62 protein-coding genes and 1 riboswitch (2 of these 63 only partly in view) are annotated in these 56767 nt (G+C 48.1%); of the genes, 46 read left to right on the top strand and 16 right to left on the bottom strand.

What is annotated here, in order from left to right:
• The 19 genes from MKY16_RS23265 to MKY16_RS23175 all read left to right on the top strand — a co-directional run.
• Positions 1 to 516, top strand: partial view of a LysR family transcriptional regulator gene (locus MKY16_RS23265; RefSeq protein WP_340957219.1) — the 3' portion only. Its footprint begins 342 nt before the window's first position; the window shows 516 of its 858 coding nt (coding positions 343-858); its start codon lies beyond the left edge, outside the window; it ends in the stop codon at positions 514 to 516.
• Between the two features lie 69 nt (positions 517 to 585).
• Positions 586 to 1299: a pirin family protein gene (locus MKY16_RS23260; RefSeq protein ID WP_069012100.1), complete on the top strand. Its 714-nt coding sequence runs from the start codon at positions 586 to 588 to the stop codon at positions 1297 to 1299.
• 14 nt (positions 1300 to 1313) lie between these two features.
• Positions 1314 to 1652 (top strand): hypothetical protein, encoded by a 339-nt coding sequence (locus tag MKY16_RS23255; RefSeq protein WP_340957216.1) that lies wholly within the window; start codon positions 1314 to 1316, stop codon positions 1650 to 1652.
• A gap of 179 nt (positions 1653 to 1831) precedes the next feature.
• The gene (locus tag MKY16_RS23250; protein ID WP_340957213.1) at positions 1832 to 3457 is read left to right on the top strand and encodes a spore germination protein; all 1626 of its coding nucleotides are present in this window, start codon (positions 1832 to 1834) and stop codon (positions 3455 to 3457) included.
• The gene (locus tag MKY16_RS23245; protein WP_340957210.1) at positions 3457 to 4674 is read left to right on the top strand and encodes a Ger(x)C family spore germination protein; all 1218 of its coding nucleotides are present in this window, start codon (positions 3457 to 3459) and stop codon (positions 4672 to 4674) included. Before MKY16_RS23250 ends, MKY16_RS23245 begins: the two co-directional genes overlap by 1 nt.
• Positions 4667 to 4891 (top strand): hypothetical protein, encoded by a 225-nt coding sequence (locus MKY16_RS23240; RefSeq protein WP_340957207.1) that lies wholly within the window; start codon positions 4667 to 4669, stop codon positions 4889 to 4891. Before MKY16_RS23245 ends, MKY16_RS23240 begins: the two co-directional genes overlap by 8 nt.
• A gap of 43 nt (positions 4892 to 4934) precedes the next feature.
• Positions 4935 to 6089 carry a GerAB/ArcD/ProY family transporter gene (locus tag MKY16_RS23235; protein ID WP_340957205.1) on the top strand — a complete coding sequence of 385 codons (1155 nt, stop codon included), beginning with the start codon at positions 4935 to 4937 and terminating at the stop codon, positions 6087 to 6089.
• 101 nt (positions 6090 to 6190) lie between these two features.
• Positions 6191 to 7042 carry a uroporphyrinogen-III synthase gene (locus tag MKY16_RS23230; RefSeq protein ID WP_340957203.1) on the top strand — a complete coding sequence of 284 codons (852 nt, stop codon included), beginning with the start codon at positions 6191 to 6193 and terminating at the stop codon, positions 7040 to 7042.
• 206 nt (positions 7043 to 7248) lie between these two features.
• Positions 7249 to 7803, top strand: coding sequence for an LOG family protein (locus MKY16_RS23225; protein ID WP_318627966.1), 555 nt, complete (start codon positions 7249 to 7251; stop codon positions 7801 to 7803).
• Positions 7804 to 7860: 57 nt separating this feature from the next.
• Positions 7861 to 8046: riboswitch (cobalamin riboswitch) on the top strand.
• A 311-nt stretch (positions 8047 to 8357) separates the two neighbouring features.
• Positions 8358 to 10154: a precorrin-3B C(17)-methyltransferase gene (cobJ, locus tag MKY16_RS23220; RefSeq protein WP_340957202.1), complete on the top strand. Its 1797-nt coding sequence runs from the start codon at positions 8358 to 8360 to the stop codon at positions 10152 to 10154.
• Positions 10155 to 10246: 92 nt separating this feature from the next.
• The gene (locus MKY16_RS23215) at positions 10247 to 11335 is read left to right on the top strand and encodes a sirohydrochlorin chelatase (RefSeq protein ID WP_340957200.1); all 1089 of its coding nucleotides are present in this window, start codon (positions 10247 to 10249) and stop codon (positions 11333 to 11335) included.
• On the top strand, positions 11332 to 12111 hold the full coding sequence (gene cobK / locus MKY16_RS23210) for a precorrin-6A reductase (RefSeq protein WP_340957198.1): 780 nt from the start codon (positions 11332 to 11334) through the stop codon (positions 12109 to 12111). The genes MKY16_RS23215 and cobK overlap by 4 nt, the downstream gene beginning before the upstream one ends.
• Positions 12112 to 12278: 167 nt before the next feature.
• The gene (locus tag MKY16_RS23205; protein ID WP_069012857.1) at positions 12279 to 12923 is read left to right on the top strand and encodes a precorrin-8X methylmutase; all 645 of its coding nucleotides are present in this window, start codon (positions 12279 to 12281) and stop codon (positions 12921 to 12923) included.
• A gap of 74 nt (positions 12924 to 12997) precedes the next feature.
• Positions 12998 to 14143 (top strand): cobalt-precorrin-5B (C(1))-methyltransferase, encoded by a 1146-nt coding sequence (locus MKY16_RS23200; RefSeq protein WP_318627962.1) that lies wholly within the window; start codon positions 12998 to 13000, stop codon positions 14141 to 14143.
• Positions 14136 to 15392: a precorrin-6y C5,15-methyltransferase (decarboxylating) subunit CbiE gene (gene cbiE, locus MKY16_RS23195; RefSeq protein WP_340957197.1), complete on the top strand. Its 1257-nt coding sequence runs from the start codon at positions 14136 to 14138 to the stop codon at positions 15390 to 15392. Before MKY16_RS23200 ends, cbiE begins: the two co-directional genes overlap by 8 nt.
• Before the next feature lie 31 nt (positions 15393 to 15423).
• The gene (cobI, locus tag MKY16_RS23190) at positions 15424 to 16140 is read left to right on the top strand and encodes a precorrin-2 C(20)-methyltransferase (protein WP_025719607.1); all 717 of its coding nucleotides are present in this window, start codon (positions 15424 to 15426) and stop codon (positions 16138 to 16140) included.
• On the top strand, positions 16137 to 16931 hold the full coding sequence (gene cobM, locus MKY16_RS23185; RefSeq protein ID WP_340957194.1) for a precorrin-4 C(11)-methyltransferase: 795 nt from the start codon (positions 16137 to 16139) through the stop codon (positions 16929 to 16931). The genes cobI and cobM overlap by 4 nt, the downstream gene beginning before the upstream one ends.
• Positions 16924 to 18012: a cobalt-precorrin 5A hydrolase gene (locus MKY16_RS23180; RefSeq protein ID WP_340957191.1), complete on the top strand. Its 1089-nt coding sequence runs from the start codon at positions 16924 to 16926 to the stop codon at positions 18010 to 18012. The genes cobM and MKY16_RS23180 overlap by 8 nt, the downstream gene beginning before the upstream one ends.
• Positions 18005 to 19462 (top strand): cobyrinate a,c-diamide synthase, encoded by a 1458-nt coding sequence (locus tag MKY16_RS23175; RefSeq protein WP_340957189.1) that lies wholly within the window; start codon positions 18005 to 18007, stop codon positions 19460 to 19462. Before MKY16_RS23180 ends, MKY16_RS23175 begins: the two co-directional genes overlap by 8 nt.
• A gap of 135 nt (positions 19463 to 19597) precedes the next feature.
• Here MKY16_RS23175 and MKY16_RS23170 read toward each other — a convergent pair whose 3' ends face one another.
• On the bottom strand, positions 19598 to 20047 hold the full coding sequence (locus MKY16_RS23170; protein WP_025721620.1) for an AbrB/MazE/SpoVT family DNA-binding domain-containing protein: 450 nt from the start codon (positions 20045 to 20047) through the stop codon (positions 19598 to 19600).
• Between the two features lie 439 nt (positions 20048 to 20486).
• Between MKY16_RS23170 and MKY16_RS23165 the strand changes: the two genes are divergently transcribed.
• From MKY16_RS23165 to MKY16_RS23115, 11 genes are all read left to right on the top strand, one after another.
• Positions 20487 to 21125 (top strand): ThuA domain-containing protein, encoded by a 639-nt coding sequence (locus MKY16_RS23165; RefSeq protein ID WP_250240673.1) that lies wholly within the window; start codon positions 20487 to 20489, stop codon positions 21123 to 21125.
• A gap of 103 nt (positions 21126 to 21228) precedes the next feature.
• A complete protein-coding gene (locus MKY16_RS23160; RefSeq protein ID WP_013312404.1) occupies positions 21229 to 21588 on the top strand; it encodes a phasin family protein in 360 nt (119 codons plus the stop codon).
• Position 21589: 1 nt separating this feature from the next.
• A complete protein-coding gene (locus tag MKY16_RS23155; protein ID WP_340957186.1) occupies positions 21590 to 23260 on the top strand; it encodes an ABC1 kinase family protein in 1671 nt (556 codons plus the stop codon).
• 22 nt (positions 23261 to 23282) lie between these two features.
• Positions 23283 to 23855 (top strand): hypothetical protein, encoded by a 573-nt coding sequence (locus tag MKY16_RS23150; protein WP_165146052.1) that lies wholly within the window; start codon positions 23283 to 23285, stop codon positions 23853 to 23855.
• A gap of 64 nt (positions 23856 to 23919) precedes the next feature.
• Positions 23920 to 24159 carry a hypothetical protein gene (locus tag MKY16_RS23145; protein ID WP_016822811.1) on the top strand — a complete coding sequence of 80 codons (240 nt, stop codon included), beginning with the start codon at positions 23920 to 23922 and terminating at the stop codon, positions 24157 to 24159.
• Positions 24160 to 24564: a PIN domain-containing protein gene (locus tag MKY16_RS23140; protein ID WP_340957183.1), complete on the top strand. Its 405-nt coding sequence runs from the start codon at positions 24160 to 24162 to the stop codon at positions 24562 to 24564.
• Positions 24565 to 24852: 288 nt separating this feature from the next.
• Positions 24853 to 26301 carry a SulP family inorganic anion transporter gene (locus MKY16_RS23135; protein ID WP_340957180.1) on the top strand — a complete coding sequence of 483 codons (1449 nt, stop codon included), beginning with the start codon at positions 24853 to 24855 and terminating at the stop codon, positions 26299 to 26301.
• A 219-nt stretch (positions 26302 to 26520) separates the two neighbouring features.
• Positions 26521 to 27186 (top strand): amino acid ABC transporter permease, encoded by a 666-nt coding sequence (locus MKY16_RS23130; RefSeq protein ID WP_340957179.1) that lies wholly within the window; start codon positions 26521 to 26523, stop codon positions 27184 to 27186.
• Positions 27167 to 27844: an amino acid ABC transporter permease gene (locus MKY16_RS23125; protein ID WP_029518575.1), complete on the top strand. Its 678-nt coding sequence runs from the start codon at positions 27167 to 27169 to the stop codon at positions 27842 to 27844. Before MKY16_RS23130 ends, MKY16_RS23125 begins: the two co-directional genes overlap by 20 nt.
• A gap of 18 nt (positions 27845 to 27862) precedes the next feature.
• Positions 27863 to 28618 carry an amino acid ABC transporter ATP-binding protein gene (locus MKY16_RS23120; protein ID WP_029518574.1) on the top strand — a complete coding sequence of 252 codons (756 nt, stop codon included), beginning with the start codon at positions 27863 to 27865 and terminating at the stop codon, positions 28616 to 28618.
• 137 nt (positions 28619 to 28755) lie between these two features.
• On the top strand, positions 28756 to 29631 hold the full coding sequence (locus MKY16_RS23115) for a cysteine ABC transporter substrate-binding protein (RefSeq protein WP_029518573.1): 876 nt from the start codon (positions 28756 to 28758) through the stop codon (positions 29629 to 29631).
• A gap of 154 nt (positions 29632 to 29785) precedes the next feature.
• Here the strand turns inward: MKY16_RS23115 and MKY16_RS23110 are convergent, their stop codons facing one another.
• Positions 29786 to 30055: a helix-turn-helix domain-containing protein gene (locus MKY16_RS23110; RefSeq protein WP_039271640.1), complete on the bottom strand. Its 270-nt coding sequence runs from the start codon at positions 30053 to 30055 to the stop codon at positions 29786 to 29788.
• Between the two features lie 142 nt (positions 30056 to 30197).
• Positions 30198 to 30440, bottom strand: coding sequence for a helix-turn-helix domain-containing protein (locus tag MKY16_RS23105; protein WP_029518571.1), 243 nt, complete (start codon positions 30438 to 30440; stop codon positions 30198 to 30200).
• Positions 30441 to 30606: 166 nt separating this feature from the next.
• On the opposite strand from MKY16_RS23105, the gene MKY16_RS23100 reads away from it, so the two are divergent.
• Positions 30607 to 31053 carry a hypothetical protein gene (locus MKY16_RS23100; protein WP_340957177.1) on the top strand — a complete coding sequence of 149 codons (447 nt, stop codon included), beginning with the start codon at positions 30607 to 30609 and terminating at the stop codon, positions 31051 to 31053.
• Between the two features lie 157 nt (positions 31054 to 31210).
• Entirely contained in the window at positions 31211 to 31318 is a 108-nt protein-coding gene (locus tag MKY16_RS23095; RefSeq protein WP_161627035.1) for a putative metal homeostasis protein, read from the top strand.
• Between the two features lie 398 nt (positions 31319 to 31716).
• Here the strand turns inward: MKY16_RS23095 and MKY16_RS23090 are convergent, their stop codons facing one another.
• Positions 31717 to 32679 (bottom strand): helix-turn-helix transcriptional regulator, encoded by a 963-nt coding sequence (locus tag MKY16_RS23090; RefSeq protein ID WP_340933505.1) that lies wholly within the window; start codon positions 32677 to 32679, stop codon positions 31717 to 31719.
• Positions 32680 to 32949: 270 nt separating this feature from the next.
• On the opposite strand from MKY16_RS23090, the gene modA reads away from it, so the two are divergent.
• Together modA and modB are read left to right on the top strand one after the other, a co-directional pair.
• Positions 32950 to 33810, top strand: a complete 861-nt coding sequence (modA, locus tag MKY16_RS23085; protein ID WP_340957175.1) for a molybdate ABC transporter substrate-binding protein — start codon at positions 32950 to 32952, stop codon at positions 33808 to 33810.
• 3 nt (positions 33811 to 33813) lie between these two features.
• A complete protein-coding gene (modB, locus tag MKY16_RS23080; protein WP_340957173.1) occupies positions 33814 to 34479 on the top strand; it encodes a molybdate ABC transporter permease subunit in 666 nt (221 codons plus the stop codon).
• Positions 34480 to 34775: 296 nt separating this feature from the next.
• Here modB and MKY16_RS23075 read toward each other — a convergent pair whose 3' ends face one another.
• Entirely contained in the window at positions 34776 to 36011 is a 1236-nt protein-coding gene (locus tag MKY16_RS23075; protein WP_340957172.1) for a PHB depolymerase family esterase, read from the bottom strand.
• Positions 36012 to 36327: 316 nt separating this feature from the next.
• Between MKY16_RS23075 and MKY16_RS23070 the strand changes: the two genes are divergently transcribed.
• On the top strand, positions 36328 to 37812 hold the full coding sequence (locus MKY16_RS23070; RefSeq protein WP_340957171.1) for a phytoene desaturase family protein: 1485 nt from the start codon (positions 36328 to 36330) through the stop codon (positions 37810 to 37812).
• 25 nt (positions 37813 to 37837) lie between these two features.
• Positions 37838 to 38452: a TetR/AcrR family transcriptional regulator gene (locus MKY16_RS23065; protein WP_340957168.1), complete on the top strand. Its 615-nt coding sequence runs from the start codon at positions 37838 to 37840 to the stop codon at positions 38450 to 38452.
• Positions 38453 to 38520: 68 nt separating this feature from the next.
• Here the strand turns inward: MKY16_RS23065 and MKY16_RS23060 are convergent, their stop codons facing one another.
• Together MKY16_RS23060 and MKY16_RS23055 are read right to left on the bottom strand one after the other, a co-directional pair.
• Complete coding sequence (locus MKY16_RS23060) at positions 38521 to 39942, bottom strand: SMI1/KNR4 family protein (RefSeq protein WP_340957166.1); 1422 nt, start codon at positions 39940 to 39942, stop codon at positions 38521 to 38523.
• 17 nt (positions 39943 to 39959) lie between these two features.
• Positions 39960 to 40736, bottom strand: a complete 777-nt coding sequence (locus MKY16_RS23055) for an SMI1/KNR4 family protein (protein WP_340957164.1) — start codon at positions 40734 to 40736, stop codon at positions 39960 to 39962.
• Positions 40737 to 40893: 157 nt separating this feature from the next.
• Between MKY16_RS23055 and MKY16_RS23050 the strand changes: the two genes are divergently transcribed.
• Positions 40894 to 42528 (top strand): DUF6138 family protein, encoded by a 1635-nt coding sequence (locus tag MKY16_RS23050; RefSeq protein ID WP_340957161.1) that lies wholly within the window; start codon positions 40894 to 40896, stop codon positions 42526 to 42528.
• Here the strand turns inward: MKY16_RS23050 and MKY16_RS23045 are convergent.
• Together MKY16_RS23045 and MKY16_RS23040 are read right to left on the bottom strand one after the other, a co-directional pair.
• Positions 42518 to 42877 (bottom strand): DUF7716 domain-containing protein, encoded by a 360-nt coding sequence (locus tag MKY16_RS23045; protein WP_340957159.1) that lies wholly within the window; start codon positions 42875 to 42877, stop codon positions 42518 to 42520. The genes MKY16_RS23050 and MKY16_RS23045 overlap by 11 nt on opposite strands.
• On the bottom strand, positions 42858 to 43517 hold the full coding sequence (locus MKY16_RS23040; protein ID WP_029518561.1) for a hypothetical protein: 660 nt from the start codon (positions 43515 to 43517) through the stop codon (positions 42858 to 42860). The genes MKY16_RS23045 and MKY16_RS23040 overlap by 20 nt, the downstream gene beginning before the upstream one ends.
• A gap of 109 nt (positions 43518 to 43626) precedes the next feature.
• Between MKY16_RS23040 and MKY16_RS26215 the strand changes: the two genes are divergently transcribed.
• Positions 43627 to 43728: a putative holin-like toxin gene (locus MKY16_RS26215; RefSeq protein WP_219728090.1), complete on the top strand. Its 102-nt coding sequence runs from the start codon at positions 43627 to 43629 to the stop codon at positions 43726 to 43728.
• A 213-nt stretch (positions 43729 to 43941) separates the two neighbouring features.
• Complete coding sequence (locus MKY16_RS23035) at positions 43942 to 44481, top strand: hypothetical protein (protein WP_340957156.1); 540 nt, start codon at positions 43942 to 43944, stop codon at positions 44479 to 44481.
• Between the two features lie 61 nt (positions 44482 to 44542).
• On the opposite strand, the gene MKY16_RS23030 is transcribed toward MKY16_RS23035, so the two are convergent.
• From MKY16_RS23030 to MKY16_RS23000, 7 genes are all read right to left on the bottom strand, one after another.
• Positions 44543 to 44986 carry an immunity 26/phosphotriesterase HocA family protein gene (locus MKY16_RS23030; RefSeq protein ID WP_069010046.1) on the bottom strand — a complete coding sequence of 148 codons (444 nt, stop codon included), beginning with the start codon at positions 44984 to 44986 and terminating at the stop codon, positions 44543 to 44545.
• A gap of 2 nt (positions 44987 to 44988) precedes the next feature.
• Positions 44989 to 45549 (bottom strand): hypothetical protein, encoded by a 561-nt coding sequence (locus tag MKY16_RS23025; protein ID WP_069010045.1) that lies wholly within the window; start codon positions 45547 to 45549, stop codon positions 44989 to 44991.
• Positions 45533 to 46060: an SMI1/KNR4 family protein gene (locus MKY16_RS23020; protein ID WP_340957153.1), complete on the bottom strand. Its 528-nt coding sequence runs from the start codon at positions 46058 to 46060 to the stop codon at positions 45533 to 45535. The genes MKY16_RS23025 and MKY16_RS23020 overlap by 17 nt, the downstream gene beginning before the upstream one ends.
• 83 nt (positions 46061 to 46143) lie before the next feature.
• Positions 46144 to 46773: a hypothetical protein gene (locus MKY16_RS23015; protein WP_340957152.1), complete on the bottom strand. Its 630-nt coding sequence runs from the start codon at positions 46771 to 46773 to the stop codon at positions 46144 to 46146.
• 178 nt (positions 46774 to 46951) lie between these two features.
• Positions 46952 to 47359, bottom strand: coding sequence for a hypothetical protein (locus MKY16_RS23010; RefSeq protein WP_340933485.1), 408 nt, complete (start codon positions 47357 to 47359; stop codon positions 46952 to 46954).
• On the bottom strand, positions 47352 to 47996 hold the full coding sequence (locus tag MKY16_RS23005) for an immunity 50 family protein (protein WP_340933483.1): 645 nt from the start codon (positions 47994 to 47996) through the stop codon (positions 47352 to 47354). The genes MKY16_RS23010 and MKY16_RS23005 overlap by 8 nt, the downstream gene beginning before the upstream one ends.
• A 39-nt stretch (positions 47997 to 48035) precedes the next feature.
• A complete protein-coding gene (locus tag MKY16_RS23000) occupies positions 48036 to 48653 on the bottom strand; it encodes a hypothetical protein (RefSeq protein ID WP_340957150.1) in 618 nt (205 codons plus the stop codon).
• 335 nt (positions 48654 to 48988) lie between these two features.
• On the opposite strand from MKY16_RS23000, the gene MKY16_RS22995 reads away from it, so the two are divergent.
• From MKY16_RS22995 to MKY16_RS22965, 7 genes are all read left to right on the top strand, one after another.
• Complete coding sequence (locus MKY16_RS22995) at positions 48989 to 50638, top strand: DEAD/DEAH box helicase (protein WP_340957148.1); 1650 nt, start codon at positions 48989 to 48991, stop codon at positions 50636 to 50638.
• Between the two features lie 157 nt (positions 50639 to 50795).
• Positions 50796 to 51698, top strand: a complete 903-nt coding sequence (locus tag MKY16_RS22990) for a cation diffusion facilitator family transporter (protein ID WP_340957145.1) — start codon at positions 50796 to 50798, stop codon at positions 51696 to 51698.
• A gap of 91 nt (positions 51699 to 51789) precedes the next feature.
• Complete coding sequence (locus MKY16_RS22985; protein WP_013312376.1) at positions 51790 to 52803, top strand: LCP family protein; 1014 nt, start codon at positions 51790 to 51792, stop codon at positions 52801 to 52803.
• 150 nt (positions 52804 to 52953) lie between these two features.
• A complete protein-coding gene (locus tag MKY16_RS22980; protein WP_340957143.1) occupies positions 52954 to 54117 on the top strand; it encodes an AI-2E family transporter in 1164 nt (387 codons plus the stop codon).
• A gap of 104 nt (positions 54118 to 54221) precedes the next feature.
• Positions 54222 to 55241 (top strand): LLM class flavin-dependent oxidoreductase, encoded by a 1020-nt coding sequence (locus MKY16_RS22975; RefSeq protein WP_029518548.1) that lies wholly within the window; start codon positions 54222 to 54224, stop codon positions 55239 to 55241.
• A 231-nt stretch (positions 55242 to 55472) separates the two neighbouring features.
• Positions 55473 to 56366 carry an ABC transporter ATP-binding protein gene (locus tag MKY16_RS22970; protein ID WP_165146097.1) on the top strand — a complete coding sequence of 298 codons (894 nt, stop codon included), beginning with the start codon at positions 55473 to 55475 and terminating at the stop codon, positions 56364 to 56366.
• Positions 56367 to 56378: 12 nt separating this feature from the next.
• Positions 56379 to 56767, top strand: the start of a protein-coding gene (locus tag MKY16_RS22965) for a (2Fe-2S)-binding protein (RefSeq protein ID WP_340957141.1). The gene runs 415 nt beyond the window's last position; the window shows 389 of its 804 coding nt (coding positions 1-389); its start codon is at positions 56379 to 56381; its stop codon lies beyond the right edge, outside the window.

Raw genomic sequence — 56767 nt, 5'->3', positions numbered from 1 at the left:
CCAGATGTCGAGTTGTCTCTCAAGGCTGGGGTTACAGAGTCTCTGGTGCAGGAGGTTGCAGAAATGCGGCTGGATGGAGCTTTTGTGACCGGGCCGGTCAAGCATCCGCTCATTGAACAGTTTGATGTATTTCAGGAAAAGCTGGTCCTTGTATCCCAAGGAGATGATTTTTCCGTTGAGGATCTCACGACCCGTCCGCTTCTCTTATATAAAAGAGGCTGCGGCTACCGGGGACGGCTGGAAACCTGGCTTAAAATGGAAGGGATTATTCCCAAACAGATTATGGAGTTTGGGACATTTGAGACGATTATCGGCAGTGTGGCGGCTGGTATAGGAATGACCGTATTTCCCGAATCTTCGATCAGCGGGCTGGTGTCTCAAGGCCTTGTGTGCAGTCATGCAATGCCTGAGCCGTACAATGAAGTAACAACGGTGTTTATCCGACGTAAGGAAGCCTTTGTTACCAGTACCTTGCAGTCTTTTATAGATGAGATTATCACTCAGACAGAGGCATAGCTTTATCGATTGGGCTCGGGTACAATGAGAGGGATTTGATCTCATTTTTCTTCCTGAAGGAGGGCTATTATGTTTACAATATATCCGGCGGCTTCCCGATTCAGCTTCGATAAGGGCTGGCTGCGGGGGAGTCACAGCTTTTCATTCGCGGAGTATCAGGATGAGAACAATACAGCGTTTGGTCCTATGCGTGTCTGTAATGACGATGTCATCACACCGGGACGGGGCTTTGGGGCGCATCCGCACAGTGATATGGAGATTGTTTCGATTGTGCTGTATGGGGAACTGCGTCATGAAGACAACCGTGGACATGTAGCAGTGACCCGTTTTGGAGGCATTCAGCGAATGTCAGCGGGCCACGGCATCATTCATACGGAGCACAACGCATCACAAACGGAGGATGTCAGTCTGCTGCAATTGTGGTTTAGCCCGCATACGAGAGGACTGAAACCGTCATATGAGGCTACAGCGTTCAATCCTGAGCGTTTGCACGGTCAGCTTCTGCCTGTCGTTGCCGGAAAGCGTGTACCAGGCACAGAGGGTGAAATAGCTGCAATTAACCAGGATTTAACGATTTATTTAAGCAAGCTTCAGCCTGGAGAACAAGTAGAATTCACACAGGCCGAGGGGCGGCGCGTGTTCCTGTTCGTCATTGAAGGCTCACTGCGTGTGAACGGTGAACATATTCTGCAAGGGCGCGATTCAGCTCGTATTGAGCAGGAGCCGAAGCTAGCACTGGAAGCAGAGGAGTCTGCTTTTTATATGTTGATTGATTTGCCCTAAAAGGAGGTGCGCATATGGCGCAGCAGGAAACATGGCTGATCAAGCATGCCGTCACGGGACGTAGCTTTGCCGACAGCCGCAAGCAGGTTTTCGATTGCCATTTGGAATCGGTGGACGGCGTGTTTCGCTTCACGCTTCAAGGGCTGCCGCGTGAGACGGCGGAGGCGATTGTGCGTTATAGCGGGGAGTTGAACGTATTTCGTTTTGTAACGCCGGTAGATGATGGATCTGTGGTGAAGCATTGGTATTACGTCACTCCGGAAAGCATGGAATATCATGATCAGACAGATGAGCTTAGGTTCAAAGCTGGTTCTGAGATTGAATACCATCCCGAGGAGTATTGGGGAGATTAATCATTCCTTTATCATAAATTGTCAGATATATAATGGATTTTCGAAGGCCCTGCATCATTGCAGGGTCTTTTTGTTATCCGTTCAACTTGTTGAGTTCATTGGATACATAATCCTTTGCAGGCTGGTACATCCTATAGGTCATATTATCTGTTCGGCTCATTCGTAAAGGGGGAATAACGATGAAGAAAGGGCGCTTTCCCAAGTTGCCGAAGCTACCGTGGAGTCGGAGAGCGATTCCAGCCGCAGACCGTAAGACACGAAATTCTAGTGTGCCTAAAGGACTGCCTGAGTCTTCGTGGCTGGAACAGCCGCTGCGTAGCAATGTGGAAGACAATTTGATTGCTTTGCGTGACATTTTCAAGGATTGCTCTGATATCGTCTACCGAGAGCTCATGATTTCCCCTGAACGCAAAGGGTTGTTGGCTTATTTTGAAGGTACGGTAAAATCAGAGGATTTGCAGGATCATATCCTGCGGCCTGTCATTCTGGGCATGATGCTCAAGGACCCTGAAGTGAACGGCAAATTGGAGCCGCTGGATGAAACTCGTATCTCGATGTCCCAGACCAAAACGATGGACGAATGGAAGATGGTAGCGGCAGCGATACTGGACGGCAATGCCGCCTTGTTCGTAGAGGGTACGCCTCGTGCTTATATTTTTAGCGCCAAGGGTGGTGTCCGCCGTGGCGTGGAGGAACCCCAGACGGAAGCAGTTATTCGCGGGCCGCGTGAGGGCTTCACTGAGACCCTTCGCGTCAATACGGCACTGTTGCGTTTCAAGTTGAAGACCTCCAAGCTCAAGATGTACAGCATGACCATCGGAACAGAAACTCAAACGAGCGTCGTCCTTACCTATATTGAAGGGATCATAGATCCCAAACTGGTGGAGGATGTTAAAAGGCGCCTCAGCGATATTGAAATTGATGGTGTTCTGGAGACTGGATATATTGAGGAACTGATTGAGGATCATCCATTTTCGCCGTTTCCGCAAATGGAATATACTGAACGCCCGGATACCGTCACCGCACAATTACTGGAAGGACGTTTTGCCATTTTTGTGGACGGGACGCCTTTTGCCCTGATTGGGCCGGTCACGATGTGGCAGATGATGCAAGCAAGCGAGGACTATTACGAACGTTTTTTCATCAGTAATATGGTGCGCTGGATTCGTTTCCTTTTTCTCATCATGGCTCTCTTTCTGCCCGCATTATATGTAGCGGTTACGACCTATCATCATGATATGCTGCCGACGACACTTATATTGAGTATTGCAGCGGCTCGTGAATCCATCCCTTTTCCAGCACTGGTGGAAGCGTTAATGATGGAAATTTCTTTTGAGGCATTACGTGAAGCAGGGATTCGTCTCCCCAAAACGGTCGGTCAGGCTGTCAGTATCCTTGGCGCACTCGTTATTGGGCAGGCCGCAGTACAGGCAGGGATTGTATCGGCACCCATAGTCATTGTTGTGTCGCTCACAGGTATTGCGTCGTTTACCATACCGCGTTTTAACTTTGCCATCACGGTTCGTCTGCTGCGATTTCCCATCATGCTGATGGCGGGTTTATTCGGATTGTTTGGGATCATTATTGCGACAACGCTGATTGCTACGCATCTAACCAAGCTAACCTCGTTTGGTGTCCCTTATATGAGTGGATATAGCCCGTACAACCATATGGATCAAAAGGATATCGTCGTCCGCGCGCCTTGGTGGAAAATGACTAAACGTCCTTCCTGGATTGGTAAAGACAACAACAAACGAGCGAAGGAAAAGATGAATGGAACGCCCAAAAGCGAGGAGGGATGGTGATGAAGCCCAAATCGAATACACAACAAATACGTAAAGTCGCTGTGCTCTGTTGTCTGCTGCTATGCTCTGTTCTCTTGGGAGGATGCTGGGATCGCCGTGAAGTGAATGATGTGGCCTTCGTGATGGGTACCGGGCTGGACAAGGAAGGCGATCAATACCGGGTAACGATGCAAATCGCTCTACCCGGACAACTCGGATCTTCGGGCAGTACAGGAGGAGGGGGAGGTACCAGTGGTACGAAATCGTACTACCTGGAGTCCAAAATAGGCCCAAGCTTTCGAGGAGCAAGTACCGAGGAACAGCGCGGAGTTTCGCGAACACTCAATTACTCCCATCGGCGGGTGCTGCTGTTCGGCGAGGCGCTGGCACGAGAAGGGATTAGCAAAATGATGGATGTACTGGCACGTGTTCCGCAGAACCGTCTGTCGTCCCTGGTTGTTATTACGAAGGGTTCAACGATGGAATTGCTTCAGGCAGATGCTCCGATAGAGCAATATCCAGCAGAAATGGTGCGTGAGCTCAATATTTCCTATATGAAAAAACCTCGTTCCGTTAAGCTGTTGATGAATTCCGTCCTGCTGGAAGGCGTTGACCCGGTGGTACCAGTAATGTCTCTGGTGAAGAATGGGCCCCCTAACCTTAAAGACAAGAAAACGAATATTCAGGTCGATGGACTGGCTGTGTTTCGCAAAGACAGGTTAACAGGAATTATTGATAACCACCTCAGTCGGTTTCTGCTTTTGGGTATGGAGCAAGCCAAGGAGACAGAAATATTTATTCCCCCTCCCAAAGGTAGAGGTTACATATCTGTACACCTCATCGAAAATAAAGTCCAAATTAAGCCCCATATTCAAGGGGATGAGATTCGAATGACCATTCATATGAACTGCAATGGGAATGTGAAGGAAAATGAGACGAGCTTCGATATTTCCAACGAGGAAAATTTGAAGTGGCTGGAGCAGCAGACAGCTGAGGAAATCAAGAGGGAGCTGGGAGAGGCTGTTCAGGTGATTCAGCAAAAGTATCGTTCAGACGTACTTGGTTTGGGCCGGGCTATTATTACGAGTCAACCGGATGAATGGAAACGGATCAAACCCCAATGGGAACAACTGTATCCCAAGGTGAAGGTCACCATAAATCCGGTCGTGCATATTGAGAATATCGGTGCGGTCACCAAACCATTCGGGGTCAAAAAGGAGCAAATCCAGAATGAATAAAGTATTTCTGTTACCTTTGGTGCTGGTTATACTCTTCATGTATCTGATGGACCGTAAAAATATTCACAATGCACCAGCCATCAATCGCTGGGTCTCCCGCGTACTGTATGTTATTAGCATTGGTATCTGGATTTACGGAACATCAACGAAGAGCACCGTTTATGTGGCTACATGGCTTACCACTTTCATTGACATGTGGCTCCCCTCTACGTTGTAAATCGTGTAATGGATGCCTGCGGGCAAAAGGAGGATGTACCTGCATGAAACAGTTCACAACCAGACAAATTGTGCTGCTTGGTGTATTGATGGAGGTCGGTATTACCCTTATACATGCTCCGGCGCAGGCAGCGGATCACGCGAATCAGCATGCTTACTGGACCTGTATAATTGCGGCTATCGTGCTATGCTTGCCGATCTGGGCGATGTTGAAACTCAAACGCCGGTTCCCTGATCAGGATCTGATGCAGGCGATGGTGAGCTCTCACCCTGTGCTGGGCCGTGTGCTGCTTGCATTCTACCTTATTTTATTCCTGATCATCTTTGCGCGGGATTTGAGGATTATTACGGATCTGGTGGAAGTGGTGCTTTTGCCACTGACTCCGATTGTGGTCACTTCTCTTATTGTGCTGTTGACTCTGGTATTTATGGCTAAAGGCGGAATAAGCACCATCGTGAATATGACCGAGATTTTTTTGCCGATGTTGATTGTGACGCTGTTGACCATGCCGCTTTTTTTTGGGCGTAATATGGATTTTTCGATGCTGAGACCCTACTTACATCCAGAAGTAGAGGGAGTGATTAAGGGCAGCTGGCGCATGCTGGGATATATGGCTGATATCCTGATGGTTCCCTTTGTGATTTCTGGGAAGAGCTATAATGGGCGTAGTGCGTGGTATGGGCATTTGCTCGGAACCGCATTCCTGACCATGCTGGTGTTGCTGTCGGAGTTGGTTATTGGTGTTCCTATCTTTTCACGGCTGTTTTATCCATCATATGAATTAGTGCGTCAATTGCAGCTGACGGACTTTCTAGATCGGTTCGACTTGTTCGTGGCGGCACTGACCGTACCGACCTTTCTTACGAAGATTGGAGTTGATCTGTATGTTACCAGTTTGGCAGTAAAGCGTATGTTTGCCCAAGCCTGGGGAAGTCTGATGGTTTGGCCCGTAGGTTTGTTAGGTTATGTCTGTTCGTTTATGCTGTTCTCCAACATCGTGCAAGTTTTTGATTTCAGCCGGGAGTGGACCGCGGTGATGATCATTTTTTTTGTACTTATGCCCTTGGTACTATGGATGTTGCTCCGACCCAAATCTAAAGGGAAAGGCGGAGATGATAAGGCATCTAACGGAGAGCGGGATAGCAGTAGTCAGCTAGAAAGCCGGCAGGGAGACAGAACAGGACACACCCACTTATAAGATTCCTGTATTTATCGAAAAAGTAATTCTTATTTGTCTTTTACCCCTCTGATTGTATACTTGGTAGAAAGAAATACGACTTCTACTAGGGAGGAAACAGAATGGCACAACGCATGGCAGGTAAGAGAGTCGCTCTTGCTGGTCCCCGTAAAGCAGACGAAATGGCGCTGCTAGTTGTGAAGATGGGAGGGGAGCCAGTACATCGTCCGGCCCAGGGCACTGTTTTTCTAGATGATATCGAGCTGCGCAACGCTGTTGTATCGTGGGTAAAGAACCCTCCGGACTGGTACATCTTCACGACAGGCATGGGGCTGGATGCCCTGTTCGATATGGCAGAGGATATGGGCGTGGCTGAGCAGATTATAGAGTTGCTGCAATCCTCCAACATTGCAGCGCGGGGCTACAAGACGGTCAATGGACTCAAAAAGCGTGGCTTTACGCCAGCAGTACGAGACGAGGACGGAAGTTTGATCGGATTGACAGGAGCTTTCGCCCCATACGATCTGAAGGGGAAGGAAGTGCTGTTGCAACTGCATGGCGATCCAGCCCCACGGTTGGTAAAATGGCTGGACGAGCAGGGGGCAGTGACCCGCCAGGTACTCCCTTATAAGCATATTCCACCTGAGGAAGCAAAATTGCAGGCGTTACTGGAAGATGTTATCCAGCGTAACGTTGATGCCGTTACGTTCACGAGTGGTCCGCAAATTCGATTTTTAGCTCAATATGCGAGAGAGCAAAATCGAATCGAGGATTTACTGGAAGCTTTCCGTGAGGATGTGATTGCTGTATCCGTAGGGAAGGTGACTGCACAGTCCATTGTGGAAGAAGGGATTGATCGAGTCGTGTTTCCAACCGAAGAACGCATGGGCGCGATGATGGTGGAGCTGGGCAAATATTTTGAACATAACGATTCGGTGCATGGCTGTGGTCTGAAGATCGTGAATGGTCATTGAAATGAGTTATAAAATGATAGTGCTGTAAGCAGAAAATGAACTTATATTTACTAATCCAGAGTAAAATAAAGATAAGGGCCTACGAGGTCTTTATCTTTTTTTGTTGGACATGCATCGATAAAGTTTTTTGTTATAGCGAAAATATTTGTCTAATATAATGAATAAGTTTCGATGCATGATACTTGAGGACAGGAGCTGAGACGTTAATGAATTCTATTTGCGTATTTGCCGGGTCCAGACCTGGACATTCATCGGTATATGTTGAGGCGGCAGGCAAGCTGGGGGAAGCCATGGCTCGCCATCATATCCGTCTGATCTATGGTGGCTCTAGCAGGGGGTTGATGGGAGAGGTGGCGGATGGACTGCTGGCGGGTGACGGTCAGGTCACCGGTATTATGCCCACCCTGTTATTCGATGCAGAGATCGTACATCGGGGAGTTACCGAGTTTATTGAGGTAGCAAGCATGCATGAGCGTAAAGCGGCAATGAGCGAGATGGCCGATGCTTTTATTGCCCTTCCGGGTGGTTTGGGAACCTTTGAGGAGCTGTTCGAGGTATTGTGCTGGGCGCAAATTGGCATTCATCGCAAGCCTATTGGGCTGCTGAATGTAAATGGATATTTTGACCCGTTGATAGAAATGGTACGTCATAGCGTTCAGGAAGGGTTTACCGGAGCTGATCATCCAGCGCTACTGAGTATCTCTGCGGACCCGGACGAATTGCTACATATGTTAAAAAAGAAAGCAGAGAACTTAAAATAAAGCGTTTTTCGTGCTTGCACAACTGATTGAGGCAAGGTTATGATAAGACCCATAATCAAATAGCGGACAGACAAGGTGCCTTTGCGGTTGAGCAAAGGGTAACAGGGAATCGGGTGCAAATCCCGAGCGGTCCCGCCACTGTAAGGAAGAGGATTTTTTTAATTGGTCACTCGTGAAAAACGGGGAAGACGAAAGAATCCGTTGATGCCAAGCCAGGAGACCTACCTTGATCTGTATGCACCGTTAACCTTCGCGGAGAGGATGGGTGTACGAAATCAGGAAATCAGGCACACGTTGCTTTTTCCATGTTGGCTAGAGGTTTGCGTGGATATGAACGTGCAGCAGCGTTTGAAGCGTAAACAGACAGATGGAAAACAACGGCAGGCTGGAGGAAGACAAATCGTGTCTTCTTACGCTGTTTGTTCGTCTGATGAGAGATACGTACATAGAAACCCCATCCGGGTAGGATGGGGCTTTTTTGAGTTACAGGATGTCCAAAAATCATTGGAATAGATAGCATAGCTGCCCTGAAAAGGATGAATAGGAGGAGCACGATGAGCCCATTAGGAAAATTGCTGGTGATTGGATTTGGACCAGGAGATATGGAACATATCACAAAACGGGCGCTGGATGCGCTGGCCGAAAGTGAGGTCATTATCGGCTACAATACCTACGTTGATTTGATCCGTCCGTTGTTGAACGGACAGGAGATTGTACGCACAGGGATGACAGAGGAAGTGAGCCGTGCGCAGGAGGCGGTTCGCCAAGCAGAGATGGGCAAGAAGGTAGCTGTCATTTCCAGTGGAGATGCAGGAGTCTATGGTATGGCAGGGCTGGTGTACGAAGTGCTGATGCAAAAAGGCTGGCGACGCGAGGGCGGGGTTGAGGTAGAAGTCGTACCGGGGATCTCGGCTATTCAGTCCTGTGCTTCACTGTTGGGGGCGCCAGTGATGCATGATGCGTGCACGATTAGTCTGAGTGATCATCTGACCCCGTGGGAAACGATCGTAAAGCGTGTAGAAGCTGCGGCTTCGGCTGATTTTGTGATTGCATTATACAACCCGCGCAGTGGTCGGCGTACCCGCCAGATTGTGGAGACGCAGTCCATTTTGCTTCGTTACCGCGATCCGCAAACTCCGGTTGGGCTAGTGAAGAGCGCTTATCGTGAACGTCAGCAAGTTATTGTAACGACGCTGGAAGATATGCTGAACCATGACATCGGGATGCTGACGACTGTAATCATCGGCAATTCCTCGACGACGGTGTATGACGGTTTGATCGTGACTCCGCGCGGATATCAGCGCAAATACACGCTGGATGCGACCGAGCAGGCGCTCAAGCCACATCAGCGGCTCCGCACGGAAGCGGAGCCGTGGTCGCTGGGCGCGCAAGAGGATACACCGCAGGCAGGCGCAGCCCCCACTACGCCCGCTGGACCCTCCGCGAGCGGCGCTGCGGTTGCCACGCAGGCACGCCCGCAAGCGATGGCTGCCGTGCAGGCAACGACTGCTGTGCAAACCGGCGTAGCCCCGGCATCGCTGGCGGCAGAGGCGCTAAGCCGCCTCGCTATCGGCGGTAAGCTGCCTGGCGAAGCCAACGCTCGCTGGAGCGGGCAAGCGCCTGCCGCCAAGAGCACCGCCGGAACGTCAGCGGTGGCCGGAGCAGGGGCCGCGGCCGGGATGGCGACAGGCGGCTTTGGCAAGCCTGCGCTATTTGAGGTGGGCGTTTCCCCGGGTGTGGGAAACAAGAAGTTCACCGCTCGTCAGATGGCGCTGCTCGCCGAGGTAGCGGGTGATGATGGCGAGCTGGAATACACGCCGGATCATCAGATCGTGCTGCGCGTGCCGTGTGCAGACCCCGAGGAACTGGTCGGGCGGCTGCGGGATGAACGATTCATTGTCATGCCGATTGGCGATGTGTTTAAGGTAAAGGCGTGCGACTTCTGCAATATGGAGAAGGATGACGCTGTGCCTGTGGCTGAGCATTTACAGGTTGTACTTGGCGGATTACAGGCACCCAAGGAAACGAGCATTGCTTTGAACGGATGCGGTATGGCCTGCTATGGAGCCGTACTGGAGGATATCGGAATCGTCTATCGCAAGGGTGGGTACGATCTCTTCCTCGGTGGCAAAAAATTCGGCCGCAATGCTCATGCCGCTCAGCCTGTAGCGGAAGGAATTCCGGGTGATCAGATTACGGACATCGTGGAGCATGTCATCGCTGAATATAAGGAAAAAGGACATCCGAATGAGCGCTTTCATAAATTTTTTAAGCGTGTAGGTGTCGTTGCGGGGTTCCGGCATGAAGATGCACCAGTAACGGTAGAAGTGAATGCGGTTTGTGGTGATTAATGGACTGAAGGCCTGATGAACGGGATACAAGCATATATATAAAATAGGGCGTCATGCAGGCTATCCCTATTAAAGAGGAGGAAACAACAGCAGTGGATGCAATATTGTTGGTTGGACATGGAAGTCGGGACCCGGAGGGGAACCAGGAACTGCTGGAATTTGCACAGGCAGTGGCAGATCGGGTACCGGATATGTGCGTGGAAACCTGTTTCTTGGAGCTGGCACGTCCCAGCATTGCTGATGGGATGCAAACTTGTGTGGAGAAAGGGGCGACGCGTGTCGTTCTTATTCCGATTATTTTGTTCGCAGCGGTACATGCCAAAATTGATATTCCGATGGCTATTGACCGGGCAAAGGCGAAATATCCGCAGGTGGAATTTGTATACGGACGTCCGATTGGTGTTCACGAGAAAATCGTCAGCATTCTGCTAAGCCGCTTGAAAGAGGCCCAGCCGGTTGCAGTTCCAGCGGGGATGATTAGCGCTGTCGAGGCATCTGTCGAGGTACCTGACGAGGAAACGGCGGTACTTGTATTAGGACGCGGAAGTAGCGATCCAGATGCGAACAGTGACTTTTTCAAAATCACCCGTATGCTGTGGGAGAAGCTTTCTTATACATGGGTAGAGAGCAGCTTTATCGGTGTGACGCAGCCTTCCTTTCCCGATGGATTGGAGCGTTGTGTACGATTGGGGGCCAAAAAGATTATCGTGCTTCCCTATTTTCTGTTCACGGGTGTGCTGATTAAACGCATCGGAGAAATGACCCAGGAATTTGCCGAGGCTCACCCTGCATTACAAGTGGAGATGGGCGGATATTTTGGTTTCCATCCCCAATTGGTTGAACTGGTGCTGGAGCGAGCTAAGGAAGGTTTGTTCGGCAAGGTTACGGCCAATTGTGATAACTGCCAGTTCCGTCTGGAGGCGCAGGAGCACCACCATCATCACCACCATCATCACCACGATCATGACCACGATCATGACCATGACCACGATCATCATCATGAACATGAACATCACCACCATCATGCACATGAGCACGACCATCATGATCACCATACACACAGCCACGATCACACTCATGAGCATGTCCATGCTCACAGCCATGATGACCATAATCACCATCACGAGCATTCACATACGCCATCTGTAGTGAATGGAAGCGGGCAGGTGAAGGGCTCATGATATTCATGCTATGCGGAACGAGCGATGCTCGGGAATTGGCGCTGCAAATCCGTGACAATGGCTTCAACGTATTGGCCTCAGTCGTAACCGAAAGCGCGGCAGCCAGCTTGTCTGAAGCGGGACTAGACGTACGCACAGGCCGAATGACAGCCGATGAAATGGCTGCAATGATTCGGGAGCTTGGAATACAGGCGGTTGTTGATGCCAGTCATCCTTTTGCAGAAGAAGCACATGCGAATGCGATGACAGCCGCTCGCGAGTCCGGGGTTCCTTATATTCGCTATGAGCGGACAGGACTTGTATATGACAATCATCCGTTGCTCCACATCGTGTCTTCCTATGAAGAAGCCGCATTACAAGCGAAGCAACTCAAAGGTTCTGTAATGCTTACGACGGGCAGTAAGACGCTCGGCACGTTCACCAAGCATTTACTCGGAGACCCGGAGATTCGTCTGGTTATACGCATGCTGCCGCGCCTGGACAATATGGAGAAATGCGGCGAACTGGGCATGGAGCAAAAAAATATTATTGCCATGCAGGGACCCTTTTCCCGCGAGATGAACGAAGCATTGTACAAGCACTATGGCACGACCGTGATGGTCACCAAGGAAAGCGGAAGCACGGGAGCAGTGGATGAAAAGGTTCAATCTGCATTGGAGCTGGGGATTCACGTACTTTTGATTTCCAGGCCGGAAGTGGAATTTGGCACAGTATTTGATCATTTCGACGGAGTCATCAACGCACTGCGTACAGCAAAAGAGAAAACTTCAATTTGAGTTGAGCCTTACCCCTGCGAGTCCAGTTCATCAGGAACGACTTCTGGCATGTATTTAAAATATAGTCATCTTAAAACAGGTGTTTTTACAGGTATCCATGATTTAGTAGCAATGAATTGTCATTTTCCTAAACTATTTTCTAATTTTCCATAAGGGAGTGGTCTACCATGGATTTCAAAACAGAATTTAAACCGCTAACGGTACAGCCGCAGGAGATTGAAGGCAAAAGCTTCGAGATGATCACAGAAGAATTGGGAGAGCATCCTTTTACAGCAGAGCAATATCCCGTTGTACAGCGTGTCATTCATGCATCTGCTGATTTTGAGCTGGGCCGCAGCATGGTGTTTCATCCAAAAGCGATTGAAGCCGGGATTGCAGCTATTCGCGCAGGCCAGCAGGTAGTGGCAGATGTGCAGATGATTCAAGCGGGGCTGAGTAAGGATCGTATCCGTCAATTTGGCGGGGATGTGCATGTGTACATATCTGACCCTGACGTCATGGAAGAAGCGAAAAGGCTGAATACGACACGCGCCATTATTTCGATGCGCAAAGCGATTCAGGCGAGCGAAGGTGGTATCTATGCGATTGGTAATGCGCCGACAGCGTTGCTGGAGCTGATTCGTCTGGTGAAAGAAGGAGCGGCCAAGCCCGGACTGGTGATTGGCATGCCCGTAGGCTTCGTATCGGCGGCAGAATCCAAGGACGAGCTGCGCAAGCTGGATATTCCGTTCATTACGAATATTGGACGCAAGGGCGGCAGTACAATTGTCGTAGCAGCATTGAATGCGATCTCCTTAATGGCTGTCCGCTAGATGCGGTTGTCCGTTTGCTGTATCATGAAATGAATTGGAACATGATCAGCAGAAGAGGTTAAGGAGGAATTGGCATGGAAAAGGAAGCGGCGTCCGCCGACAAGCCCAAACGGATGAAAAGCGGTGAAGCTCCCGCACCGGACAAGCCAATGCGGTCAGGCTTTACGACAGGAGCTTGTGCGGCTGCAGTAGCCAAAGGAGCGGTACAACTGCTCATCACGGGCATTCCGCCGAAGGAAGCAGTGATATCGCTGCCCGCGGGCTTCGATCATGCGTTTGAGCTGATTGAGCCTGTGTTGGACGCGGACGAAGCTTCCTGCACGACGATCAAGGACGGTGGCGATGACCCAGATGCCACGCATCAGGCGAGAATTATCGCGTCCGTTAGCTGGCGCGAGGAGCCGGGCATTGAACTGGACGGTGGCATCGGCGTGGGGCGGGTAACGAAGCCCGGTCTGCCTGTGCCTGTCGGAGAAGCAGCGATTAATCCGGTGCCGCGCCGGATGATTACGGAGGCTGTGACAGGTGTGCTTGAGGAGCACGGATCGGCCAAAGGTGTCCGTGTCGTCATCAGCGTACCGGACGGTGAAGAAATTGCCAAGAAAACGCTGAACGGGCGGCTTGGCATTCTTGGCGGTATTTCCATACTAGGCACGCGTGGTGTGGTCGTTCCGTTTTCCACGTCTGCTTATAAAGCCAGTGTCGTGCAGGCCATATCAGTTGCGCAAGCGATGAACTGCCAGGAGATAGTCCTGACCACAGGCGGCAGCAGTGAAAAATACGCCATGCAAATGTATGATCAGCTGACGGAAGAGGCCTTTATTCAGATGGGGGACTTTGTTGGCTTTGCTATAAAGCATGGGAAACGGCTGGGAATGAAAAAGATTATTCTCGTCGGTATGCCCGGTAAGCTGTCCAAGGTCGCTCAAGGTATCATGATGGTTCACTCCAAGAGCGCTCCGGTGGATTTTGGCTTTTTGGCTGAGGTCGCGCGTGAAGCGGGTGTGGATGAGTCGCTTGCAGCGGCAGTGGCAGAGGCGAATACAGCTACGCAGGTGGCGGATATGATGACCGAAGCGAATGCGCTGAGCTTTTTTGAAAAGCTGTGTACCTATGGATGTCAGCATTGTCTGGAGCATGCAGGTGGTGGAATCGTTGTGGAAATGGTACTGATAACGCTGAAAGGGAACGTGCTGGGGAGGGCGAGAGTCGGTGAGTAAAGTGATCCGTGTCATTGGTATCGGTGAAAATGGAGCGGCAGGTCTGTCGCAGGAAACATTGGAGCAAATTGAGCGTGCGGACCTGCTGGTTGGTGGAGAACGCCAGCTAGGATTTTTCAAGGCAGCCGCAGGGGAAAAACGAACATTAAAGAGCGGCTTATCCGCCGTGGTGGAAGAATTGGGACGGTTGCGTGAGGACAAGGATATTGTCGTGCTTGCGTCCGGCGATCCGCTTTTTTTTGGAATTGCAGGTTATTTGTCTGCCAAGCTGGGGGCGGAACATCTGGATATTATGCCGCATCTTAGCTCGGTTCAGCTGGCGTTTGCGCGTCTCGGTGAAAGCTGGCAGGATGCGGTGCTGGAAAGCGTACACGGTCGCCCGATGACCGGACTGGCGCAGCGGATTGACGGACAGAACAAGGTCGCGCTGTTGACGGACGACCGGAATCATCCCGGTGCAGTCGCTGCCTATCTGCTGCATTATGGCATGACGGAATATGATGCTTTTGTCGGCGAGCATTTGGGCGGACCGGATGAGGTGTATCAGCATTATACGCTGGAAGAGATGGCGCAGAGAACGTTCCAACCATTGAATGTGGTTATTTTGCGCCGCCGTAAGGGGGAAAACGTGCCTGCAATTCGGCGGGGATTTGGCTTCGAGGATGCGGAATTTCACCAGCGCAAGCCGGAAAAAGGGCTGATCACGAAGCGTGAAGTACGCGTATTCAGCTTGTCCGAGCTGCGATTGACCGAACGAAGCATCGTATGGGATATCGGCGCAGGCTCTGGCTCTGTAGCGGTAGAATGTGCTCGGCTAGCCAGGTATGGGCAAGTATTTGCCATTGAGAAGAACGAAGGTGATCTGGCTAATGTGGAAGCGAACAAAATCAAATTTCGCACCGATTTTCCGGTTATTCATGCCAAAGCGCCTGCCGGATTGGAAGATCTGCCAGACCCGGATGCGGTGTTTATTGGCGGGAGCGGGGGAGAATTGGCTGAGCTGATTCGTCTGTGTGCTTCCCGTCTGCGTAAGGACGGACGAATTGTAGTGAATGCTGCAACGGTTGAGACACTGCATGACGGTATGAAAGCGATGCAAGCAGCAGGTCTCGAAACTTCGGTGACGTTATTGCAAACAGCGCGCAGCAAGCCGATTTTGAATATGACTCGTTTTGACGGACTCAATCCGGTATATGTGATTACAGGACAGCCGTCGGTGGACGTGGCTGACGAAGTAGTAGGGGAGTAAGCTGGTAATTCAAGAGGGGGAGAGAGACAGCATGAATACGGCGGCAACAGGAACACTTTACGGCGTAGGCGTGGGGCCGGGTGATCCCGAGCTGATTACAGTCAAGGCGTATCGCATGATTCAGGAATGTGCAGTTGTGGCTTATCCGAAGAAACGCCGGGGAGGCAAATCGTATGCTCACGAGATCGTGGAGTTGTACGTCAACCCGGAGGAAAAGGAGATGCTGGGACTCATTTTTCCAATGACCAAGGACCCGGTTGTACTGGAGCGGGAGTGGAACAAAACGGTGGTTGCTTGCTGGGAGGCACTGAGTCAAGGCAAGGATGTAGCCTTTGTCACAGAGGGAGACCCTAATCTGTACAGTACCTTTATTCATTTGGCACGGCTCATGAAGGATCTTCATCCTGAGGTGCCGATTGTATCTATTCCGGGCATTTCGTCTGTGTTGGGAGCGGCGGCAGCGCTGGAATTGCCTTTGGCAGACGGAGATCAGCAGGTCGGTATTATTCCGGCTACGGATGATCGGGAAGCGATGAAGCGGGCGATTGAGAATCACGATACGGTTGTATTTATCAAGGTTGCCAAGGTACTGGATTTGATTTTGGATGTGCTCGATGAACTCAATTTGGGGGACCGTGCATCTGTCATTACCAAGGTCACTTCTCCTTATGAAATGGTATGGCGCAACGCACGTGAGCTGCGCGGACAGGAGCTTGAATATTTGAGTTTAATGGTGGTGAGCAAATGACGTTGGAGCCCAAAGTATATATTGTAGGAGCAGGTCCAGGAGACCCGGAGTTGATTACGGTCAAAGGCTCCCGGATTCTACGCACGGCCGATGTGGTATTGTACACGGATTCACTCGTGAACGACGAGTTGATTGCCACGGCCAAACCAGAGGCGCAGGTATTGCAAAGCTCAGGCATGGATCTGGACCGGCAGGTTGAGATTATGAGCGAGGCTGTGCAGGCTGGATGCAGTGTAGCTCGCGTACATACAGGCGATCCGGCAGTGTACGGAGCCATTTTGGAACAGATGGTGTTGCTGAAGCAGCGCGGAGTAGCCTACGAAATCGTACCGGGCGTCAGTTCGGTCTTTGCTTCTGCGGCCGTGCTGGGTGCAGAGCTAACGGTGCCTGACCTGACACAGACCGTCATTCTGACGCGTGCTGAAGGCCGTACACCTGTACCGGATCGGGAAAAGCTGCGTGATCTAGCTTCCCATCACTGTACAGTGGCTTTATTCCTCAGCGCGACACTGGCGAAGAAGGTGGTCGTTGAGTTTCTGGCGGCAGGCTGGAGCGAGGACACGCCTGTAGCGGTTGTGCAGCGCGCGACCTGGCCGGATCAAAAGATCGTGCGCACGACGCTTGCTCAATTACCCGCCGATTTGCGTGCAGCAGGCATAACGATGCATGCCATGATTTTGGCGGGCTGGGCGCTCGACCCAGAGCTGGTGGACAAGGATGCGCACCGTTCCAAGCTGTATGATAAGTCGTTCACCCATGGCTACCGGAAGGGAGTGAAGTCCGGTGAGTAATCCATTTGCCGCTGTGGCGATCACGAAGCATGGAGTGGAAATGGTTCGCAATTTGGGAGCCAACTTTCCGGGCACGGATGTGTATTATATGTCCAAGTTTGAGCGTGGCGATGAGCAGGAGCGTGGCATTCAGTTGTTCGAAGGATCGGTCAAACTGATTTTGCCGGATTTATTTAAACAATATAACGGTATTATTTTATTTATTTCCCTCGGTGCAGTGGTTCGTATGATTGCACCGATTTTGGTGGATAAAAAGGTAGACCCCGCCGTGGTCGTCATTGATGATCGCGGAGAACATGTTATTAGCGTACTGTCTGGGCATTTGGGTGGCGCCAATGAATTGACCCGCCATGTAGCTGCTGTACTGGGCGCACGTGCGGTAATCACAACTGCATCGGACGTGCAGGGCACGATTCCGGTGGACATGTTTGGGCGTGAATTGGGTTGGGTGATCGATAGCTTCGACAAGGCCACTCCTGTGAGCGCCGCTGTTGTGAACGAGGAGCCTGTTGCGCTCATACAAGAGACAGGCGAACGGAACTGGTGGCGTTATGACAAACCTGTACCTGGGCATATCAAGGTATATGCCTCGACGGCAGAAGCATTACAAGAACCGTTTAACGCCGCGTTGGTCGTGAGTGACCGTTTATTGGAGCCGGAGGAAGAAGAGCAGCTTCTTTCTAATGGCGTGCTGTACCGTCCGAAAAGCTTGGTGCTCGGCATCGGCTGCAACCGTGGGACTGCATTGGAGGAGCTGGAGGCGGGTGTGCTGGACACCTTGCAAGAGTTGCGTTTGTCTGTGAAAAGCGTACGGAATATTGCCACCATTGATCTGAAAAAGGACGAAGAGGGCTTACTTGCCCTTTGCGCCAAATACGGTTGGGAACTGGTGACGTATACTCCGTCAGAGCTGAATACGGTGCAGCTTCCCAATCCATCGGAAACCGTCTTCAAATACACTGGCGCATATGGGGTCAGTGAACCTTCAGCCTTGTTGTCCTCCGGTGCAGACCATTGGCTGCTGGAGAAGAAAAAAAGCGGCAATATGACGTTGTCTGTAGCGCGGGTTTCCTATGACTGACGTCATGAAGCAGGCTGTACAGTCTGATCCGTCTGCCGCTACGCGCAGAAGCCGTATTGTTGTTGCTGGCACGGGCAGCGGCGCAGGCAAAACGACTGTTACCCTCGGGCTGATGAAGGCGTTCGCCGACAGCGGCCTGCGAGTGCAGGGTTTTAAGTGCGGGCCGGATTATATTGATCCGACCTATCATACGGCCGCGACCGGAACGCCATCCCGTAATCTGGATTCATGGATGACCTCACCGGATACGGTGCGTGAAATCTTTATCCGTGCTTCCGCAGGCGCGGATATTTCCGTGATTGAAGGCGTCATGGGTCTGTATGACGGCAAGGACCCGCTCAGCAACACTGGCTCGACCGCTGAGATCGCCATGCTGACGGACAGCCCTGTATTGCTGGTGGTCGACGTACGCAGTATGGCACGAAGCGCCGCCGCTATTGTGCTCGGCTTTCAGCGCTTGGAGCCCAAGCTGCGCATTGTGGGCGTAATTGTGAATCGTTGCGGTAGCCAAGGGCACTATGGCATCGTCAAAAAGGCGATCGAGCAGGAGTGCGGCATCCCTGTGCTCGGCTGGTTAAAGCGTGATGACGGGCTGGATATTCCCGAGCGTCATCTGGGTTTAGTACCCGCTGTGGAACGCGGCGAGCTGGAGCCGCTTTTCCAACGGGCGGCAGAGCTGATCCGCGCGGGTACGGATCTGGATGCACTGCGGGCATTGGCAGATTCGGCTCCGCCGCCCAGCCCGCCCGAGCACCCATTATTTTCCTTGGATCGGCTTCCATCAGCAGGGCATGAAGCTGATACCGGGGGACGTCCCGTCATCGCCGTCGCCAGAGATGCGGCGTTCAATTTTTACTACCCGGAAAATATGGATTTGCTGCGTCAGGCGGGAGCCGAAATTGCCTATTTCAGTCCGCTGGCGGGAGAACGCGTACCTGAGCAGGCAAGCGGCCTATACCTGGGCGGCGGTTTCCCCGAGGAGTTTGCCGCAGATATCGCTGCAAATACGGGTTTTTTGGAAGATATCCGCAACGCGGTGAGCCGGGATATGCCAGTATTCGCCGAATGCGGAGGTTATATGGTACTGGCACGGACTCTTACGGATCGTATGGGAAATGCCCATCACATGGCCGGAGTTATTCCGTCGGACGTCCGCATGCAGGAGAAACGGGCCGCACTGGGATACCGTGAAGCAACCGCTTTGCAGGATTGCTTACTGCTGGAGGCTGGAGAGACCATTCGGGGACATGAATTTCATTATTCTGTCATGCACTATGACGAATCATCCGCCCCCTACTCCTACGCCTATCAAACCAAGGGGATGCGTGGTCTTCAGAGCGAAGGCTATGCGAAAGGGAATCTTTTGGCAGCCTACACGCATGTTCATCTCGCTTCTCTTCCCAAAGCGGCAGCACGTTGGGTGGAACAATGCCGGGCTTACAGTCCATAGTTTTGCAAACGAGTCCACCATTTCATATAAACAAAAAGAAGCCGATTCCCTGAAAGGGGCCGGCTTTTCTAAATTTCAATAGAGTTAAACCTTACATGGTATGGAAGCGTATACATTACTTTTTTGGTGGTTCACTTACATGAGCTTTTTCAGCTGGGAAATCCTTCCCTGACTCACGCCAAGCATGGAGGCGAGTTGTTTTTGTGAAGATGCTGGATGTTCTTCCATAAGCTCTCTCATTTTCTCCAAAATAACGTCTGTGCGCTGATAAATTTTTTTCATATGCATGTTTTGCTTAAGTGGGGGTGAATGGGTTTCAGTCGCTGTGACCGGAACTAAATCTTCCGTTTTCATCGAGGCCGCACATTCATCGCAGATAAACTGATCTTTAAAATAGGTGTTAGTATCAACCGCACCGCAAAATATACAGTTGGTTGATTTGTACTTACGGAGCATGAGTGTCTGGTCTTCAATAAAAAACTCTAATGGATCGCCGATGTCAATCTCCATCGTCATGCGCAACTCTTTAGGAAGCACAATTCGCCCCAAGCTGTCCAAGGGCCGGGTCATTCCAGTCCTTTTCATTCATGCAACCTCCCCGGTTTTTTAAGATGTATAGAATGTATAAGGTTTGAGGCAATTCTTATCAATTCTATAACCGCAAGCATAAATTTCTTACAAAAAGCGGCCCTTTATTATTAATCAAGCATGGACGCACTTTTTTTCTTACGAGTATACCATAAAGAGGCCGAATCGCCATCGTTCAGATTTATAAATTTTGAATAAGTTTTAATAAGTTTATTCCGAGCGAACATATATGCTATAATCTTCTGCTAAAGGATTTAATAGGCCGTCTGTAGAATTATTTATATATGCCGTAGCTCGGACAATGATGGCGGTGTTATGGGAAATGAATGAGGGCCAAACAGAATTTTCTGAGCGTTTTGACCCCACAAACAAGAATGAATGACACGGACCCCGCCTTTAAAGTCCTTATATACAAGTCAGGCAAGGAGGATTTATCATGGAAAAAAGAAAAGCATTGTTGTTAGGAGATTATTCGTATCCGGAGTTTCACCCGCTGCAAGGGGTGGACGAAGAGATTAGCCATATTTTACAAGATTGGATGACGGTACAATGCAGTGAAAATCGTAAAATGCTGCTCAAGGAAAATCTAGCCTCATTCGATCTATGCATCTCGTATTGTGATAGCCGTAAGGAGGTTCTGTCTCCTCAACAAACAGCAGGACTGCTGTCCTATGTTAGCGGCGGAGGTGGACTGCTTGTGCTGCATAACGGAATCACATTGCAAGGACGTTATGAAATAGCACAGCTCATGGGAGCACGCTTCCTGCGGCATCCGGCTGCGGGTCCACTTTCCTTCAAGGTAACGGAGCCGGATCATCCGATTATGGAAGGAATCGAACCGTTCGAAATGCAAGAGGAGCCATATCGTTTTGATTTTGATCCATTCACTGAAAAAACACTACTGATGGAATATGAACATGAGGGCCAGTGGTGGCCGGCGGCATGGTCACTGTCCTATGGATTGGGTCGGGTCGTCTACCTGATGCCTGGACATAATCAGCCAAGCTTCCAGCACGAGGGATACCGCAAGCTGCTGCTTCAGGCCGCCAAGTGGGCTGGACGCTTTCCAGGTTAAACATAGATCATTCCATTCATTGAGGAAGGGGAGCTGCGAGCTTTATGCGGCTCCCCTTTTCAGGTTATACTAGTAGGTAATCACAGGTAGGGGAGGATATATTATGAGCGATTTGTTCAAAAAAGCCATCTCATTGGGGTGGGGCCTCACCGTTGTCAGCAAAGAAAAGGTGGAGAAAGCCGTCGAGGATCTTGTAAACCGCGGAGAACTTGCGCCTTCGGAATCCAAAGCACTGGTCGATCGTCTGATCGAACGAGGGGCAGAGGAACAGGGACAATTCAAAACAGTGATACGCGAACAGGTTAGCCGCATTTTGCAGGAGCTGGAAGTACCTACCGAAAATGATGTCACAAGTTTGGAGCAGCGTGTGGCATTGTTGGAAAAACAGGTAGCGGAGCTGGAAAAAGAAAAGGCGGCGCTTACGGGTTCGAGCGACGCTGAAGAAGCGAACCGGCTGGATTAAAATGGCGGTTCGTATGAAGCACGCCGGTCGTTACCGGGAAATTGCCATGGCGCTGGCGCGTCATGGCTTTGGCTATATGGTGGAAGAAATGGGACTGTTCCAGCTACTGTCACTGCCTCGCAAGTGGCTGACGAGAGAAACTCCCGAGTCCAAAACGTTAGGTGAACGGATTCGACTTGTGCTGGAGGATCTGGGGCCTGCATTCATCAAGCTTGGACAGTTGGCAAGCACACGTGCTGACCTGCTGCCGGAGCCTATTATCCGTGAGCTGGTTAAGCTTCAGGATCAGGTACCGCCGTTTTCATCTGAAACGGCGCGTGGCATTCTGGAGCAGGAGCTGGACACGTCATTAGAGGACATACTGGTTCGTTTTGACGATGTTCCGCTGGCCGCTGCTTCGATCGGGCAAGTGCATCTGGGCAAGCTGCACAGCGGCGAAATGGTCGCCATTAAAATCCAGCGTCCTGGCGTTAATCGCATCATTCGGCGAGATTTGGACATTTTGCGGGAACTGACCGCGATGGCAGCCAAGCGCTGGGAATGGGTAGAGCGGTATCAGCTTCGCCAGATGGTAGAGGAGCTGGGGAGATCGCTCATTCAGGAGCTGGATTACAACCACGAAGCCCGTAATACAGAGAGGATTGCGCTCCAATTTGAGCAGGACCCACATATCTATATTCCGAAAATATACTGGGATCATACCTCTTCCCGTATACTGACCATGGAGTTTCTAGACGGAACTCACTTGGGTAGTCGTGAAGAGCTATTACGCCGTGGATATAACTTGAAAGAACTGGCGCAGCGGCTGGTGAACAGCATGTTGCATCAAATTTTTATAGAGGGATTTTTCCATGCCGATCCCCATCCGGGGAATTTACTCGTTCTGAAAAATGGCAGTCTCGCTTATTTGGACTTTGGCATGACGGGAAGGCTGAGCGAAGAGATGAAGAATCATCTCGCTTCCCTCATTATTGCCCTGATGCGCAAAAATACCGATGCCATGGTTCGGTCTATCGAACGTTTGGGTCTGGTCGAACCGGATACCAACCTGAATGCGCTACGTGCCGATCTGGACAAGATACGCGAAGATTACTCAGATGTTCCTTTTTCACAGGTCAGTATTGGTGATGCTTTGAATGACCTGTTTGGCGCAGCGCAGCGCCATCGGATTGGTTTGCCATCGGACGTCCTGTTGCTAGGCAAGGCGTTGCTGACACTGGAGGGGGTCGTGGAGCATCTGGACCCCGACCTCAGTATTATCGCTTTGGCTGAGCCCTTTGGTAACAGGCTGCTGAAGGAACGCTTCAGCGGTCGTCGTATCCGAGGCAAGCTGCTCGGCGGTGCGACTGAGCTGGTGGAAGCGCTGATGGAACTGCCAGGACAGGCGAGGCATTTAGCCTCGATTATCGGCAAGGGCAAGCTTAAGCTGGAGGTTACTGTGCCGGAGCTGGAAATGCTTCTGCGCAGGCTGGATCAGATCAGCAACCGCCTGTCATTCAGTATCGTGCTGTTAGCGTTCAGCATTATTATGGTCGGACTGATTATCGGTTCATCGCTGAATCATCAGGCGACCATGCTGTGGAATGTACCTGCTATTGAAATCGGCTTTGTTGTCGCTCTCTTAATGGTTGCCTTTTTACTGTATTCCATTTTTAAATCGGGAAGGTTTTAGATACCGACCAGAAAGGAGAGTTATGGATACTCATAAGATGAACACTGCCCTAATGGATGGTCTCCAAATTGCAGATGTGCCTTGGCACCGCCTGACTACTCCTTATGGTAGAGGCACGGAGTTGCCACAATTGATATCCAATGGGGAGTACGCAGCCATTGCTGATCTGATAGAGCATCAAGGCACACTGTGGCAGGTTACGCCGTGGGTGTTACTCTTCTTATTGCGTAATTTGCATACGAGAAATTCGGATGATATCACGCCGAGTGAGTTGGAACTGTACCATGCGGTTGTTGGAGCATTGGACATGGAAAATGCACAAGAGGATTCACAGAAGTCTGTTGAATCCCTAACCATGCTGCTGGACGAAAAATATCTATGGTCAGCAGACAGCGATCCAGAAGAAGATGAACTGGAATGGGAAGAGGAAGAAGCACGTGGTTATGATCCGGTAGCTTTTTGGAGTTATTATGACTATAGCTATCGATTATTGAAGCAAGCACTGCCTGACTTTGAGAGTTTACTCCAGCACCATGCAGACTCTGAGATTGCTGAAGCCCTATCGGAGCTTGTGCAGGAATTGCGAAAATTTTAAATATAAGAAAACGAATTAAACAAGCTATGAACGGAAACTAATCTTTTGCTAAGGAGTGATTTTAGTGGCAAAAAAATTAACGGATATACATCGAATACGTCTCCTAAGTCTCCTTCGTGATATTGGGTTTGAACCATCAAAAGTTACTATAGAAAATAAACAGGGGGAAACTGAGGTTATTGATTTAGAGTCCCCGTTACCAAAAGGGTTGCAAGCTGTTTTAAATTCTCGAGGCAGTCTAAGCAAGGAGCAATTACTTGAGATCGAAGAGAGTGTTAAACAATCCAGAGAGGATTGGGATTAGATGGGGTATCTATTTGATACGAATGCAGCTATTGCCCTTCATAGACTTGACTCATCTTTGGATAGAGTAATACGACAAGCTGAGAAAGATAAAGAGAATATCTTCTTTTCTGTTATAACTCAGTCCGAGTTTATAGCCGGGTTGCCTACTAATACTGACTTAGATTCGATACCTTTTCTTGGCGGGGAATTTATTGCAGTTAATTCAGAGATCGCAGTTAAAGCGGGGCGTATCAGAAGAGAACAAAAAGATAAGTTTGCAAGAAAGCTCAAGACCCCAGATGCGTTGATTCTTGCGACAGCTATTATAAACCAATTGGTACTGGTTACGGCGGATCAAGATTTACAGTTCGCGAAGTCTGAGTATGAAGTTAAGGTGATCAACTTTAGCAGGTTAGAATCTTAGAAATTGCGAAAATTTTAAATATAAGAAAACGAATAAGATAAAGATAATGAACGATATTCCAAGGGAATAGATGATTTCTTTCTGTAAACAGCCTTTTAACTCATTCGTCTCTGCGAACCCCTTACGTTATAATGATGGACTGAATGTAACGGACCGGGTCGTTTGAGAGAGACGAACTGAATGATAGGAGAGCCTTGGCGATTGGCAGCTGGACGGATGCCCGAAACCACACGGGTTGCGAGTCAACACGCTACTCTCTGTAAATATAGGAGGCTGGAACGAGACAGTATGAATCTTAGACAACAATGGTTCGGTAATATCCGGGCCGATATACTTGCGGGCATGACTGTGGCGCTAGCACTAATTCCCGAGGCGATTGCCTTCTCGATCATTGCGGGGGTCAATCCCATGGTCGGACTGTACGCCTCCATCTCGATGGCCATTGTCATCTCTTTTGCAGGTGGACGTCCGGCGATGATCTCGGCAGCAACCGGGGCCGTGGCTGTACTGGTCGTTGGTCTGGTGAAGGATCATGGCGTGGAATATCTGTTTGCAGCTACCATTTTGGCAGGAATTATTCAAGTGCTGCTGGGTGTTTTGAAAATAGGTCGCTTTATAAGCTTTATTTCACAGCCAGTCATGACCGGGTTTGTGAATGCGCTGGCGATCCTCGTCTTTATGGCTCAGCTTACTCATTTTCATGGAGCCAATTGGATCATGTACGCGATGGTAGCGGGGACGCTGCTCATTGTGTATATTTTACCGAGATTTGTGAAAAGCATCCCCGCTCCATTGACGGCAATCATCATCATGACGATCATTACGTATGTATTTGGATTGAATGTGAAAACGGTAGGAGATATCGGGACGCTAACCAGTTCGCTGCCTTCATTCCACTTGCCGCAAATTGAGTGGTCGTGGCACACGTTGCGGATCTTGCTGCCGTATTCCTTTACGATGGCGCTGGTTGGACTGCTGGAATCGCTGCTGACAGCCAGTATCCTGGATGAAATGACCGAAACGAAAAGCAATAAAAACCGGGAAGCCCGCGGGCAAGGGATTGCCAACTTTGTAAATGGCTTTTTTGGGGGTATGGGTGGTTGTGCCATGATCGGACAATCCGTCATTAATGTCAGCTCAGGCGGAAGAGGGCGCTTGTCCACTTTTACGGCTGGGGTATTCTTGGCCTTTCTGCTGCTCGTACTTGGTGGAGTTGTGAAGGAAGTACCCATGGGCGCATTGGTGGGAGTTATGTTCATGGTGTGTATTGGAACTGTGGATTGGAAATCGCTGCGAAACATCGCCAAGGTACCTAAAGCAGATACGTTGATTATGGTGGTCACGGTGATCATCGTGGTGGCTACGCATGATTTGTCCAAGGGCGTAATCGTGGGCGTACTGCTAAGTGCTCTGCATTTTGGCTGGAAAATGGCTAAAATCCGTATCAGTACGACTGAGGATCATGAAGAAAAGGTGTACCATGTCAGCGGGCCGATGTTTTTCGCCTCAACGTCTCATTTTGTTGATCATTTTGAACCTTCGGATGATCCGGACCGCGTTGTAGTGGACTTTAGCCATTCGCATGTTTGGGATCACTCGGCGGTTACTGCTATTGGCAAGGTGCTTCAAAAATACAGAAACTCAGGTAAAACTATTACCCTACAAGGGTTAAATGAGGAAAGCCGTTTAATTGTAGAGAAGCTCGGCGGTCCTGTAGTTACAGAGCCACTCGTGTGATGAATCGTATAGCATAAATCAAAGCTTGAAATGAAATTTATTCATTTCAAGCTTTTTTATTTTTTTCTGAAATAAAACAACACTTTTCTTTCCTAAACCATAGATAAATATGACAAATTTTCATCAAAGTATTGACGTAATAATTGGGCAGGAATACAATCATTGTTATTAAGCAAAGCAAGTACATAGGAATAATTGAAAATTGAAAGGTATGTACATATGAACTTAGACTGGGACTTTATTGTAGAGAGCTTGCCGCTATATGGAGAAGCCATGTGGCTGACGTTGAAGATCGCCTTTTTTGCTATTCTGTTTTCACTAGTCGTCGGTTTGCTATGCAGTATAGTACTGTATTACAAGGTGAGGGGAATTAGCAGCATCATTGTTGCCTATATTGAGCTTTCCCGAAATACGCCGCTGCTTGTACAGTTATATTTTCTGTATTACGGGTTTACCAAAATAGGTCTGCATATGAGCGAAATGACGTGTGCCATTGTGGGCATGACCTTTTTGGGCGGGGGTTATATGGCTGAGGCGTTCCGTGGTGGAATCGAAGCCGTAAGTAAAACGCAAACGGAATCCGGGCTGAGTCTCGGACTGTCCAAGATACAACTGGCGAGATATGTTATTTTGCCACAGGCTTTTACCATCAGTGTTCCGTCTCTGGGAGCAAATGCGATTTTTCTACTCAAGGAGACCTCCATTGTTGGCGCCATTGCTTTATTAGATTTGATGAATGTGGCAAAAGACCTAATCGGTATGTACTACAAAACGACAGAATCACTAATTCTGCTGGTATTGGCATATCTCGTCCTGCTTTTACCTTTGTCGATACTGCTGACTTGGGTGGAAAGGAAGGTGCGATATGCTGAATTCGGGGATTAATGTACTCTTTGAAGGTTCCAATTTCGAGCGTCTATTAGGGGGATTACTCGTTACGCTGGAGATTGCGTTACTTTCCATTATTATCGGTACTCTATTAGGCATTCTGATGGGATTGCTGCGCACCTTACAATCAAGACCGATTCGGTTTGTGCTGAGATTATATTTGGAGACATTCCGCATTATTCCGATTTTGGTGTGGTTGTATGTCGTTTATTTTGGATTTACGCCTTTGTTAAATGTGAATATCAGCGGAGAATTGACAGCAATTATCGTATTCAGCCTGTGGGGAGCAGCCGAGATTGGTGACCTTGTTCGGGGTGCATTGGAATCACTGCCCAAGCATCAGGTGGAATCCGGGCAGGCACTGGGACTGACATATGGGCAGTTATACCGCCATGTACTCATTCCCCAGGCGGTGCGCCGAATGCTTCCCGGTTCTATTAATTTGGCGACACGGATGATCAAAACCACTTCATTAGTAGTGCTGATCGGTGTAGTAGAAGTGGTCAAGGTCGGACAGCAGATTATTGAGCTTGGTGTAATCAAAGCGCCCTCGGCATCCTTTTGGGTGTATGGCTTTATTTTCATATTATATTTTCTCGTATGCTATCCGTTATCCAGACTTTCCAAAAGATTTGAACGCAGATGGCAAAATTAGCAGGATGGGGTGGGTGTCATGGGAGAGGCTGTGGAGGTTTTACTCGAAATTCGAGGGCTGCACAAAAGCTTCGAAGACCGAAAAGTATTACAACAGATTAATCTGGACGTAACGAAAGGGGAAGTCGTGGTCGTTCTCGGTCCTTCGGGATGTGGAAAAAGCACACTCCTCCGATGTCTCAATGGTCTGGAACCAGTTCAGAGCGGAGATATCCGTTATAGAGGGCAAGACCTGACGGACAAGAAAGTGAATTGGCGTGAGGTGCGTCAGCATATCGGAATGGTGTTCCAGAACTACGAGCTGTTTCCGCATATGACGGTCTTAGAAAATATATTGCTCGGCCCGCTTAAAGTTCAGCGGAGAAATAAGCAGGAGGCACTTGAGCAAGCGGAGCAGCTATTGGAGCGAGTGGGTCTGCTGGATCGCAAAGATGCGTATCCGAGACAATTATCAGGTGGGCAAAAGCAACGGATTGCGATTGTGCGCGCCCTGTGTATGAATCCGGAAATTATGCTCTTTGATGAAGTCACCGCATCCTTGGACCCGGAAATGGTCAGAGAGGTGCTGGATGTCATGCGAGAGCTGGCACAGCAGGGCATGACCATGATTATCGTGACGCATGAAATGGGATTTGCCAAGTCGGTAGGAGATCGTATCGTTTTTATGGATCAAGGACAGATATGCGAAATGACTACGCCGCAGCAATTTTTTACCCAACCGGAAACAGAGCGTGCCCAGCACTTTCTGGATATATTTCAGTACGAAACGATATGAGCATTTTGCATCAATTCCATGAGCGACTTCCAATCACAATATAGAGATCGACATGTTTCTATTGGTCTCTATATTGCACCCAGAAGCGAAAGAAACCGAATGATGCAAAATGCTGACAAACAGGGGGAGGAATACAGATGAGAAAAGGAATGAAGTTCACGACGTTATTACTGGCTTTGAGCTTGCTGCTTGTTGGTTTGGTGGGATGTGCAGGGGCTGGTAATACCAACGGTAGTTCAGGCTCGGCTAAATTTGCTTCGATTGAGGATATTAAAAAGAATGGCAAGATTCGAATCGGTGTATTTGCAGATAAGCCGCCTTTTGGCTACGTGGATTCGGAAGGGAAAAATCAAGGCTTTGACGTCTATATTGCGAAGCGGTTTGCCAAAGATCTCTTGGGTGACGAGTCCAAGGTGGAATTTGTTCTGGTGGATGCTGCCAGCCGGGTTGCCTATTTGGAATCCAACAAGGTAGATATCATCATGGCTAACTTTACGGTGACCGATGAGCGTAAAGAAAAAGTTGATTTTGCCAATCCGTATATGAAATTATCCTTTGGCATTGTGTCACCTGATAGTGCTCCAATCACCACGATTGACCAATTGAAGGGTTCGGATCAAAAGCTGATTGTCGCAAAAGGAACGACGGCTGAAACCTATTTTACGAAAAATTATCCTGACATCAAGCTGCTCAAATTCGATCAATACACAGAGATTTTCTCAGCCCTCAAAGACAAACGCGGCGTTGCCATTGCCAACGATAATACAGAGCTGATCGCCTGGGCAAAGGCCAACCCCGGCTTTACCGTAACCATCCCGGCCTTTGGTGGTCAAGATACGATTGCACCCGCAGTAGCAAAGGGAAATAAGGAGTTGTTAGACTGGATCAACAATGAGTTGGCAACGTTGGGTAAGGAAAATTTTGTCCATCAAGCCTACAAGGACACACTGACCTCCGTTTATGGAGAAGGCTTTACAGATCAACTGGTCGTAGAAGGCGGCAAAGTGGATTAATCATCATATAAGGTACTTATTAAGCATAAAGAAGCGTTGGGCTTGCTGTCCCAACGCTTCTTTAATATGGGGAAAAGAGGGCTTTAGCAACCTTTTATTTCGTCATGGAAATGCCCTCTTGGCTAATAGTAATCCTCATTCTCATATTATAGTCTCACTGTCTCTCCATTTCATCTTCGGGGATGTATTCTATAATATCAGCAAGAGTAATAGTCCTTGAAAATCTTCGTTGATGGGCAATTCTGTTCAAAGCATCAAGTATATGGACAAGTGTTTCTAATTCAAGTCTTTTGGTTTTGCCATTTACCATATCTATTACAGTAGCCGGACGTATTTTTGCTTCTACGGCTAGTTTATTTCGGGAAATATCAAGTTCTTCTAAAATATCGCCAAGTTTAAAATGATATCTCTCATGAACATTCATGATGGAAAATACTCCTTTATCAGTATAGATTCTAGTCACACGTACTCTGAAATAATGATAACAATTATGCTAAATAACAAGGGAAAAAATATCCCTGCCAGGGGCAGAGATATAAGATGCAGCGGACTATTCTGTGAATGTATCAGTGTTTCTCTGATTCATTCTCAGGTATATATTCGAGAACATCATGTAGGGTTAATGGACGACCAGAGAGCCGAATCAGTGTTTCCATCACGGTATTAAATGTTTTAAATTCGATTCGCTTGGATGTATTGTTACACATCTCATAGATGGTATTAGGTCTGATTTTTGCCTCACGAGCGAGAGCATTTTTAGTAATCCCGATTTCTCGAAGTAATTCTTCAAGTTTAAAAACAATTCCCATACATACACCTCATTATAGAAATTTAAATAGAAATAGCATTAACTATTGAAGTTTATCTTCAAAGGATATAAAATAACTACAAAGGTTAATCTTAAAAGGTTATAAAATTTACAAATCTAATCTTTAGTAAAGACCGATTTAATAGATGTGAAGGGAGCTAATCTAAATGAACAAAGGTAATTTTGAAAAAGTAAGTGTCATTCTTGGTCCCTGTGATCTTCCGCATATGTATGAGCTTTTTGAGGGCTATCTAATCAAGGACCGTTACGTCATGATGATCGACAATAGCGTGCTTACTCTTCGACATGTAAAAAAGGAAAGACATCATTCGCATCTATATGTTGATGGCGATACAGGCAGCATCACTCTTGCCAGATATGTACAACGTGAGGACATAGATGTGATTACCGAGTTAGTCGAACGGTTGCGCAACATGGATGCATTAAGTTTTCTTACAGACGAGTTGTTATGGAACACATGTCGAGAAGATATAGACTTTGATTTAGTTCGGAATAAAGAACTATGGAAAAATGGCGAACATAAATTCAGCTTCGAATTTTTGTTCTCGTCTTATTTATATAATGTAACACAGAAGCGTAAAAGGGTGAAATGAACACTGCCGTAATAAAGGTACATATTTCCCCAAATGCTTTTGCATTCTAGTAGATTTAATTATATAATCTTAAATGATAATGAGAATCATAATCATTTAAGTCTTTAGGCACAGACTCCCAATATGAGCCTAAGTGAATAGGGTGGGGTATGTACACATGGCGAGAGAAGATGTGGCAACTGCCCGAAGACAGCCCAGCTGTCCTCATAAGGTAACGCGTAGACGAGCTTTGAGAACGCTCAAAGCTGCGAAGCGCGCGAGTTAGAGGTTCCAAGTTAACTGCAAATGGCAATATCAGTGTCAAATTTTTTAGTCTCCTCGTTTTATTTTGCACTTGCTCTCCTGATGGTGGACACAGGAAGGCAGGTGCCTTTTTTTGATGCAATAAATATAGCGCCAGGCGGGTTTCGAACCGTTCTGGCGCTTTTATTTTTAGAACTGTATGAGCCAAACTCATATATTCTTTTTATATCATGTGCAATTTGCTATTGAAGTAGTTGGACGAGATTTTCCCTGCGCTTGGCAAGCCTGCTCCCGAGGCTTACTCCTGCTAAGCTACATTGATTTTCATTATAGTCGTTCAGCATTAACAGCGACATTTAGTTCCATAATAGACTCCAACGCTCAGGAAGACTGTTCCTGAACGTTGTTTTGTACTTAGGACTATGTCTCTAGCAAGGTCTTTCCTGTCTCAGAAAGGTCATATCCCTGAATGGCTCCCAGTTCCCGCCGGAAGCTGTCCGAATGAAGAATCTGCAATATAAGATCAATCCATTCCTGTCGCTCTGGTGTGCGCAGCATGACGATATCGTACTGCTCCTGAATGAGTGGAATAAACTGCACGGACCCCACAATACTGGCGGCCTTCTCGATTCCGATACCAACATCGGCTTCGCCGGAGGCGACCTTGCCTGCTACAGCCATATGATGCGTCGATTCGTCTTCATATCCGAGCAAGGCAGTGCGGTCTATGTGATGAAGACGAAGCTGCTCGTCGAGCAGGATGCGCGCGCCGGAGCCCTTCTCGCGATTCGCCAAACGCAGCCCCGGAAGCGCCAAGTCCTTCCAGCCCTGCAAACCATAAGGATTCCCTGTCTGGACATACAGCCCTGCTTGCCGGGATAACAGACGGATGACGAGGTACGAGAAGCCGTTCAGAATTTTGCGAATATAAGGCAAATTATACTCACCGCTGTCGCCGTCCCACAGATGCGTACTGACGATGTCTGCTTTGCCCTGGTACATAGAGATGAGACTGTCCAGACTACCCCCATATGAGCGGAGCGGGCGAATGGACGTCTGTTGGCTCTCAAGATGCTTGACGAGAATGTCGAGGCTGATATCCTGGCCAGTAATGACTGCTGTACTGGAGTTCTGCGTCGAACCGCCGGATAGCGAATGCGGCGGGATCATCATGGATATGGGTGTGGGTGATGGGTCGTGCTTCAGCAGTTGGCTTTTGGAGCGCTGCTTGTAAGCTTCGAGATCACTGGCATCCACCCGCATTTGCTTACCTACCCGGTACGAGGGGATCTCTCCTTTTTTGATCAGATCATAGACGGTCAGCTTGGATATCTTCAGTAGCTTGGCTATTTCCTCAGTCGTATAGGATACAGGAGAATTCATAGTAGACCTCCATTAATAACAGTATGATTGAAATGTATCAATTTCTGTGATGTATCATGCACAGTGTCTCATATATTGTACACCAAATCATCTGGCATAACAGAGGCTGGCGAAAAAGTCAGGAACATCAAGCTTCTAAACAGGCATAAGTGATACTTGCCAACTGCTCTTTGGTGGTTTACAAGGATTACCTTCATAGCTATAATGAGATATGAATTTATACTATTTATATCTAATTATAACTAAACATGATTGAACGGGGGATGGAATTTGAGAAGAATCAAGTCTACGATTGGAAGTCTAGTAGCTATATGGGCACTAGTGGTGTTAGTTGCTTGCGGTTCCCAGAGTGCTGCGCCCGCAGCTCCTGTAGAGCCGGCGGCAACAGCAGCACAAACAACAACGGAGAATACAGCAGGCACGAAGGCACCGGACCAGCAACAGGTGGAGTTGACGATCTCTGCAGCGGCAAGCCTGACGGACGCCCTGAATGAGATTAAGACCGGATATGAGCGGGAGCACCCGAATGTGAAGCTGAACTTTAACTTCGGCGCCTCCGGTGCACTTCAGCGTCAGATTGAGCAAGGAGCGCCCGCAGACGTCTTTATCTCTGCCTCTACCTCCAGCATGAAGGCGCTTGAGGGAAAAGCCCTTGTCAAGAAGAGCAGCACGTTGCTCGCGAATGATCTGGTATTAGTCGTTCCTGCTAAGGATGGAGTGGCGCTCAAGAAACTGGATGACCTGAAGGGACAAGACATCAAGACAGTCGCGATTGGCATTCCTGACAGTGTGCCTGCGGGGAAATATGCACAGGAAGCGTTAACGAATCAAAAGCTGTGGAGTGAATTGGAGCCGAAGCTGGTACAAGCCAAGGATGTGCGACAGGTGCTGCAGTACGTAGCAACAGGTAACGCGGATGCGGGCTTCGTATACAAGACGGATGCACTTTCCACGAAGGATACACGCATTGCGTTAACAGTGGACTCCAAGCTTCATTCTCCGATTACCTATCCGCTCGGTTTGGTAGCTGCCACAAGTCATGAGGAGGATGCACGTCAATTCTACGATTATTTGCAAACCGAGTCTGCGCTCCAGGTGATGGAAAAGTACGGCTTCCGTAAGGCGGAATAGTTGTTGACTGCTGTGAATTGGGCGGAATTTTGGCCTCCGGTACAGCTATCCCTGCAGGTCGCTTCTCTGTCCTGTGTGATCGTGCTGGTCCTAGGAGTACTGGCGGCCCGCTGGATAAGGCGAAGCCGCATACGTGGTAAGCTGGTGCTGGAGACCATTTTCATGCTTCCATTGGTGCTGCCTCCGACGGTAGTCGGGTTCCTGCTCCTGGTCATTCTGGGACGTCGAAGCTGGTTAGGACAATGGATCGAATGGCTGTTCAACGCGTCAGTCATCTTCTCCTGGTGGGCGGCGGTGCTGGCGTCTATCGTGGTGGCATTCCCGCTCGTCTATCAGACAATGAAGACGGCATTCGATGCGGTGGACCGTTCACTGGAGGACTCGGCCAGATCGGCAGGGGCTGGCGAATGGCAAATGTTTCGCTACATTACGCTGCCGCTGTCCTATCCTTCACTGCTGACTGCCGCGATACTGGGCTTCGCACGGTCGCTTGGCGAGTTTGGAGCGACGCTGATGATTGCCGGGAACATTCCGAATAAGACGCAGACGGTACCTACGGCGATCTATGTAGCTGTCGATGCAGGGAATCAGACGATGGCCTGGGCGTGGACGATTGCCATTGTCTTAATTTCATTTATTATGCTGCTTGTTGCGAGAAGGAAGACTTGAGCAAATGAAGCGTAATGATGTGTGTAATGCAGGCAATGAAAGCAGTAAAGGTAATATAGCCTAGAGGAAGTAAAAGAAGCAGAGGTAGTGCCTTAGACTATAAAGCTGTTTGCGCAGGACTGAATACGTATGAACCACCCCACAGGCTAGCGGAATGGATTGAAAAATCGTTGGGATCGTAATAGACTTTTTCATGGAGTCGCCCACCTTTCAGTTGGTTTGTAAGGGTACAAACCAACTGAAAGGTGGGTGACTTTCCTTTTACCATTTAGTGGTTAATCAACAGGCCTGTACATTTATTTCTTTTGTGCAAACAGCCATTCAATCATATCCTGATTTTGCAGAGCCGGTACCCAGGAGAAGTGTCCTGTAGGTTTGATAATCCCTGCTTCGTATTCAGTAAAATGAATGAGGTTTCCGTTTTGTGCTTTAATGGCAGCTACCATTTCTTGCGAGTTTTTAGGACTAACTGTGGTGTCGTCTGCAGCATGGAAGGCCCAAATCGGAACGTTTTTCAGTACTTCAACGTGTTTAGGATCGACAGGTGCATACATGTTAACGGCTTTTTCATAGTTGGTCAAACCGGCAATGGGTACACCTGCGGCGAACAAGTCAAGATTCTTTTCCAGCAACCTCCACGTGCCCATAGCTCCTTGAGAAATACCAACAATATAGATTCGGTCGGTGTCGATTGGGTATTTTAACGCTGTTTCACGTACCAAATCGGCTACAGCGCTGTTGCGTGGTTCATCCGCCCAAATGAATTTATGTTCCAAGTCAATCGGGCTTTGTGGTGCGATTACGAAGGATGGGTGTTTGGCTTGCTGCTCAGGAGAAGCCCAAGTAACAGCTCCGGCGTTTGCCAGCAAATTTACTCCGTTTCCGTCACCACGTTCGCCGTTTCCGTGCAGGAATACAACCAGAGGGTAGGTTTTGCCGGGCTCAACTTTAGGCTCAAACGTAAAGTAGTTCAGCTTGAAGCCTTCTTTATTTTCAAAGGTGTTTTTTTGGAAATCGTCTACGATCGGTGTAATTTTATCTGTTGCATTTACAGTCTGTGCAGAGGCTGGGATGACTGTTTTCTTTGAAGTCGCAATATTCTCCTTTTGACTAATAATATAATTCAACGTGTTGATGCGGTTAACTGCACTTATTGCATCGTAAGTAAGGGTACTTGCATTTTTATCTTGCGTATCCAGCTCAATCACAACATATTTACCATGAGTGCTGCGGTTGGTGATGGCTCCAGTATCATTGGTATATACATCGGTCACGGTTCTGTCTGTATATACATCATTGAGTACAGATTGAACCTGAAAGCTAGACGTGGATAAGGATGCCCCGTCAATATTGGTGCTGTATTTCAGTACAACAGCAGAAACGACTTCACCCAAAGGCTGTACCTGTGTAAGCAGGGTAGCCTGTGGCGCTGGGACATCTGTTGCTGCTGCGGCAGAGCTGGAGGATGGGAAAAAGATCGTTAGCAGGAACACGAAAGATAATAAAACAAGGGCAAAACGTCTTCTTTGCATGAGATTAATCTCCTTTGGTGCCATTTTTTAAAGCGCTTACTACATGTTCGGGATGGTTAACTGTATGCTGTGGAATTCATACAAATTAAAAAAAGGCAAACTCCGGGTACACAAGTGTACTCGGGTTTTGCCTTTTCAGTAACAATCCCACTTGAAGGATAGCACCTTCATTGGAATCTGACAAGTGAAAGCGCTACATTTTTTGATGTTTTATTAAAAAAGTTTTACTTTCGCAACGGTAATATTATGGTATATAATCTCCTTAACTTAACAGTGTTAACTTATATAACGATGTTAAAAAAAGGGGGATGAAATCATGAACCAATATGATGTTATTGTCATCGGTGCAGGATTGGGTGGCTTATCCTGTGCAGCAAGACTCTCTGCGCTCGGTTACCGAACAGCTGTTTTTGAGAGCCATACTCTGTCTGGCGGTTTCGCAACTGAATTTACAAGAAAGGGATACACTTTTGATGTCTCCTTGCATGGTGTCGGCGGACTCGAGGAAGGAAGCTTTGGTCAGATGCTGAAGGCCTGTAATGCGGACCAGCGAATTGTTCCTCTCCGCAAAAAGCACCCTTACTCCATTCGTTGGGAAGGCCAGAACATTGATATTCCGTCCGATGTTCAGGAGTATGTGCAGCTCCTCAAGAACATGTTTCCTACTGAGGTGAAAGCCATTGACAGTCTATTCGCGGGCATTCGCCGTTTTGAAACAGGCTTTTCTGCTTTTTCTACTCTCACTTCCTGGCGCAAGGCGGTTGGCCTGCTCAAAGCTGGGACCTTTCTCCGCTGGACGCAAATGACCACCTGGGAAGCTGTAAGCCAGTTTGGGTTATCTGACCGCTTCACGGAATTTTTCACCGCGCTGTGGGCCTATTACGGATTGCCTCCAAAGCGACTTGCGGCCCTGTATTTTTTTATTCCCTGGATCGGCTACCACATGGAGGGGACTTATTACATTGAGGGAGGCGCACAGGCTTTATCCAATGCACTGGTTGACGCTATTAAGTCAGCGGGAGGAGAAGTCCACCTGCGCAGTCAGGTATCTGAGATTATACTCGAACATGGTAAAGCTGCTGGTATCCGTCTGAAAAAAGGGGATGTATATAAAGCCAACTGGATTGTGTCTGGTATCAGTCCCCATCATACCTATGGCCGTCTACTGGAAAACCATGATGCTGCCCGTCGTGAGCTGGAAGCTGTCAGCAGTTTGGAGACTGGCACGTCTCTCACCCAGCTATATCTGGGATTATCATGTGAACCTCATGAGCTTGGCATCACCGAAGAAGACTTAATCCTGCGTAATGAGCCGGATTCGGAGACAGATTATGAAGTAATGGTGAGCGGCCAGTACACGAAAGGCAACTGGATGCTCACGAATTATAACGCCATGGACCCTAAGCTCAATGAACCGGGAAAGGGTGTCATCGCAATTACATTTTTGGACAGATTGGAGAACTGGCCTGCCGCACGTCCCGAATACAAAGCCAAAAAAGAAGCCGTGACACAGCAGATATTGGGATGCCTTGAACAGCTGTATCCGGGTTTTAGCAGCAAAGTGATGGTAGCCGAATTGGGCACACCACGCACGATGCAGCGTTATACCGCTAATCCCGACGGGGCTGTTTATGGCTACGCACAAACGGTTCGGCAGTCCGGTATAAAAAGGCTCAAGCACAAATCAGCAGTAAAACGTCTATCATTGGTAGGGGCCTGGACACAGCCTGGGGGCGGGTTTCAAGGGGTTATGAACTCGGGTATAATGGAAGCTGATCGTATCGCCGCCAAATTGGGGTAGGCAGAAAGGGCAAGTACATCTACTCATGAAACATATCAAACGCCGAGAACGTGAAAACAATGAGATCCGCCGGAAAATCATTGAGGCCGCCCGGTCGCTTTTCTTGAATCAAGGGTATGCTGAAGTCTCCATGCGCAAAATTGCGGATCAGATCGAATATTCACCAACAACTATTTATCATTATTTTGCCAATAAGGAAGCCGTTGTCCGCGAACTGCTGTTAGAAGGAAATACCTTGTTCCTACAGGCGCTTCAGCAGCGTGTGGATGAAGCACGGGTAGCGGGATCGAATGCGCTGGACACACTGAAAACGGTATCTGATGCGTATGTCCGTTTTGGAACAGCTAACCCGGAATATTACAACATTCTGTTTATCAGCAACCTGGAATCTGTAAGCTTGGTCAGCCTTATAGACAGTGGGCGCTTTAAAGGCTTTGAGCTGCTTGAAGCTGGGCTCAAAGCTGCTATGGAGGAGGGCTACATCATTCAAGGAGATGAGCGCCTGATCGCCAGATCCATATGGAGCATGCTGCACGGATTGACTTCTTTGCTTCTAAATTTTGAACTTCCTATGGCAAAATCCAATGATGAATTGATCGCATTCACTATAGATACTTTCCTCAAGGGGTTAAGCCGCTGAGGCAGCGGCTAACTTTCTTTACCTCACATCACTGTACATGTGAATCCGTATACGACCCTTCCGAAAGATTAACGAAGCTCCAAATCTGAAAGCTGCTTAAGCACGGCTTCAATACGACGCTTATCTTTTTTGAGCATCACGAGCTGCAAAGAAGCAAGAAGCAGATCTGAGATATTGGCCCAAGCGTCTGCTTCCAGAGCGGGCAGAAGATCCCGATGAATCATAATATCTAGCGCCTCCGTTGCAATCTTCTGATGAAGCTCACTACTGGATAGCCATTCAATCACCTGCTCAGCTGTAGGACAAGAGTAGGCGAAAAGTACTGCCCAGCCATCGACCGGATGATTGACCTTATCCCGTATCCAGTTAATGACCTGCGGTGAATGAAAATGCTGTAGCTGCCCATTAGCGGTATATCCTTCTAATTTGCCATCTGCAACCCAATGCTGTAGCAGGTGATTGCAAACACATACCAAGCCTTCCTGCTCGGGTATGCAGCGGGCGCTCAGATAGGCGCGTGTGGACGCAAATGCACCCTTAGCATGTAGGGGATTGTTTTGAGCTAAAGATGTCCATACTTGCGCGGTTTCCGGTTCCCACAAGGAGCGAACCCAATCAGCAGCCCCACCCCCTGCGGTCTCCCCTACCCAAACGGCCCATGTAGAGAATGGAACCTGGCTATGTTGAATGTTCTGCCAGTGCTGCTCCCAGGCAAGAAAAATATCCTTTGGATCATAGGCTTGAAAAGCCTGCACCACAGCAGGATGATCTACGCCATGCATGCTGGTGTAATGGATCAACGTCTCCAACGACTGCGCGTCCTCCAGCTTCATCGTACAAAACATGTCCAACCAGCGTTGCCACAGTTGTAGTGGTGGACTGTTTAGCTGAATGCCATGCTCGTCTGACACATTAGACCAATCCCACAGCCATAGTCCGTGCAAGGTGAGCATGGTTTCTATATAGGCAGGTAGATTTTCCGCGAGCAGCGTAAACTGATCCAACTCATGATCATAACAGAACACCGCTGGCTCTGTTGCGGATGTCGCCATATCAAGCAGTATCGGATCACCCGCACCATTATAATTAAGGATCAGATATCGTTGTTCGTCCGCTGCTGAGTCGGTATCTTCCCCATAAGATGTAAAATAGCCAATATACTCATGATTCCAGCCAAATTCTCCTGTGATATCGTCGAGGATATTCGGTTCTTGTTCAAGGCCATTACTGCTTTCATATGAACAAGCCGGTTCATCGGCTACAATACAGTGTTGGGGGAGGCACCATAGCAAATGTAAGCTGCCACACCGCTTTATCAACTCAGACAGGGAGGCAGGCAAAGGCATCTGCAGCCGTTCCTCCAACTCAGTTAGTTCACTTGTAGAAATCCCCTTCGACCATTGGTATACCACGTCAGACATCCCACCTTGTCTCAGACGATCGGCGATCTGTCCCAGCTTTTCTAAGGTTCGTTCAAAATGTACTGTCATTCGTATTTGTCCTCCTCTTACTCTACAACCCGGCAATGCTCTTTTTGCAAGAATGCTAGAATTTCATCACGAAGTGCTATCGCTGTGGGTTCATAAATGATCGCCACTTCGCGTCCATATGCATAGTTAAAACGCACATATCCGCCTAGAGTCTGAAGAAAAGCCATGCAGATATGCTCGTTTTCAATCCATAGATTTGAGTCAAAATGCTGTTTAAAACGCTGAGCCAATACCTGTATAGATGCTGGAGCTATTTGCAAGGCTTGATCGTTCGGATGGGCTGAACCGCAAGCTTGCGCCGTCTCCGGTGGATTAAATAGTAGAAATGTTGCTGCTCTATCCAGACTGACAGGTTCGAAATAACGGGGGAATGGCTCTATTCTTCCGAATTCATCCTGTAGTATATGCTCCAGTGTATCTGTAAATGGAACCTGAACATCTAATGGCTTCTTAGTAATGACCTCCGAATGTCGCGGTAGCCAAAGCAAACCTTCGACCTGAGGGTGCACCGCTAGGAAATCCCCATCTATGGAGCTACCGATGACCACGCACTCGCCTAGCTGTTGCACGGTGATCGGACAGTTATCATCATGCCTCCACAGTTCGTAATCCGCATAGGATTGTAATAGTTGAGCATCAGGCGGTTCAATCACCAGCAGTCCGCAAAAGGTACCAGGCCCATAGCGGGTGAGGAATGCTACATAGGGAGGTGGTAAAGTTAATCCATAGGTATGTTCGAAAGTTGTCAGTTCTTCGGCAGCCACCGTCGTATGTTGTGTGGAAACCCAATACATATGAATACACCTGCTTTCCGGCACTCTATCTATAGGGGTAGAGTCCAAAAGTAAATGAGAGATATGCTATAATCAGGAAATAAAATAGTTATAGATTAGTCTATCTTAATTCCGTAGGAACTACAATTTGTGAGGGGACGAAGGAGGAACACATCTTATGACATCAGGGGTACAAGCCTACATCGGTCCAATTTTTGAGGAGATTGACCAGACATACGCTTCTGAGCAAAAGCGCATCGCCGAATTCCAAATCAAAAGCGTCCTTCACGAAGGGATTCATGAATACTTAAAAGTTACTTGTAAGAAGGATGGGCTGTGGGTGGATACCCACGAACCGTTTGATTGGGATCGTCGTAGACCGGATAGGGGAATTTCTGGGTTTACAGATGGGGTAACATTGCAGCAGGTGCAGGACGAATGGATGCCTATGTTCAAGGAAAAGATAGAGGCGCTATTTAATTCGGAAGAATTCAGCTCCATGTTCTTTCGTTATCGACTGGATTTTCATCTGGAAGTGGTCTTGGAGAATAAGGCCAATCATTTTACATTCTCACTCCTAAATGAAGATAAACGGCAGCAACTGTTAGCCACTATCCAACAGTTTGTAGAGCAGAAGCTCAACCCTTCCAGTAAAGCTATCCCGAAGGAAGAGGACGATTTCTTCTTAGTGAGACACTTGCTTGATCCTCATTTGTACCCTGTAAACGCCCAGCGGATGAATGAGTTGCTGAATCGAATGGATGCCAAAGTGAAGGTCAGCCGCAAGCGTGAGGAAGCATGGAGGTATCAGCTCAGCAGTGGCTTAAAGCATTGGGCTGAGGATGAATTTCTGCTGAAGTATGCGGATCGGGAAAAAAGCTATGGACTGGATTATAAAGTGAAGCCCGATATTCTCCCTTCGGAAATTCCCGCGCCAGCCATGGAGATGTTCCTGCTTACCGCGATGCGGGTGGGCTCGACCGATGCCGATGCACGGCAGAAGTATTTGGAGATTGCTGCACAGTTGGTTTCGGATCAGGCAGCCCAGTGGCTTAAGAACGGATCAGGAAGCATCCCAGCGTTATATACAAGTGAGCGAGTCATCTGCCAAGCCAATGATATTTTGCAAACGCTGGAGGTTCAGATTCGTTCAGAGGAAGAAGAGAGCTATAGAGAAGCACTCGTATATTTATGCGATATTTTAAGAAAGGGCTTTACCAAGGAATATCGGATGAAGTTCAAAAGCAAGGTGAAAAACTACCTGCCTGTACCCAAGTTGGCTAAATCTACGTTGCATCGTTTCTTCGCCAATGCACTTGAATATCCTGCGCTGCATCCGTTGCTGGCTGAATATGCTGAGGTCGTGATGGAAGAGTTCAAGTGGTATAACGATGTAGAGCCCGGTGAAAAGTCGGCAATGCCGGGAACCTATGCGGTGATGGGACTGGGCCTAAAAGGAAAGAACTATTTCCCATTAGTGAATCGTTATATGAAGCTGGTGGACAGTGAACATCAGTCCGTACAGGACGGTTACGCCGCTGTATTTGCTGACGCACACGGACTGACACCGGACACGATACCCGTTTGGACGAGGGTTCTACTGGCAGGCAACGAGTCTGCCAAACCACTGAAGTCATCCGGAATTGAAACCGTAGAGCAGGCACAGGTACTGGTGGAGGAGCTTAAGAAGCTGGAGAACTACGAACAAGAGGTGCTTGTTTATCGTATATGGGGTGGCGCGAAGAAACTAAAAAACAGCCTGAAGCAGGCTGTCCCTGAGGTAAAAGAGCTGCTGGAAACGCTTATTCCATAAAAGCATCATATTCATGATAATATCGCAGTCCTTGCGCAATGCGTTCAATATCCAGCTCGCTTCCGCTGTGGCGTAACACTTCAATGACATCCTGTACAGTCGCCACCTCCAGCCAAGATTGCACCTGATGGTCTGGCAGAGATGCAGGTATACTTTCATCACGATGATTGGTGACGGTGAGACCGGCATCCTCCAGTTCCCACAATTCTTCCTCGGGAATGATGTAATAGGTAGAATTGAGCGGATTACTTTGAACATGTTTCAGATTAGCAAATACCCATTCATTGATTTCTGTTTGGTCAACGGCATGGACCAGTGCTTCAAGGCTGTCAAAAGTTTGTATGCTCATGTATGGAGGCTCCTCTCTTAGCCGCTGGCTTATGCTGTAGCTTTTGTAATATCTTTAAGATGGACTGGCGATTCTTCGCATCCTTAATGTACCTGGGAATGGAGTGGGAAGCCGTACGCATCATACCGGATGCAGGCTTTTCTCGCAACTCGGCAGAGATATAGGAGAGCAGGTAATTCAGGTGTATCCGGTTAAGAGCCCAGACAGGTTTCCCCCGATAGTAATCTAGGAAGTACAGCTGGAGCTGGAAAATAGGGTCTTTTCCGTTTTGGATCACGTTCGTATGCCATTCGCGTGATTGCACACGATGCACCGGAACCTGATTGCGTGTCTCACAGTGCGGACAGTTTATATTTGTATTTTTATGGAGTTTCGTTCGGTCATCATGGATTTCGATATTAAAATACCGTTCGCAATGGTTGCATACGCCGCGTGCATAGAATGTATAAGATTCGGGCTGCTGATATGTGTAGTAACAATGAGAACATCGAACGACGTAATAACAGTCTTTTTTGGATATGGAAATAAAAGCTTGGCCCTGACAACGGGGGCAGTGAACAGTTACCTGTTCTCCTCTTCTAATCACGGCGCTAAAGTCATATTTGTATCCATATTCATCTTTGAAGCGTTTTTGCTCCATGTTCGTTCCTCCTTTTCGGAAAGATCGTAAAAACGCACTCTTTATATTTCATATGTTATAATATTCCTTAACAACAGAATGGCTTAGATGGGCGGTCGGCTAGTCTCCTGTGAGGGAGGTGAGGCCTGTGGAGGTTAAAGACACCTTAATGTTGATGATTCAATTCGCAACGTTGGTGATTCTGATTCTTTCCTTCCATAAAAAGAAATAGACCGCCCGTGGTAGGAACCGGTCTATTTCGAATACCGTGAACTTGCAGCCACCGCCCTTAAAAGCGGCTGTTGCCAAAGAGTGAGGATGTTGACGCATCTTCACTCTTTTTTAGAATATACATCTTATTCCCATTTTAACACTTGAAAAAGACCTTTTCAATGTGCCTAAGAGCGAAAAGGTGAATAAAGATGCGCGAAAGGAGAGGGCGAGCATGAGCATTTTTACAGGACTACAGCGTCCGCAATTCCAGGCTTACTATGATGAGGCTTTTCTAATAGAGCATCGTTTTGAAAATGGTATGGGCTTTCCGCCTTCTTATATAGATTATGTCAAAACTCTTGGTTACGGGCGACTATGCGGCTTATGGAACATTCATATTCCTCTTGGCGATCACCCGGATTCATGGCTTCATCGTTATCATGATTGGCGGGCTTGGTTTGATGATTTGCTGGAATCAGAAGAGGTTTTACAAGAAGCGGCGCTGGAGCCAGATGGTTTTCCGGAGCTTTTGGAGCATGCGGTCCCTTTCGCTTCCAGTGAAGAGGATGACTTGCTGATCTGGGATATTCAATCGCCTGATGAACGGGGGGAATTCCTAATCTATGCTTTGAATCTGCGCACATGGGGCAATTTTCGGTATGCAGCCTCGGATTTGTATAGCCTCGTCGAAGCGTTGGTGGATGAAGAGCGCGTGAAGTCGGTATTGGGGACAGAGCGTACATCATTCCCATATACGTTTGAACCCTTTTAACAAGTCAAATAACCACCTTGGCATTCAAACTTCAAGGTGGTTATTTGTGCTGCTATTCTTCCTAGCGGTCATCATATTGGGCTAAATATTGCTGTACCAACTCATATCCAGCCACGCCCATTACCGTATATTGATTATATTCTTCCAGTTCCAGATTGCGTATATATTCATCCCCACAGTATAGATGGCCCGCGCAATTAAAATATTTTAGCTGCTGTTGTTCCTCGGAAAGAGGGCGATGATCGATAATGGGCCATACTCCTTTCGTCAGATTTTGGGTGGCGGTGAATATAACTTCAAATCGGCCGCGATAATTTGTGAACGGAAGATATGTCGTTTCTCCCTCGTACGCTTGATTCTGGCCTATGGATAGAACCCCGAAGGAGAACGCTTTTTTGAATCTACCATACAGTGCGCAGATCACCTGACATACCGCAAATCGGCCGTCATGCAGGGGGATAACAAAAATATCGCCTTCCTGATGTTTGATTCTTTTGAACACCATCGTCAGGCCAGCTCTTCCTGAAGGATCTCTGTTTTTAGACCTTTAGCGCTGGTAATCGTAATGCTGATCGCATCATAGCCGTTCCGCTTCGCATCTTCAAAATCGCATCGTTCGCCATTGATCAGCTCTAACTGCCCATTCTCATCTACATCGTCTGCAAACTCGTCATCCCAATCAACATTATAAAAGGCAGTTACGCTTACCTCGAAAGTATCTTCACCATCTTCGTCCAGATAGGGCAGCAGGGGAGTGCGATTGTTCTGCTGCTCCTTGGTATAAACTTCGCATAGCAGAGCATCGTAACCATGGCGGGTTCCGTCAAAAATCACGATCTGTTCACCTGTGACTGCATCTTCTGCAATAATGAGTTGGGGTGCAAATTCAGTACCAGTGATCAGCTCGTCCATAAGTTCTCCGTAATAAAAAATGTGGAATTTCGTATGTCCTGCCTGTGAACGAAGCGTACCTGTCCACTCCTGCTCGACCCATGCCTCGGGGTTTTCGGGTACAACCCAACCCTCCAAATAAGCCGGTCCCTGCTTAGCATTATGTATTTCTGTCATCATTAGGCCTTCCTTTCTGCTCGTTGAGTCGTTCAATTACCTGATTAAAAAACGTTGTAAAGTCTGTTGCCACCAGATACAAATGTCCGCATTCGTCCTGCTCTGCAATATCATAGTTCAGTTTGTCATCATAGGCATGAAGATGTGTGCGGTCCCAGTAGTACACATACGGGGTGTAGTCCTTACATGTCAGAACGTAAAAATTGTCGCCCGCATCTGCACCAATCAACAAAGCGCTCTCGACATGATTGATTTCATCCAGAAATTCATCATTAATCGCTAGAAGGTCATGATTTTTGTTGGATACCTCATATCCGAAAAAACAAGTCAAATCAATGTCTCCGTTATCCACTCGATCGAAGGGCACATTGCAATAAAAAGGGGCGGCTACATAAAATCCGTTATATTGTGAAAGAAAACGTTTATAGCCAGCGGGCAATATATGCTGTATCTGTTCCTCCAATGCTGCGATCTGGGCAGGCAAAAGCCCTGATTCAATTGCGAATGACATCAACAACCAGCCCCCTTGATTCTAGTAAACCATAAATCTCTTTTTTGGAAATGAGACGACGCAGCGGTACATCGTATGTGAAATCATGTCATCGATAGGGTGACGATTTTGTTGTCCTCATCCACATCTACCTTCACATTCACTCCTAGCTTATCCTTAAACAGCTTACTGATATTGATATAGTCATCCTTAACCGGACGGCTTGAATTACCAGTTGTGCGAGTCATCCCAGCGGTGATGATGGAACGGACGTATGTTTTATCGAGCTTGGCTTCGGGATTATAGGTATAAATCATCCGTTCCTGCTGATTATAAAAATGGGTTAATTCCGTGTAGTCGTTAGCATTCTCATACTCCTTTTCCTCACGCACATACTCGGGATGATCCATGGTATAGTGGACTCCTCCGTCCAGAAAAGGATTTTCCTTGGAGGGTCGGAGTTCATATTGTCCATAGGCTAGCTGAAACAGATACTCTAAGCCTGAGCCCTCCGCCTGGTAGTAGAGCTGACGACTGTCCCCTCTTTTATCTATAGCGGCATAGCTACTGATTAAAGGCCAGGCATCATACTTTTTATCCTTTACCTCAATGGCAAGCTTGTAATGTACAAGCACCTTTTCATTTTGAAATAATCCAAAGCTGCTCATAATAAAATACGCAGGCACACATATAATTCCGATAATAAATATGAATATAAATATTCTTACACGCATAAGTAGAGTGATTCTCCTTTGGTTGTCGATTATGTGGAAAGCTCCCGTTTGGCAGATGCACGGAATTCTTCATGCTCAACTAATTGTTTCAGAGCATGTTGTGCGAAAGGCATGCTTTTATGTACGCGAAGCAATGCAAAAGCGGCCCCCTTGACTAAGATATATGTATCACTGCGGATCAACTCTCGTGTCTGTAGTTCGATAAAGCTTCTTCTGGTCCGCCACCCTCCAGCAGTACCATAACCGCATAGGAGATCGTATCAATCCAATCGTCGAGGGTGTTGATCTGCTCTATGGTTAGCAGGTTGTTTCGCTGCAGCATACTATCAGGATACAATGCCCACGCCCGTGTATATTGGCAGATCCCCCACAAAGCGGCAATCAGCTCCCGTTCTACGGATGGTTTCTCCAACTCATCTGCCAGAACTTCAATAATAGTCATCAGCTCATGGAAATTATCCTCAATCAGTTCTCCCTGGAAGGGACGGAGCATCCCTAGAAATCCGTTTTGCATTTTGGGATGCTCCAGATCTTCATGAATAAAAGAATGACAACGTAATAGCTCACGAGCCTCCTGTTTATTCATTCAGTTCCTTAATCTCTGCCTGGATACCTCTGCACAGAAAGCTACCTGACAATCCCGTCAATGCATCGATATCAACGACCATATCTGCTTCTTCATAGCGGAAATCAAGCTGCAAGATGATGTTTTCTGTTTCTACAGGAGTTAATACATGCTCTTTGGTTTCCAGAAATGTAAAAGTCACTGCATAGCGTGGGACGTCTTTTACTGGAGCTCCAGGAATCACAGGTGCCTCAGCCGAAGGCTCCAGATCCGGTGATTTAGGGACAAGCACGCTAGCGTAGGATAGCTCAATCGTCAGCGTAATCTGGTCTTTCGTCATATTAGCAGCCGTAATTCGGTCATAATGAAAGGGAGGGAAATAGCCGAGCTTTTCGACAATGCTGTCTGCACCTTGAATAGAAACAGTTGGAGAGAAAGCCAGCTCCAGTCCGATGGACCCTGCCAGTTGGTCTTCATATTCCGGATTAATACGGACAAGGGCCTGTTCCGGCTCTACTTTCAAAATCGTGCCTATAAAATACTGTTTGCCATGGATCAGAACAATATCATGCGGAACGAACGGCAACGCTCCCCCGGCTTGATAATGAATGAGATATTCGTTCTCTTTTTTTTCAACCTTTTGAACTTGAATTTGCATAAATTGCAGCCTCCTGGGGTTAATAGTATGACGGATTGTTTAAGTGTGTGGTAAAGGGAACGGAGTCCACGATTGAAAAACATACTTCATATCCGGAGTATCCTGTTCGAGCATAAATGGAAGAATATCCATAATGGCGCGTGCTTTACTGCCAGCATAAAAGTTGCGCGAGCTATGTAACAGTTTGTTTGCCTTTATTAACTGGCTGAGCCGCAGCATAACGTCTTCCACGCTTGTTCGGTCAATACGTTTATAAACGTCCTGACGGATCGAAACGAGTATGCCGCAATTATTGGATGATTGGGACATGGGGTCATTGGACAAAAGAATGTACACTTCCGGCGTTGTCCCTTTGTTATAGGATGATTTGATACTAGGTGCCTCTATAACCAGCATCAAAGGAGTCAATTCATCATCGGTCACAATGCGGAGCAGTTCCTGCTTGTCCCAGCGGATCTTACCCTGTTTGGCTTTCTTGGATTGATAGATAGACACACGGGTATTGCGGATTCCTGATATATTCAGGAGCGTTTCAAAACAATCGAACAGGTTAGTAAAGCACCCTTCAGCAAACAAAGTGTGCTTCTCCGACAAGGAACCGGCCATTATAAAATTATAATGCAAGTTGTTAACCACAAGCATCCATCCTTTATTCATGAATTACCAATTCTTATACCATAATATATGACATGAAGATCGAATTCACCTTTTATATAGACTGTGGCCCTGTTCATTAAAATCGTTTGGAAACCAGTTCAACTTCGCGTATACTAGGAAAGTCATACATGGAACGGTCCTGAGCCGCATTGCGGCCGTATGTTGGTTACATGAACAGATTCAACGATAACGGATAAGCTCCCTTCCTGAAAAGGGTAGAATGAGAACCGATACAAAAATGGGAATTCTGAACTATGGAACGATAGATGTCATATGGCACATGAACCTATTTTACGTGACACATATTGAATACAGATAAGGGAAGTGAATACCACTTGAAGAATTTTGCAGCATTAGGCGTAGAGCAGCATTGGGTAGAAGCCTTGAAAGAACAGGGAATTTCATCCCCAACTCCTGTACAGCAGGAGTCGATTCCACTGTTGATGGAAGGTCAGGATGTTATCGCCGAGGCACACACGGGAACCGGGAAGACGCTTGCGTTTTTACTGCCGATTTTACAAAAGCTGAATTTGGACAAGCGACACCCGCAGGCACTCGTGATTGCACCTACGCGTGAATTGGCGCTCCAGATTACAGAGGAAGCAAAATGCTTGGCTGCTGCGGAGCCGAACCTGTCATTACTGGCTGTATATGGAGGACAGGATGTGGAGCGTCAGCTTCGTAAACTGAAAGGCGGCGCGCAACTGATTATTGGAACACCTGGGCGACTGCTGGATCACCTGAGACGTGGCACGCTGGATCTAGGCGGCATTAAAATGCTGGTTCTGGATGAAGCCGATCAAATGTTACACATGGGATTTTTGAACGATGTGGAGACGATTCTTCAGGAAGTTCCTTACCGGAGACAGACGATGCTGTTCTCCGCTACGATGCCAGCCGGTATTCGCAAACTGGCTCGTGTATATATGAACGAACCTGTAGATGTCAAAGTGAAATCCGCTTCTTCCGTTCCGGTGAGCCAAATCCGTCAGGTCGTTGTGCAAACAACAGACCGTGGTAAGCAACAGGCATTGGTGGATATGCTGAATACGGATCGTCCGTACTTGGCTGTTATTTTCTGCCGTACGAAGCGCCGGGCTGCCAAACTGAACGAAGAGCTGCAAGAGATGGGTTTTGAGAGCGGTGAGCTTCATGGGGATTTGTCTCAGAACAAGCGGGAGCAAGTGATGAAGGCGTTCCGTGAAGCGAAACTCCAATTGCTCGTAGCGACTGATGTAGCCGCACGCGGCCTGGATGTAGAAGGCGTCACGCATGTCTTCAACTACGACATGCCGCAGGATGCCGAAGGCTACATCCACCGCATTGGGCGTACCGGCCGTGCCGGAGGCAAAGGTGTGGCGGTGACTCTCGCCACGCCAAGGGATATTCCGGAGCTTCGGAACATCCAGAAAGTTGCTGGTGTCACGTTCACCAGCAGTGAGGGCGGCGGACAGCGTAGACCTGCTTCCGATACGGCTGATCGGCAGGGTCGAGAACGCCGTTCGGGCAGAAACGACCGCCGTTCCTACGGCGGCAACGACTCCGGCGGTGGACGCCGGGGCAGCGGCCGCGAACAGGCGGGCCGTCGTGACAGTGCAGGCGGCGAACGTCGCTCTAGCCGCGGCGGTAGCGAGCGTGGCGGATATGACCGCAGTAGCGGTAGTTCCGCACGCGGAGGCCAAGGCCGCTCGGCAGGACAAAGCAGCGAGCGTGGCGGATATGACCGCAGTAGCGGTAGTTCCGCACGCGGAGGCCAAGGCCGCTCGGCAGGACAAAGCAGCGAGCGTGGCGGATATGACCGCAGTAGCGGTAGTTCCGCACGCGGAGGTCAAGGCCGCTCGGCAGGACAAAGCAGCGAGCGTGGCGGGTATGACCGCAGTAGCAGCGGTTCCGCGCGCGGAGGCCAAGGTGGCCGCGGTGGACAAGCCAAAGGCGGCCCGCGTGGTGGTCAAGGACAAGGAGGCCGTCGCGGTCGGTCCAGATAGATAAAACAGGAGTATTCTCATAGAATACTCTACTATGGTTATCATAATAGCCCCGGGGAGGCTCATCTTCCGGGGCTATTGTAATCTTCATCCATACCGCTGAAAGAGCAGCGCCATAAGATAAATTCAAAAGATAAATTTGGAGGGGTTATACATCATGCAGGAACAGGATATGGGCAAGCGCGCCATGATCTCAGCATGGATCAGCCTGATTAGCAACATCCTATTAACCGGCATTAAGATTATTACAGGACTTATGTTCAACAGTAAGGTGCTGGTAGCCGATGGTGTGCATAATGCCGGAGACGTGATTGCCTCTGCAACGGCACTGGGAGCGATGCGCATATCCAGCCAGCCGCCGGATGAGGATCATCCTTATGGTCACGGCAAAGCAGAAGTGATCGGTGCAAGCGTGGTGGCGGTCATATTGTTTGGAGCGGGCATATTTATCGGCTATCATTCGATTGCAGCACTGTTCGAACCGATGCCACAGGAGCATATACTGGCATTGGTGGCCGCCATTATTTCCTTGCTCTGGAAACAGTGGCTGTATATCTACACGATTCGTATCGGGAGAGCGGCCAATAGTCAGGGTCTTATTGCAACGGCAAAAGATCATCTCGCTGATGTGTACGCCTCTGGGGCTGCTGTACTGGGTATCGGATTGGGGCTGATTGGGGAGCACTGGGGCATTTCAATCTTATCTTACGGTGACCCTATTGCGGGATTCGTAGTGGCATTGCTAGTTCTGAAATTGGCGTGGGAAATGGGCCGTGAATCCATAGATGTGCTTATGGAAAAGGCGATTGCAACGGAGGAAATTGAGAGCTACGCCGCAGCCGCACTGAGTGTAGCCGAGGTTCAACGTATTGACCGTATCCGTGCCCGTGAGCACGGCCATTATATTATCGTGGATATCCGCGCTTCAGTGGATGCCTCTTTGACGATTCAGCAGGGACACGATATTATTCGACTGATTAAGGGGGCTGTCATGAAGCGGGAACCGCGGGTTTATGAGGTGCTTGTCCATTTGAATCCATGGTATGCGGACGACCACTAGAACAGACGGCGCGAATTGACAGATAACTTGCAGGAAGGGTATGCTTTTAAAAGCCGAACGATGATGAATAAAAGCGAGGTTACCCGAAAATATGCGAAAATTTTTAAAATGGTTAGGCATTTCTGTGACTGCGGCGGTTCTTTTAGTGGGCGGATATTATACGTATTCTATATATCATTTTACGAATCAAATTTCAGTTGCTTCCGGACAGGATTCGAAATTCAAACCGCAGGCACAAACTCAAACCAATGTACAACCTGTAGAGGTATCGCTCCCACCGGAATGGGATGGGACAGAAAGAGTGAATATTCTGCTGCTAGGCGGCGACTCCCGTGGAGAGGATTCAGGGCGTTCTGACTCCGTTATGGTTGCTTCTATTGATCCGGTTACGAAAAAGGCTACACTGATGTCGATTCTTCGTGATACCTACGTCAATATCCCAGGTCATGGGCAAAGTCGATTGAATGCTGCCTTTTCCTACGGGGGACCGGATTTGACCAGACAGACCGTGAGCGACCTGCTGGGCATACCAATTCAATATTATGTATATACTGATTTCAATGGTTTTATTGCGCTGGTTGATTCTGTGGGTGGTATTGACCTGGATGTCGAAAAAGATATGCATTATACCTCCAAGGCGGATAAACACCAGTTTGATATTGATTTGAAAAAGGGAATGCAGCACATGGACGGTAAAACAGCCTTGCAATATGTACGCTTCCGTCATGATGCGACTTCCGATTTTACGCGTACGGAGCGGCAACGCAAATTCATTACTGAGCTTGGCGGTAAAATTCAGTCAACCTCATCTCTAATCAAACTGCCGAGTATTTTAAATAGCATTTCTCCTTATATTGAAACGAATCTGAGTACTACGGAAATGCTGCAATTGGCTTCATTGGGCTTTAATATCGATGCAACAACAGTAGCGAAGCAGCAAATCCCGCCGAATGAATTGGTGCGCGGGGAAACCATTAAGGGTGCGCAGGTATTGGGTGTAGACGAAAGAAAGCTCAAGCGCTTCATACAGAATCTTTTTGAACAGGAGAACAAACCTGTGACCACGACGGTGGATGCTGCAACCACGATAAATGATACTCCATAACCCTCGAAAGCAAGCGAAGTTCGTACGATGACGTACAACTTTGTTTGCTTTTGTGTTTATTTGGGTATAACCTTGTATATTTTGTTCCAAAAATATATCGTATCTATGAAGAACGTATACTCATTTGTGTAAAGAGAAGGGGAATGTGGTGTGGAAATAACTCCGGCATGGAAAGACCGATTCAAGAAGTTTTTTCTGAACAACAAGTTTGTGTTATTCCTGCTGGTACTGCTGCTGATCGGCTTGAATATCTTGGTGCTTACCAAAATTTCATACATATTCACACCTGTCATGGTGCTGTTAAAAACGATCATTCTCCCTGTCATTTTATCCGGCGTGTTGTACTATCTGTTCAATCCGTTGGTTGATGTACTGGAGCGTAACAAGGTGAAACGAGTATACTCCATTGTTGTATTGTTTTTGCTCATTATAGGAGTTATTGCGATTGTGGTTACATCGGTGGTGCCTGTAATCCGTGATCAAATACAGGGTCTTATCCAAAATTTTCCTGACTATAGCGAGCAAGTACAACGACAATTCGAGAAACTGATCGGCAGCGATTTTGTAAACCAGTTCCAGAACACGACTCAAATTAATCCATCAGAGCTGGCCTCCAAAGCTTCTGAAAAGTTATCTAGCTTTATTAATAATGCATGGACGGGTGTGGGCAGCTTTTTGGGCGTGGTTACAGAAACGGTACTTGCGATTGCCACGGTTCCATTTATTCTGTTCTACTTGCTAAAAGATGGACACAAGCTACCACAGTTTATCCTGAAAATGCTCCCGCCTATGTTTCGTAAAGAAACAGATCGCATTATGACCGAGATGAATCATCAGGTCAGTTCCTATATTCGTGGGCAGATTATTGTCAGCTTCTGTATTGGGGCGCTGTTGTATATTGGTTACCTAATCATTGGATTAGACTACTCTTTGACGCTTGCAGTCATTGCATCCTTTACGAGCGTTGTCCCCTACTTAGGTCCCGTCATTGCCATTACACCTGCGTTAATTGTAGCCTTGGTTACCTCACCGATTATGCTGCTCAAGATGGTTATCGTGTGGACAGTCGTACAGCTCATTGAGGGTAAATTAATTTCTCCACAAATTATGGGCAAATCTCTTCGGGTACATCCGATCACGATTATCTTCGTTATTCTGACCGCAGGCAATTTGTTTGGTGTGGTGGGAATTGTACTGGCGGTTCCGGGGTATGCTGTCTTGAAAGTAATCGTTACACATTTGTATAGTTTCTTTAAAAAGCGTTCGCATCTCTATGAGGCGGATAAAGGGAACGCAAGTCTTTACGAAAAATAAACTTTTCCACTATAAAATTGATATGGGCCCCTCTTGGGTAACTGTGGCTACGCGTGCTATAATTAATGCCTATCCTTATTCCCAAATAGAAAGGTCAGACTTTTATGATAAAACTCAGCATTCTTGACCAATCTCCGGTATCGGAAGGCATGACGCATGCGCAGGCATTACAAAAGACCGCTGAGCTTGCTATAGAGGCGGAACGCTTGGGTTATCATCGCTTTTGGGTATCAGAGCATCATTCTGCAGCAAATCTCGCTGGGTCCAGCCCGGAGGTACTGATTTCACATCTGGCCGCCCGTACTCGGGCCATTCGAGTGGGGTCGGGTGGGGTGATGCTGCCTCATTACAGCGCTTATAAAGTAGCGGAAAACTTTCGTGTGTTGGAGGGATTGTATCCGGGACGCATTGATTTAGGTCTGGGACGGGCGCCTGGAGGAATGCCCATTGCTACCAGAGCCCTGCAAGAAGGCAAAATGCGAGGGGGTGTAGATCTATACCCTGAGCAGTTGGATGACCTGTTAGCTTATTTACATGACAGCACAGGCAATAATCACCGTTTCGGTTCGCTACAGGCGATGCCGCTTATAGAAACTGTACCGGAAATGTGGTTGCTCGGCTCCAGTGGTGATAGCGCAGGTCTGGCAGCCGAGCGTGGCGTGGGCTTTGCGTTTGCACAGTTCATTAATGGTGAAGGCGGCACAGGGGCTATGAAGGAATACCAGGAAAGCTTCCAGCCTTCCCAGCATAGTGACCAACCACGTTCGCTTGTTGCCGTATTTGCGATCTGTGCGGATACCGAAGAGGAGGCCAATCGCTTGGCTTCCAGCATGGACTTATCTCTTGTACTATTAGAGCAGGGAATGCGCTCCGCTGGAACACCTTCCGTGGAAAAGGCACTGGCGTATCCGTATACGCCGTTTGACCGGATGCGGATACGTGAGAATCGCAAACGTATGGTGGTCGGTTCGCCCGAACAGGTGAAGCGTCAGATTGAGCAATTAAGTAAGGACTATAATGCACAGGAGATCATGGTTGCGAGCATTATTCATGACTTTGACGCCAAAATGAAATCTATACGTCTCATGGCCGAAGCATTTGGACTGTCTTCTGTACAGTCATAATGCAATTCGCCGGATTTGAAAGATCACAGCTTCGAGGAGCTGTGATCTTTTTTTGAATTTTTTGAGGAAATATTGGATGATATGCACTGTATGATATAGGAAATAAACCAGTTAACACTTGATAATGATTATCAATATCTTTATTATATAAAGATAGAATGAAGTTTTGATGAAAGTCGTGCGTTAAGCCCGTGACTATATATATTGGATAAGGGAAAGGGATGATTCCACATGTTTCGTCTGAAAACGGCAAATCTGGATATTGCTTATGAAGATCGATTGATTGTAGAAGATCTGAACGTAGAAATACCGCAAGGGAAAATCACAGCCTTGGTGGGCGCAAATGGTTCTGGCAAGTCCACCATTCTGAAGACGATGGCTCGCATCATGAATCCTAAGGGCGGCAGTGTTCTACTTGACGGTAAATCCATTCATAAGCAATCCACCCGGGAAGTAGCTAAGCAGCTGGCTATTTTGCCGCAAAATCCGACTGCACCGGAAGGATTAACCGTGACGGAACTGGTATCTTACGGACGTTTTCCTTATCAAAAAGGTTTTGGTTCCATGAAAGCGGAAGATCGCAAAATGGTAGAGTGGGCCATTCAAGTAACGGGAATGAGCGAGTTCCACGATCGTCCGATTGATCAGCTTTCTGGCGGTCAGCGTCAGCGTGCCTGGATTGCTATGGCACTTGCGCAGGATACGGATATTTTGTTTCTGGATGAGCCGACGACATTTTTAGATATGGCGCATCAACTGGAAGTGCTGCATTTGCTGGAGTATCTAAATACTTCGGAGGAGCGCACCATTGTTATGGTTGTGCATGATTTGAACCATGCGGCCCGGTATGCTCAGCATATGATTGCAATCAAAAAAGGGAAAGCTGAGGCGGTAGGAACTCCAACTGAGGTTATGTCCCCTGATGTGCTGCGTGAAGTGTTCGGGATTGAGGCTGATATTGTAACAGATCCTCGTACAGGTGTACCGCTCTGTCTTCCGTATGCTTTGGCTGGGCAGCCTGCGGTAAGCCAAGCCATAAAAGATATGAATGTGGAAGATAAGCAACCTGTGGGTTCTGTTGCTGAGCGACGTGATGCTAGAGCACAAGTAGCGGCAAGAGGTTAAAGGGGACATACCATGAAACCACTGGATTACGATCAGCTTGAGCAACTAGCAAACATAGTGAGAGTCACGCCGGAGGATGCTGTATATTCCGGGCCAGTGGCCGAATGGCTTGAACCAGATAAGATCCGCTCTGTGATGGAGTATTATGGCGATCTTCTGCGTGCTGAAGACGATTTAACCGCAGCCGTTTACTTTGCGAACCAGTTGCGTGGCCTCGTGTTTGCGCAGCATTTTATGGTATCACTGTGTGAACGCCGTTGGGACCTGTCCGTTTCTAATCTCAGATTTCATATTTGTTATGAAGGTCAATATCCCTCTATTAGTCTTCAGGTCATCGACTTAACAGAGCTGGACAATACGTGGAACAATGGGGATCACCGTTCTTCCGAACAGGCCCAGCA

The sequence above is a fragment of the Paenibacillus sp. FSL L8-0641 genome (assembly GCF_038006265.1).
Taxonomy (GTDB): domain Bacteria; phylum Bacillota; class Bacilli; order Paenibacillales; family Paenibacillaceae; genus Paenibacillus; species Paenibacillus polymyxa_D.
This window is presented reverse-complemented; position numbering and strand designations above follow the sequence as displayed.

Excerpts from the sequence above, each read along its gene's own strand:
- MKY16_RS23095 (WP_161627035.1), top strand. The coding sequence starts at position 31,211 with ATGGCGAGAGAAGATGTGGCAACTGCCCGAAGACAGCCCAGCTGTCCT.
- MKY16_RS23230 (WP_340957203.1), top strand. The coding sequence starts at position 6,191 with ATGGCACAACGCATGGCAGGTAAGAGAGTCGCTCTTGCTGGTCCCCGT.
- MKY16_RS23260 (WP_069012100.1), top strand. The coding sequence starts at position 586 with ATGTTTACAATATATCCGGCGGCTTCCCGATTCAGCTTCGATAAGGGC.
- MKY16_RS23125 (WP_029518575.1), top strand. The coding sequence starts at position 27,167 with ATGCTGAATTCGGGGATTAATGTACTCTTTGAAGGTTCCAATTTCGAG.
- MKY16_RS23035 (WP_340957156.1), top strand. The coding sequence starts at position 43,942 with ATGAGCATTTTTACAGGACTACAGCGTCCGCAATTCCAGGCTTACTAT.
- MKY16_RS23155 (WP_340957186.1), top strand. The coding sequence starts at position 21,590 with ATGGCGGTTCGTATGAAGCACGCCGGTCGTTACCGGGAAATTGCCATG.
- MKY16_RS23140 (WP_340957183.1), top strand. The coding sequence starts at position 24,160 with ATGGGGTATCTATTTGATACGAATGCAGCTATTGCCCTTCATAGACTT.
- MKY16_RS23200 (WP_318627962.1), top strand. The coding sequence starts at position 12,998 with ATGGAAAAGGAAGCGGCGTCCGCCGACAAGCCCAAACGGATGAAAAGC.
- MKY16_RS23040 (WP_029518561.1), bottom strand. The coding sequence starts at position 43,517 with ATGGAGCAAAAACGCTTCAAAGATGAATATGGATACAAATATGACTTT.
- MKY16_RS23055 (WP_340957164.1), bottom strand. The coding sequence starts at position 40,736 with ATGTATTGGGTTTCCACACAACATACGACGGTGGCTGCCGAAGAACTG.
- MKY16_RS23010 (WP_340933485.1), bottom strand. The coding sequence starts at position 47,359 with ATGAATAAACAGGAGGCTCGTGAGCTATTACGTTGTCATTCTTTTATT.
- MKY16_RS23100 (WP_340957177.1), top strand. The coding sequence starts at position 30,607 with ATGAACAAAGGTAATTTTGAAAAAGTAAGTGTCATTCTTGGTCCCTGT.
- MKY16_RS23030 (WP_069010046.1), bottom strand. The coding sequence starts at position 44,986 with ATGGTGTTCAAAAGAATCAAACATCAGGAAGGCGATATTTTTGTTATC.
- cobM (WP_340957194.1), top strand. The coding sequence starts at position 16,137 with ATGACGTTGGAGCCCAAAGTATATATTGTAGGAGCAGGTCCAGGAGAC.
- MKY16_RS23150 (WP_165146052.1), top strand. The coding sequence starts at position 23,283 with ATGGATACTCATAAGATGAACACTGCCCTAATGGATGGTCTCCAAATT.
- cobI (WP_025719607.1), top strand. The coding sequence starts at position 15,424 with ATGAATACGGCGGCAACAGGAACACTTTACGGCGTAGGCGTGGGGCCG.
- MKY16_RS23225 (WP_318627966.1), top strand. The coding sequence starts at position 7,249 with ATGAATTCTATTTGCGTATTTGCCGGGTCCAGACCTGGACATTCATCG.
- MKY16_RS23130 (WP_340957179.1), top strand. The coding sequence starts at position 26,521 with ATGAACTTAGACTGGGACTTTATTGTAGAGAGCTTGCCGCTATATGGA.
- MKY16_RS23005 (WP_340933483.1), bottom strand. The coding sequence starts at position 47,996 with ATGCAAATTCAAGTTCAAAAGGTTGAAAAAAAAGAGAACGAATATCTC.
- MKY16_RS23105 (WP_029518571.1), bottom strand. The coding sequence starts at position 30,440 with ATGGGAATTGTTTTTAAACTTGAAGAATTACTTCGAGAAATCGGGATT.
- MKY16_RS23165 (WP_250240673.1), top strand. The coding sequence starts at position 20,487 with ATGGAAAAAAGAAAAGCATTGTTGTTAGGAGATTATTCGTATCCGGAG.
- MKY16_RS23025 (WP_069010045.1), bottom strand. The coding sequence starts at position 45,549 with ATGACAGAAATACATAATGCTAAGCAGGGACCGGCTTATTTGGAGGGT.
- cobK (WP_340957198.1), top strand. The coding sequence starts at position 11,332 with ATGATATTCATGCTATGCGGAACGAGCGATGCTCGGGAATTGGCGCTG.
- MKY16_RS23255 (WP_340957216.1), top strand. The coding sequence starts at position 1,314 with ATGGCGCAGCAGGAAACATGGCTGATCAAGCATGCCGTCACGGGACGT.
- MKY16_RS23110 (WP_039271640.1), bottom strand. The coding sequence starts at position 30,055 with ATGAATGTTCATGAGAGATATCATTTTAAACTTGGCGATATTTTAGAA.
- MKY16_RS23250 (WP_340957213.1), top strand. The coding sequence starts at position 1,832 with ATGAAGAAAGGGCGCTTTCCCAAGTTGCCGAAGCTACCGTGGAGTCGG.
- MKY16_RS22975 (WP_029518548.1), top strand. The coding sequence starts at position 54,222 with ATGATAAAACTCAGCATTCTTGACCAATCTCCGGTATCGGAAGGCATG.
- MKY16_RS23090 (WP_340933505.1), bottom strand. The coding sequence starts at position 32,679 with ATGAATTCTCCTGTATCCTATACGACTGAGGAAATAGCCAAGCTACTG.
- MKY16_RS23170 (WP_025721620.1), bottom strand. The coding sequence starts at position 20,047 with ATGAAAAGGACTGGAATGACCCGGCCCTTGGACAGCTTGGGGCGAATT.
- MKY16_RS23205 (WP_069012857.1), top strand. The coding sequence starts at position 12,279 with ATGGATTTCAAAACAGAATTTAAACCGCTAACGGTACAGCCGCAGGAG.
- MKY16_RS23245 (WP_340957210.1), top strand. The coding sequence starts at position 3,457 with ATGAAGCCCAAATCGAATACACAACAAATACGTAAAGTCGCTGTGCTC.
- MKY16_RS22990 (WP_340957145.1), top strand. The coding sequence starts at position 50,796 with ATGCAGGAACAGGATATGGGCAAGCGCGCCATGATCTCAGCATGGATC.
- MKY16_RS23120 (WP_029518574.1), top strand. The coding sequence starts at position 27,863 with ATGGGAGAGGCTGTGGAGGTTTTACTCGAAATTCGAGGGCTGCACAAA.
- MKY16_RS23235 (WP_340957205.1), top strand. The coding sequence starts at position 4,935 with ATGAAACAGTTCACAACCAGACAAATTGTGCTGCTTGGTGTATTGATG.
- MKY16_RS23075 (WP_340957172.1), bottom strand. The coding sequence starts at position 36,011 with ATGCAAAGAAGACGTTTTGCCCTTGTTTTATTATCTTTCGTGTTCCTG.
- MKY16_RS23070 (WP_340957171.1), top strand. The coding sequence starts at position 36,328 with ATGAACCAATATGATGTTATTGTCATCGGTGCAGGATTGGGTGGCTTA.
- MKY16_RS23175 (WP_340957189.1), top strand. The coding sequence starts at position 18,005 with ATGACTGACGTCATGAAGCAGGCTGTACAGTCTGATCCGTCTGCCGCT.
- MKY16_RS22970 (WP_165146097.1), top strand. The coding sequence starts at position 55,473 with ATGTTTCGTCTGAAAACGGCAAATCTGGATATTGCTTATGAAGATCGA.
- MKY16_RS23065 (WP_340957168.1), top strand. The coding sequence starts at position 37,838 with ATGAAACATATCAAACGCCGAGAACGTGAAAACAATGAGATCCGCCGG.
- MKY16_RS23160 (WP_013312404.1), top strand. The coding sequence starts at position 21,229 with ATGAGCGATTTGTTCAAAAAAGCCATCTCATTGGGGTGGGGCCTCACC.
- cobJ (WP_340957202.1), top strand. The coding sequence starts at position 8,358 with ATGAGCCCATTAGGAAAATTGCTGGTGATTGGATTTGGACCAGGAGAT.
- MKY16_RS23240 (WP_340957207.1), top strand. The coding sequence starts at position 4,667 with ATGAATAAAGTATTTCTGTTACCTTTGGTGCTGGTTATACTCTTCATG.
- MKY16_RS23060 (WP_340957166.1), bottom strand. The coding sequence starts at position 39,942 with ATGACAGTACATTTTGAACGAACCTTAGAAAAGCTGGGACAGATCGCC.
- MKY16_RS23050 (WP_340957161.1), top strand. The coding sequence starts at position 40,894 with ATGACATCAGGGGTACAAGCCTACATCGGTCCAATTTTTGAGGAGATT.
- MKY16_RS22985 (WP_013312376.1), top strand. The coding sequence starts at position 51,790 with ATGCGAAAATTTTTAAAATGGTTAGGCATTTCTGTGACTGCGGCGGTT.
- MKY16_RS23000 (WP_340957150.1), bottom strand. The coding sequence starts at position 48,653 with ATGAATAAAGGATGGATGCTTGTGGTTAACAACTTGCATTATAATTTT.
- MKY16_RS23020 (WP_340957153.1), bottom strand. The coding sequence starts at position 46,060 with ATGTCATTCGCAATTGAATCAGGGCTTTTGCCTGCCCAGATCGCAGCA.
- MKY16_RS23015 (WP_340957152.1), bottom strand. The coding sequence starts at position 46,773 with ATGCGTGTAAGAATATTTATATTCATATTTATTATCGGAATTATATGT.
- MKY16_RS23115 (WP_029518573.1), top strand. The coding sequence starts at position 28,756 with ATGAGAAAAGGAATGAAGTTCACGACGTTATTACTGGCTTTGAGCTTG.
- MKY16_RS23045 (WP_340957159.1), bottom strand. The coding sequence starts at position 42,877 with ATGAGCATACAAACTTTTGACAGCCTTGAAGCACTGGTCCATGCCGTT.
- MKY16_RS23135 (WP_340957180.1), top strand. The coding sequence starts at position 24,853 with ATGAATCTTAGACAACAATGGTTCGGTAATATCCGGGCCGATATACTT.